Genomic DNA, 57,671 nt, shown 5'->3' with positions numbered 1-57,671 from the left:
CGTGACAGGCTTAGGTAATTCAATCCCACATTGACCAAGAAGCCGAGCCTATCGTTAATCTCTTTCAATATTTTTTCAGCGATTTTTCCACGCTGACCGTCAAGATCAAGGCTTTGGAAAAAGTCTAATGCATCGCCAATCGAACGCTCTGAGACCTGAGGTAAGTTTGTATTTTCGATAAACACATGACGCGCCTCAGTACGCAAACGGCTACCGTGACAGCTTTTACAGGGTTGTACGGCAATGTATTTTGCCAACTCGTCGCGTACCGCTTGTGATTCGGTCTCACGATACCGGCGTTGCATATTAGGGATAATCCCCTCAAACGGATGCGCACGAACGACCTTATCGCCTCGATCATTCATATAAGTGAACTTGATTTCTTCTTTGCCGCTGCCGTAGAGCAACACTGCACGAGTATCTTCGCTTAATTCATTGAATGGCACCGACAACTTAAAGTCATAGTGCTTAGCCAATGACTGTAGCATCTGGTAGTAATAAAAATTGCGTTTATCCCAACCGCGGATAGCGCCACCGGTGAGCGATAAGTCGCCATTGACGACCACCTTACTCGGATCAAAAAATTGCTCTACACCCAAGCCATCGCAGGTTTGGCAAGCGCCGGCTGGGTTATTGAACGAGAACAAGCGCGGTTCCAGCTCTTGCATACTGTAACCACAGTGTGGACAGGCAAAGTTAGCCGAGAAAATCAGCGTCTCGCCTTCTTCACCCGGCATTGGTGCAACAAACGCCGTACCACCGGTCATATCAATAGCAGTTTCAAACGACTCAGCTAAGCGTTGCTCGATACCTTCACGCACTTTAAATCGGTCAACAACCACTTCAATGGTGTGCTTCTTTTGCAACTCGAGTGTCGGTGGATCGCTCAGGTCACAGATCTCACCGTCAATTCGCGCGCGAATAAAGCCCTGTAAGGCGAGGTTTTCTAACACCTTAACGTGCTCGCCTTTGCGGTTCTGTACGATGGGAGCTAACAACATGCGTTTTGATTCAGCGGGCTCGGTGAGCACCTGATCAACCATCTGTGAAATAGTTTGCGCCGCCAACGGCACATCGTGTGTCGGACAGCGAGGCTCGCCCACGCGGGCAAACAGTAGACGTAAATAATCGTATATCTCGGTAATCGTACCCACCGTTGAGCGCGGGTTGTGAGACGTGGACTTCTGTTCAATGGAGATCGCAGGTGATAAACCTTCAATGCCATCTACATCAGGTTTTTCCATCAAAGACAAAAACTGACGGGCGTAAGCGGAGAGTGACTCGACATAACGTCGTTGACCTTCGGCGTACAACGTATCAAACGCCAACGATGACTTGCCTGAGCCGGATAACCCCGTAATGACTACGAGCTTATCGCGCGGTATGGTCAGGTTAAAATTCTTTAGGTTGTGTGTTCGCGCACCACGTACTTCGATTTTGTCCATAGTAAACTTTTTTCTCCGCGCATAGGCGTAAATGATTCAACCGAGTGAGCCGAGTATTATCGCACAGACTGGGGTATCTGGTACAATGCCGGCTCAGTCGTTCATAATAGCGAGCATTATGAGTCAGCAACAGTTAAATAGAACAGAAAAGCGCGCAGCGTTCGCACTTGCCTCAGTCTTTGGCATACGCATGTTAGGCCTGTTTTTGATCATGCCTGTCATGGCAATTTATGCCCATCAGTACCCCGATTACACGCCAGCGTTAATGGGTGTTGCCTTAGGGGCCTACGGTTTAACTCAAGCTTTTTTCCAAATTCCTCTGGGCATGTTATCGGATCGAATAGGACGTCGTCCTATCATCGTGGGTGGCCTGTTGGTCTTTGCTTTAGGTAGTGTGATTGCTGCACAAGCGGATAGCTTGATGGGCGTCGTTGTTGGGCGCGCCGTGCAAGGAATTGGTGCCATTGCAGCGGCTATTTTAGCAATGGCAGCCGATGTTTCACGCGATAATCAACGCTCGAAAGTCATGGCGATTATCGGTATGTGCATTGGCTTGGCATTTGCTCTTGCGCTGATTATCGGCCCGTTACTCGCAGACCATATTGGCTTACAAGGCCTGTTTTGGTTTACCGCCGCGAGCGCCCTCGTGGGTATTGGCTTGTTACTCGTCGCAGTGCCAAAAACATTGACTAAATCAGCTCGCCGCGAGGCGTTGCCCGTGGCCACGGAACTTAAACACTTGCTAAGACATCGCCAACTTTGGTTACTCAATGGCGGCGTGTTTGTACTCCACGCGGTACTGACCTCTTGGTTTATTAGCTTACCAACGTTGTTAGCAGCGCATGATGTGCGAACGGAATACCATGCCTTATTTTATTTACCCACCTTGGTGCTGTCGATCGCGTTAATGGTGCCCATGATTATTCACGGCGCAAAAACCAATCAACATGTCACTTGGTTTAGGTTGTCGATTTTATTGCTGATGGTGGGCGCGACACTCATAACGTGGTGGGGTGCTTCGCTGATTGTGATAGCGATCGCGTTGGTGGTGTTTTTCACTGGCTTTAACTTCTTAGAAGCAACGCTACCTTCATTGCTCACACGTATTGCCCCGGCGGGTAGTAAAGGGAGTGCCAGTGGCATATATTCCACCTGTCAGTTTAGCGGGGCGTTCGTCGGTGGCGCGCTAGGCGGTTGGCTCTTACAAACTTATCAGCTTAAAGGGATTGGCGTCGCGAGTTTAGCTATACTAGCGTTATGGTTTGTTTTGAGCCGTTTGATGCAAAACCCTAAAGCCGTAACAAACGTGGTGATTAGTTTGAAAGGGCTTGAGCAACAGACCCTTGATCAATTTAATGATGCGCTACTCGGGATATCCGGTGTCGAAGAAGTTCGTTACGCATCTGACGATAGAGTCACCTATTTAAAAGTTGATAAAAAGCAGTATGATGAGCATGCAGTCGAAGCATTGATCGAACGTCACAAATCGGCCCAATAGCGTGTTAAACTATTAAAAGAGAAAATTTTAGAACAGGAGAGAAATATGGCCAGTCGCGGTGTGAATAAGGTAATTTTGGTCGGTAACTTGGGCGCCGATCCTGAAGTTCGGTATACCCAGAACAGTACCGCTATTGCTAATCTCTCAATCGCAACGAGCGAAACGTGGAAAGACAAGCAAACAGGTGAGCCGCGTGAACAAACCGAGTGGCACCGTTGTGTTGCTTATCGTCGCTTAGCAGAAATTGCCGGTGAGTACCTCAAAAAGGGCTCAAAAGTGTACGTCGAAGGCCGCTTACAAACACGTAAATGGCAAGGCCAAGACGGCCAAGATCGTTACACGACAGAAATCGTAATTAACGAAATGCAAATGCTCGATTCTCGTGGCGGCTCTGGCATGGGTCAAGGCCAAGGTATGAATCAGGGCATGAACCAAGGCATGCATCAAGGTATGAACCAGGGCATGAATCAAAACCAAGGCGGCAATCAGCCTGCGCCTAATCAGCAGGGCAATCCGAACCAAGGTTTTGGACAGCAACAAGGTTTTCAAGGTGGTCAGTCAAACCAAGGCAATGCGATGCGTTCTAACCAAAATCAGCAGCCTTCACAACCAGAACCGTTTTCACCCGATAACGATTTTGATGACGATATTCCGTTCTAGGTCACGACTTCACTCGCTATTTATCGAAAGCCCTCAGTCGAGGGCTTTTTTGTATCTGTCTCTCCGATTAGACCCATCGAAATCACCTTAATTTACTTAGCTTGCTAACTTTGTTAATATACTTAGCAAGCTAACTAAATGAGATCAGGTTATGACACTCTCACAAGAGCAACTCAAACAACTGTCCGTGCCCGAACGTTTAGGACGGGTGGCACGGCAATGGCAATCTGTCGCAGATCGTGAACTGGCACCCTTAGGTTTAACTTACCCACGCTGGAGCGCGATGTGGAAGCTGGTGCGAATCGGTGATGGCGCAAGTCAAAAGCAATTGGCAGAGGCGTTGGAGATAGAACTCGCATCATTAATGCGAACGTTGACACAGCTAGAGCAACAGTCACTTGTTGTACGGCGCGTATGCCCAGACGATGGCCGCGCTAAGCGAGTTTATCTAACCGACGCCGGTCATGCGTTGGTGAAAAAGATGGAAGCCAAAATCCTAAAGGTACGTCGTACGCTGATGGCTGATATTGCCGACGAAGACATTGAAACGGTTAAGCATGTATTGGCGATAATTTCGCGTAACGCCCACCAAATGTGCAGTGAGCAAAAGAAGCACGACGATAAGCAAAGAGGTGACACACAATGACGGCTGATGAAAAATTCGCGAAGTGGGTTAAGCGAGCGCTTATTGGCTTTATCGCATTGTTTGCTTATTTCCTCTGGGCTGATTTAGCGTTACCGCTCACACCGCAAGCAATGGTGACTCGCGTCGTCACTCAGGTCGCGCCGCAGGTTAACGGTACGGTAGAACAAGTGTTGGTTGACAATAATCAGTATGTGGAGCCGGGCGACCCTTTATTTACGCTAGATCCTCGACCTTTTCGTTTGCAGCTACAGCAAGCTGAATTAGCTTTGCAGCAAGCACAACAGTCGAACCGTCAACTGGATGCACAAATTCGTGCTGCTCAAGCAAAGCTAAAGTCAGCACAAGCGACTGCTGATGAGCAAAGTCGTGAGGCGCAGCGAATCAAAAACTTAGTGAAGGAAGGCAGTACATCTGAGCAAGCGTTTGATCAGGCGCAGAGCGCGGCGTTGCAAGCGCAAGCGAATGTCGATGCGGTTAAATCGCAGTTGGAAAGCCTCAAAGTGCAGCGCGGCGATTCAGACGACGCTAACAATCTGCTCATTCAGCAGGCTAAGAACGCGGTGGACAATGCCGAGTTGAACTTGAGTTATACCACGATACGTGCGCAACACGCGGGTCGAGTGAGTAATCTTAAACTCAGCGAAGGTGTATATGCCCGACAAGGTAACCCATTACTGGCGTTGGTATCGCCTCACGCGGATATCGTTGCTGACTTCAGGGAAAAGAATTTGCGCCACGTTAAAACAGGTCAGCGCGCATTGGTTGTCTTTGATGCCGAGCCAGGTACCGTTTATGAGGCGACGATAGATAGCGTTGATGCCGGTGTTAACGCAGGTCAGTTGAGCGCGGATGGCACACTCGCACAGCCGGTTAACTCGAACCGCTGGGTACGCGATGCTCAACGTATGCGAGTGCACTTGAGCCTTGCCAAAGGTATTGATAACAACCGTCCTGCTGGCGCTAAGGCAACAGTACAAATCGTGCCCGATGGCGGTTTTAAAAGCACCGTTGCACAAGCTCAAGTGCGTCTACTGGGTTGGTTACATTACATTTACTAACGTGGGGCAGGTATGAAACAGCTCGGATTAACTGAAAACGGTCTGCGGCAATGCTTGCGCATTGGCTTTGGGGCGTCCATCGGCTTCTTAGTCACCACGTTGTTTGACTTATCTTATGGTGTCTTTTTCACCGTGCTACCGATGCTCTTGCTGGGCTTAGTGCCGGTCATTAACGGACATGTGGCGCGCCAATTATTGGCCGCATCAGTTATGTGTGGGATTGAAGTCGGTATCGTGGCGCAGTTATTAGGTGGGCACCCGATACTCATGACGATGGTCGCATTTTTGTTGTTTCTGTATCGCTTTGCTTTCATGGCACGTGGCACTGCGTTTTTATTTGGTGCCAATGGCGTGTTGATGCTAAGCATCATGTTGCATTATGCGAGCTATCCAACTACCGACGTCAATAACCTCATTGCGAGTAATTTTTTCGCGTCATTGTTGGCTATCGTTATTGCCTTTATGATGCATACATTGATTCCCAACAAAGCAGAGCCCAGTGCGCCTCCCGTAGCGCCCGAAAAATCATCCAACCGCGTCCGTCATGAGGCAATTTTAGGTGCCACGGTGACAACCTTGTCATTTTTAGTCTTTCAACTGTTTGATTTGCAAGACTCAATATCAGCACAGGCAACCACTATTTTGGTGTTATTTCCCATGCATTGGAATGGTGCGCTGACTTACGCGCGTAAACGCGCGATGGGTACGCTGATCGGCGTCATGTTTGGGCTTGCTGTACAACTTCTGCTGTATGATTGGTATGACGCACTGTGGCTTATTGTGCCCTTATTCTGGGTCGGAGTGATGCTGTTTGCTAGGCTCCACGTGCTTGAAGCTTCGGGCGCCGGCGTGGGTTTTGGTGCTTTGACTACGGTCGGTATTTTATTTGGCCAGTACCTTTCGCCTACGCAGGACCTAGTCTATTCAGGGCTGTACCGACTCAGTAGCACCTTAGTCGCAATTATCGCAGCAATGATGGTGTGTTATCTCGTACATAAAGCGTTGAACCAGTGTGCGGCAACGCGTTTTGGCAGTTAATAAAGAAAAACGGGCATTGAGTGTTGATAAAATTCCTCTAAGCCGCATAATTCGCCTAAATGATATCTAATATCTGTTTTTAGCGATGGAGCGCCCTCATGACATCGATGTCAATTAAGTTTTTTCAACGACTAAGCACCCAAATCTCGTTATTGGTGGGCTTCGTTGGCATTGCGATGTTTGTCAGTTTGGCCACTTTTACCATTACCGAACAAACAGCGGAGAATCGTCACGTAGTTGAACAAGAAGTTTTAACTACAGCGCAGATGATGCAGGCCACGTTTGATCGTGTGGTGCGTTATGAGCGCACGGATTTGTTGCATGAAATTCTTTCCCAGTTACAAGATCAACCGAATGTCCTAGCCGCGTTTATCTACAACCGAGAGGGGCGTATAGAATATGCCGCTGATCATCACTGGCTCGATAAACCCTTATATCAAGCGTTGAGTATCGCGTCGCAAACTTGGCATGAACTCAATGCAAACAGCGACATCACGCTGCATCACGTTGAGGACCAAGGTCGCTTGATTGTGTACGTACCGCTGACGGTATCTTCAGACTTTCCTGAATTTCGACCATTCTCACTTATGATCGCGTTCGAGCAAAGGCATACCTTTTGGAGTGTGGCTCAGTCGCGTCTTACCACTTTGACGATTCAATTGATTATCGTGCTGTTGTTGGTCGCCCTTCTGCACAGATATTTGAATTATCGTATTAGCAAACGGCTTGGCCACATGCAAACCGGTGTACAGGCGATGCGAGATGAGCAACAGCGGGTTGCTATTGACGTACGCGGCAAGGATGATATTGCGGCGCTGGCGCGTCAGGTCGAGGCGATCGCTGCCGAGCGTCATGCGCATTGGTCCAAACTTAAAAATCTAGAAACCGCCGTAGACCAAAGCAATGAGTGCATTATTATTACCGATGCCAAAGGCCAAATAGAGTATGTGAATAAAGCGTTTGAGTGGATTACCGGGTATCAACGAGACGAGCTGGTTGGCAATAACCCCCGTATTCTCAAATCAGGTCTGACGCAACAATCGGTGTATCATGAACTTTGGGACACCCTTAACCAAGGTCAAACGTGGCGCGGTGAATTGCTCAACCAACGTAAAGATGGGCAAGTTTATACGGTGTATTCGATTATTACGCCGGTCTACAACGAACAGGGGGAATGCACTCACTATATTGCGGTTGAAGACGATATTACCGAGCGCAAGGCCGACGAGCAGCGGCTTCACTATATGGCTTATTACGAGACATTGACCGGCCTGCCCAACCGACTGCATATGACCCAAATCATCGACCAAGCACTCGCGTCGTTAGAAGAGGATGAACTGGGCTACTTGTTACTCGTCGACATTGATCGATTACAACAGATTAATGATGCGCGTGGCCATGAGTTCGGCAATCGCTTGGTCCAAGCTTTTGCTGAGCGAATGAAGCAGTGGACGGAACAGCAGGGCGTGCAGCTCGCGCATTTGGGGGCTGACCTGTTTGCTGTTCTATTCCCACCGCAAGTTTCTAAACGCGAAGTGGCCAAAGAGAAGCTCTATGAGACCTGCGAGGCGCTGCTCAAGATCACCCGCAAGCCAATTCAGTTAGACGATGATGTTCTGACCATGTCAGCAACCATAGGCGCGGTCGTCTATCCACAAAAAGGTGGTAATGCAGAACAATTGTTACGTCGTGCCGAAACAGCCTTGCATAAGGCAAAACGATACGGGGGCAATCACTTCGCCGTCTATCGTCAGCAATATGGAGAGGAGATTAAGCGGCAATTCGATGTCGAGAGAATGCTACGGCATGCGATAAAAAACGATGAGCTTGATTTATATTTGCAGTCTCAAGTGGATGCGACGGGTAAGGTGGTCAGTGCCGAAGGTTTGGTACGGTGGCATCATTCGGAGCAGGGGCTCATTAGCCCGGGTGTATTTATACCGATTGCTGAACGCTCAGATTTGATTCTATCGATTGACCGTTGGGTACTGCAGCGTGCCGCACAGATTCTTGCTTCTAAGGAAATTGCTGAGAACCCCATTGATGCATTGTCAGTGAACATCTCTGCTCGACATTTTGTTCGGGGTGATTTAGTTCATGTCGTGAGTGAGTTGCTAGAAAACTATCATTTTAAGCCCCAGCAGTTGATGATCGAGGTCACCGAGGGCGTATTGATAGAAGATACAGATAAAGTCATTGAAGTCATGCGCGAGTTAAGCAAACTCGGCATCCGTTTCTCGATTGATGACTTCGGAACCGGCTACTCGTCGTTAGCGTATATCCAAAAGCTACCAGTGAGTGAGCTCAAGATAGACCAAAGTTTTGTTCGCAGTATCGGTGAGAAAGCGACCCACGATGCGCTCGTTGAGACGATTCTCTCGATAGGTGAACACTTAGACTTACGCATGATCGCCGAGGGCGTTGAAACAGAGCGTGAGGCGCGCTTCTTGACCGAGCGCTGCCCCACGATTGTTATGCAAGGGTATTTATTCGCTTATCCTGTTCCCGCTCAAGAGTGGCTGGCGTCTTTTAGTCCAAATTGTTCAACTACACGATCAAAGTAAGCTAAGTTTTTCTTTGCATATTCGCGCTTAGCCACATAGTCGCCTGGGAAGAAGTTCTTTTTAAAACCGTAGGCGACCATGTCTTTTAGACGTTTCAACGAGATATCAAAATTATCGACAGCTAATTGATATTCGTTGCTGACGGTGGTGCGCGATACCAATCGGTTATCGGTACAAATAACCGTGGCTAGACGGTTATCGAGCATATACTTAAAGTTGTGGTTCTCGATACCGCCGATGCTTGGATTGGTTTGCAGATTACTGGTAAGACAAACCTCAACAGCAATCCGGCGGTCGGCAATATATGAAGCCAAGTTTTCGCCATACGCTTTAGGATCTTCAATCGTTGGGTCTTCGGTCATCTCTGGTGAGAACAACGAGTACCCATGGCCTAGACGGTCCGCGTGGCACTGGGTAAGGGCCTCGAAAATACTCTCTGCGCCATAGGCCTCGCCTGCGTGTACGGTTTTTAACAAGAAGTTTTCGTGGGCGTATTCGTACACATCTTTGAACTGACTTGCCGGATAGCCGATTTCTTGTCCTGCGATATCTAAACCGACGATAGGTAAGCCTTCATCGTCGCGCATTCTGACGCTGGCGCGTACCAATTCCATCGCCGCCGTACGGATGACTTGCATCGGTTCAAAGTCACGCAAATGTTGGAACAATTGGGTATAGTATGGCGAGAAACCTTTCTTACCGAACATGCGCATGGCGCAGTTGATGATGCCATAGTCAAAGGGTGGCTTTTCGCCTTGTTGCACACTCGGTTGTTGATTGTATTCGTTTTTCGCCTTTTTCAGACCATCGTTGACCACATGCATAATAGTGTCAAAGGTCACACCGGCAGCTGGATTCATTAACAACTGAGGGGCAAAGCGAACTTCGATATAGTTCACCCCTTCTTCTTGGTTATCAATGGCGAGCTCGTAAGCGGCCTGCTCGAGGTTTTCTAAGTTGCGCAGCGCAGCGCAGGTATACTGAAAGCCGTTTAAGTACTCGCCTAAGTTGTTGTAGTGAGACTTAAAAACCTGATCAAATAAACCTTCCTCTGTATAACTGGGGAGCTCGATACTGGCGCGTTTTGCCATGTCGATCAGGCTTGAAGCGCGCAAGCTGCCATCTAAGTGCAAGTGAAGGTCAGCTTTAGGAATGGCCTTGATAAAATCGGCAGGGTATTGCATATCGAAAACTCCTCGGTAACATTTGCTTGGCGTTATTTTGGCACAGAATTGACTTGGATAATAAAAAGAATCCCACTATGGCATCACTTTATTTTACCTATTCGGCAATGAATGCCGGCAAAAGCACCTCATTATTACAGGTGGCACATAACTATGAAGAGCGTGAGCAGCAAGTGTTACTCATGACCCCTGCGATCGATAACCGTGCGGGACAGGGAAAAATTGCTTCACGCTTAGGTATAGCGCGTGATGCCCTCCAATTTACCCAAGACTGCGATCTCGTTGAACTCATCTTAAAGCAGTATCATCAGCGTCGGATTGATTGTGTTTTGCTTGATGAGGCGCAGTTTTTAACCGCACAACAAGTTTGGCAGCTCACGACTGTCGTCGATACACACAATATCCCCGTTATGTGTTACGGCATCCGCACTGACGCTTTTGGTGATGCGTTTCCTGGCAGTGCCGTATTACTTGCGGTGGCAGATAAGCTGGTTGAAATGAAGACGATTTGTCATTGTGGACGCAAAGCAACGATGTCGCTTCGGGTGGACGAGCACGGCAATGCTGTGAAAATGGGTCAACAAATTGCGATTGGTGGCAACGACCGCTATATCTCATGTTGTAGAACCCATTGGAAAGAAGCGATGGGTATTCGTTAACGAGGTTCTGTTGCTGACTTGACGAACACAGTATACTAATGGGTGTGTATTCGCTCCCATGAGGTAACTTGATGAACTCAATTACGATCCGCCGCCCCGATGATTGGCACTTGCACTTACGCGATGAAGAAATGCTGGCCACTACCGTGCCGCATTCTGCTGAAGTGTTTCACCGTGCTGTGGTCATGCCGAATTTAGTCCCCCCGGTGACAACCGTGTCTGCCGCGTTAAGTTATCGTGAACGCATCATGGCCCAGCTCGGCGCGGATCAGCGCTTTGATCCTCGTATGGCACTTTATTTAACAGGCGAGACGACGGTCGAAGAAGTAAAAAAAGCAGCCGCTGAGGAAAAAGTCATTGGCTTTAAACTCTACCCTTCGGGTGCAACTACCAATTCAGCGTCCGGCGTAAAATCAGTCGAAGCTTTAGCACCTGTACTCGAAGCGATGCAGGCGCACGGTGTGCCGCTACTGGTTCATGGTGAAGTGACCGACGCTGATATCGATATTTTTGACCGCGAGAAAGTGTTCATTGAGCGTCATTTGATCCCGATTACTCAGCAATTTCCTGAGCTGAAGTTGATTTTGGAGCACATTACGACCGGTGACGCAGTCGACTTTGTGACCTCAGCTCATGACAATGTAGCGGCCACGATAACCCCTCAGCATTTGTTGATGAATCGCAATCATCTGTTAGTGGGCGGTGTGCGTCCACACAACTACTGCTTACCGATCTTAAAACGTCGTGAGCATCAAGAGCGTTTACAAAAAGCGGCATTATCAGGGAGTGCTAAGTTCTTTCTAGGAACAGATTCCGCGCCGCACGTAAAGGCCAACAAAGAGACCGCATGCGGTTGTGCAGGCTGCTATTCAGCCCCCGCTGCCATTGAACTCTACGCGGAGTTTTTTAGTCAGCATAATGCGCTCGATAAGTTGGAGAACTTTAGTTCAGTGTTTGGTGCGCAGTTCTACCAATTACCATTGAATGAAGATCGTCTGACTTTAACGCAAGAAACCTGGCAAGTACCGGAGCAAGTGTCAACTACAACAGGACCTATCGTGCCTTACTACGCAGGTCAAACGTTGCACTGGAAGCGCTCATAAAAAGCGTCTGTTAAGTTCACACCTGAGTGCTCTATGACAATGCTCAGGGCTGAAGTTATCTTTTGATTGACCGATACTAGAATAAGTATTCTTATTTTTTGCTATCGGTCAAGCCCATGAAACTAACCCACAAGCTCTATACAGCCTTTGCTGCCATTCTGCTGGTGCTCGTTGTACTCATTACAACCACACTCTTTAGTATTCGGTCGCTCGTTAACACCACTTCTCAAGCTGAACAAACCTTTACGGTTATTACTGTCGCGGAAGATTTGGTTAAGCAATTACTGTTGATTCAAAGCGGCCAGCGCGGTTATGTAATCAGTGGTAACGATGAGGACAAGGTGCCGTATGATGACGGTAAGGCACAACTGAGCCAGTCTTGGGAGCAGCTTAAACAGCTTAGCCAAGGTTCATCGGCGCAATTAAAACGTTTAGAAGAGTTTAATGAGCTGTACCAGCGCTGGCTAGAAGAAGCGATGGAACCGGTTATCTCAATACGGCTGCAATACGGTCCTGGAGCGATGGGCTTGGACCAGGCGGCATACCTTGTGAAACAAGGCCGTGGCCGCGAAGACATGCAAGCGATGCGCGAGTTAATGGATAGCTTTATTACTTTTGAGCGTACACAGTTAACCGAGCGCCATGCGGAGGCCGATCAGGCGAGTTTATTGGCGGAATGGACAACGTTACTGGGTGGTTTAGTGGTAGCCCTTGTAGCGATTGGTTCGGCTTGGACATTTAAAAAGCAGTTACAAAATCGCTTGGCCGACGCGCAGCAAGCTATTGATGCGATTGCCGAAGGGCAACTAAATTACCGTATTCAAGCGGACGGCAACGATGAAATTGCGCAAGTGCTATCAACGTTAGTGGCAATGCAAGACAAGCTCAAAGCCATGCTGAATAATATCCGCAATGCCGTTAATGAGTTAAATGAGTCCAGTGGTGTCGTTGCGAGTACCGCTGAGCAGTTGTCCGCATCGTCCGATGAACAAACGCACGCGTCGGACTCTGTGGCAACAGCAATTCAAGAGCTCAGCGCAAGTATCGAACAAGTCTCGCAAAACGCTGAGCAAGCGCGCACCATCGCCCATCGTTCGAGTGATGAAGCACGTGAGAGTAGCACGGTTATTGAGCAAATGACGCAGGCGATGGACCGCATTAATCAGGCGGTGACGCAAGCTTCGCAACGGCTAACGGAACTCGACTCACAGTCAGAGAAAATTAACGCCATTGTATCTGTTATTAAAGGCATCGCCGATCAAACTAACTTGCTTGCCTTGAATGCCGCGATCGAAGCGGCTCGCGCGGGTGATCAAGGACGGGGATTCTCAGTCGTAGCGGATGAGGTCAGAAGCTTGGCACAACGCACGGCAGAATCAACTGATGAAATTGAACATATGGTCGGTGAGATCCAGCGGGGCACACAAACCAGTGTTCAGCAGATGCAGCGTGGCGTGAGCGAAGTAGAGGAGGGCGTCGAGCTCGCTGACATGACTGGGCAGGCAATGACGCGTATTCGTGGTAGTTTCGATGAGGTCATGCAGGTCGTTCAGGAAATTAGCGATGCGCTGAAGGAGCAAAATCGTGCCAGCGATGAAGTGGCAGAAACCGTCGAGCGCTTTGCCGGTATGGCACAACAAAACCAAGAAGCCACACGGCATTCGAGCGGTACTGCGCATACCTTGCAAACGTTGGCTGCACAGCTCGAGCAAACGGTTAAACGTTTTTCTCTGGATTAATCAAAACAGAGTCAAAAATTGTGGAAATATCGCCCATTTGTGTTCCAATAAGCGTAAGAGGTTTGATACCATATACAAAAAATAAACAAAGGAATGCTCAGTGCGCTTTTTGTTCGGAAAAAAAACAGGCTCTAACTACCAGTTAGTGATAAGCATCAGCGCTGCTGAACTTCGTCTGTTGATCCTTAAAGAAAAGCCAAATAAGGCGCCTGAGTTAATCGTCAATGATGTCGAGCGACTACAGAATAATAATATTACACAAGCGCTCAGCAACCTTAACGAACGTTATAAGAAATTGTCGTTAGATGACGCCAAAGTGACGTTCGTATTGCAGCCCGCTCATTATCAATCGACGGCGGTCGATCGGCCTGATGTGCCGGACGAAGATCTCGCCGCTAGCTTACGCTTTCAACTCGATGAACTGACAGAAATGAGCCCTGATCAGATGATTACTGATTATTATGAGCTTCCATTGCAAGCCAGTGGCCAGGATAAAGTCACCGCGGTGGTGGCGGCAAAGGAGCTGTTAGCGAATATCGTCAATGCGGTTGCAGCACAATCTTGGCAACTCACCGATATCACCGTGAGTGAGGTGGTATTAAAGAATTTGTTTCAGCATCGAGAAAAGCCCTGCATGGTGTTATATGGGCTTAGTCAGAATCGCTATGTAGCGCAAATATATCGTGCCGGTGAGCTCGTATTCACCCGTGAGCTCCGCGGAGTGCGAGACCTCTCCAAATATAGCGTAGAAGAAATAAAACTCGGCGCGCTCGAGCCGCTTGCGACCGAAATTCAACGTTCAATGGATTACTACGAAGGGCAACTGCGACAAGCAGGCTTGCGCGAGGTTGTCTTAGCGGTGGCGGGTCCTCAGCGAGAGGCGATGGCCGAGTCACTGCATGAGTTGTTAGCGGTTGACGTTGAACTGTTTGAATATCCGCAATGGATGAATGAGTTGTGTGAGGGGGATTTTTCTGACCTTGAGGCCTTGGCGGCTAGTATAACGCCAAGTGCACAGGGAGATGCCCAATGAAGCAGTCGATTAACTTATATACCGATGAACTTAAACCGGTTGTTTTAAAACTTTCGTTAGCGCGTAGCTTAGTTGCGGCGCTGGTTCTGACGTTAGTTATCCTGGTGGCTTGGATTGTGCTACAGCAAATCGCCGAGCAACGTAGTGCCGAGGCTGATCGTGTTAACCAACAATTGCAGCAGTTGCAACAGCAACAAACTCAGTTGCAGTCGCAGGTACAACAAAAGAACCCTGATCAGCAGTTAGTTCAACAATCCGAGAGCTTGAGTCGACGGATTCAGCAACAAATGCAGTTGAACGAACGCTTGACTCATCTTGAGTCGCGGCAGCTAATTGCGCCTCAGCAATTGATGGCAGAGCTCCAAGCGATTGATATGGAAGGTCTTTGGTTGACTGAGTTCGGTATTTCAGAGGGACGCATTAATCTGCATGGTAAGGCCATTAAGGGCAACCTGATTCCAAGCTGGATGGCGCGTTTTGATGGCGAACCGGTATTGAGTGACAGTCGCTTCTCGGTTGTCGACTTATCGCAAGACGAGCAGGACAACCAAACCTTCAGTTTGGCGAGTGAGCGAGGGTCGGATGAATAAGCGCTGGCAACAAATGAATGACTGGTTTCAGCAGCAACCCCGCGATCGCCGCATTCTGATTGCAACGTTGTTATGGGTAGTTATCGCGGTTTACTTAGTCAGTGTGCTGATCATGCCTGAAATTAAAACCATGAATACCGCGAGTCAACGTACTGCTCAACTGCAACAGCAAGTGACCCAAGCCGAAGCCTTGAACGAACAACTGCAGCGTCAATTGCAACACGACGTCAACCAACCGTTGCGCGAAGATATTACAAGTAAGCAAAAACGTTTGCAGCAACTCGTCGAACAAGCAAGTGGGCACAGCGTTTTAGGTGTCGCGCAACGAAAGCAGTTTTTGCGAGAGGCGCTTAACTATCCGGATAGTATGCAACTGATTTCGCTCAATACGCCGCAGCCAGAACGCATTACCGATGAAGATAGCGGAGCGCTTTATCAGCATCGGGTTGATGCCGTGCTTAGGGGCGACTTTGCTACCATCAAACGCTATGCCGAGCAATTGCAAACCGCGTTTCCGGAAGTTGAATGGCTAAGATTCAATTATCAGGTTGATACCTATCCACAAGCGCAACTCACGATTGCGTGGCGCATTATTAGTATGGATAAGGAGTTTATCGGTGCTAACTAGTCCTTATCGTGTTGGATATTTGCTGGCAAGCGTCCTGCTGCTTACTTCTGTGCAAACGTTGGCGCAAGACCCTACCCGCCCCTATGGTTGGCAGGCCGGTCGCAGTGCCGGTGTTGATCAAGATATGAATTTAGTATTAACGCAAGTCGTGGTGTCGAGTGACTCCCAACGCGCGTTAATTAACAATCAATGGCTCAAGCCTGGGGATACGATCGCAGGCTATCAGGTTGATGGTATCGGTTCTAACCAGGTTGTGCTGCGCAGTAATCAAGAGCAACGCGTGCTTAAGTTATTTCAGCCATTGAATATAAAGAATAATGAATCTCAGGGAGATCAAGAATGAGAGTGCTTTGGATAGCAGCGATAGCAGCGTTGCTGACGAGTTGCGCCTATCAGCCCGATAAAAAACCACAAGAGGCTTATCAGGCGATGCAGCAAGATACCCCTGTGCAAGGTAGTAACAAGAAATCCACCACACTACCGACGGATGTCGCTGCGTTTTTAAACCAGTCTGCAGAGAGTAACGTTTCTGGCGCGAGTGAGCTTGTTGGTGAAGAGCCACGCTTTGTGTTGCAGGCGGATGGTGTTGCGGCAAAGCAGTTTTTTTACAGCCTCACCGTGGATACGCCCTATAACATCGTTGTGCACCCTGATGTAACGGGCGATATTTCGCTTGATTTAAAGGACGTGACTATTGATGAAACACTCGATGTCGTGAGTGATATCTATGGTTATGAAGTTCGTCGCGAAGGCCGAATGATCCAAGTGTATCCAGCAGGCGTGCGCACGCAAACATTTACACTCGACTATCTTTCGTTAAAACGTTTTGGCTTGTCGCAAACGCAAATTACCAGCGGCGGTGTGAGCCAAGAACGGAACAACAACAGTGGCTATGGTAACAACAACCGTAGTAATAGTAGCCTTTCTAATAACAGTGGCTTAGGTGGCCTGAATGGGAGCGGCCAAAACCAGAATTTTGGTGGTATGAATGCCGGCGGTGCTAATGGTGCTTCGGTAAACACACAGTCTGAAACAGACTTGTGGGGCAGCCTAGAAGATATGATAGAAGGCATCGTAGGCGGCAATGGTAGTGTGGTACTTTCACCGCAAGCGGGGTTAGTCAGTGTGACCGCGCAACCGTCTAAGCTGCGTGCGGTCGATCAGTTTCTAGAAAACTTGCAGTCACGTTTGCAACGTCAGGTTATTCTTGAAGCGCGCATTGTTGAGGTCACGTTGGGTGATCAGTATCAACAAGGTATCCGTTGGAACGAACTCAACATGAGTGGGCGTTTTGACTTTGGCTTTAATGGCTCCGTTCCGAATGACATTGCTGCCGCCACGGCCGACGGCGTGTTTGGTCTAACATTTAATTCTGACCGTTTTACAGGTTTCTTAGAGTTACTGCAGACTCAAGGCAGTGTGCAAGTACTATCAAACCCACGCGTCACGGCCTCGAACAATCAAAAAGCGGTGATTAAAATTGGTGAGGATGAGTACTACGTCACTGATGTTACCTCGCAAACCAATACTACAGTCACACAGGATGCGTTAACGAGTTCAAATGTTGATTTGACGCCATTTTTCTCGGGTATCTCACTCGATGTAACGCCTCAAATTAGTGACGACGGTGAAGTGACTCTGCACGTTCACCCATCGGTGGTCGAAACCAGCGAGCAGGAAAAAGTTATCACGATTGGTGACGAGACGTTAAGGTTGCCGCTGGCGCGTAGCAATATTCGTGAATCGGATACCATCGTCCGTGCGCGTAGCGGAGAAATTGTGGTGCTGGGAGGCTTGATGCAAAACTCGACGTCCGAGAATGTCGAGAAAGTGCCCTTATTGGGCGACTTGCCGCTGGTGGGTAATCTTTTCAAAAATAAAAGCAATGACTCATCTAAGAAAGAGTTGGTGATTTTAATTAAGCCAACGGTTATCGGTGCAGACACCTGGCAAAAGGAGCTAGAGCGTTCGCGTGAGCTGCTGGAAACCTGGTTTCCAGATATCGCTCAAGACCAGTAAACGTTGAATCGCTATGTACTTGTATCATTACGGGCTGAATCAACTGCCGTTTACCATAACACCCAATACACAGTTCTACTGTGAGCTGAAAAGTCACGATCAAGCGGCTAAAGTGGTGTTAACGGCGCTGAATACGGGTGAGGGCTTCATTAAAGTCACTGGCGAAGTCGGTACCGGTAAAACATTGTTATGCCGGCGCCTGCTAGAAGAAATACCTGATTATTTCTACACCGCGTATGTGCCCGATTCTTATCTTAGCCCTGACCAACTTAGACGTGCAGTAGCACAAGAGTTGGGCGTTGATACCGCTGCGGTAGAGAGTGAACACCAACTCGCTCGTGCACTGCAGGAAAGATTGTTAGAGATTAGTCAGTCTGAACGTGCGGTCGTGTTGATTGTGGATGAAGCGCAGGCGCTGCCGGAGGATAGTCTAGAGGCGTTGCGGCTGCTCTCTAATTTAGAGACTGAGTCGCGTAAATTACTGCATATTATTCTAGTAGGGCAGCCAGAGCTTGATGAACGTTTGGCGCAACATAACTTTCGTCAGTTAAGACAGCGTATTAGCTTTTCACATCGACTGACCGCAATGAATGCACGCGAAACCGCGCAGTACATCGGTCATCGCATGCGTATCGCGGGCTATAAAGGGGAGCCGATTTTTTCAGCCGGATTGGTGTCCGCATTGTATGAGAGTAGCCGAGGTATTCCGCGGTTAGTGAATGTGTTGGCGCATAAAATGCTGCTACTGGCTTACGGTGAGGGGCGGAAAAAGTTGTCACATAAAGACTTAAAATTGGCAACTAAGGATACCGCAGATACGCGCTATCGCTCGCCGGCCGTGCGCCTGATGATATGGACATTGTTATTGGTGTTAGTGGGTGCTTCAGCGTTACTTGGCTTAACTTTTGAGCATCCCGCTTGGCCGTGGAATTCTGTCGCATGAGTATATTGAATAAAGTATTAAAAGATTTGGATAAGCGTGGACAAAAGCCGGGTGAGGCAGAGCGTAGCGGTGGCTCAGCGGTTGCGGGCCCATCTTCACGTTTGCCTTGGATGATTGCCATTGCAGCAGTCGTACTGTTAGTGGTTGCTCTCATTGCCGGTTACGTTAGTTGGACGTATTGGGCCGGCGATAGCCGCTCGCTTGATGCTAAAAGCGATGAGAAATCACAGCCTCGGTTAGTACAGCAGGCGCCGAGCTCACAAAAAAGTGATTTCGTCCGTCCAGCAACTATGACGGAGCCGCAACCAAAACCTTCAGATGGCAGTACGCAACAGAAGGCCAATGTAAAACCTGAACCTCAGCCAGCGTCCGTTGAGGCTAAACCGGTAAAGGAAGCGGATACAGCAACACAGACCGTGTCAGAGCCTACCCCCCAAATGGATGCTCAAACTGAAGTTGACCCAGAGCCCGAACCAGCGTCAGAACCGACATTGGTGAAAAAATCGGTTCAATTGTCACCTCAACAACTCATCGAACGCGAAATCACCGCAGCACATGAGACGGCCGAGAAAGGACTGCTGAGCGAATCTGCAAAGCATTGGCAGCGCGTATTGAGCATTGACCCTAATCACATCGAAGCACGTCGCCAACTGGCAGCGCTCCAATTTGGGCGGAATCGCTGGCAGGACGCTTTACAGGTGTTAACCGCCGGGCTCGAACTGAACCCCAAAGCGCATGAACTGCGCTTGCTTGCGGCTAAAATGCTGCAGAAACGAGAACAACCTCAGTTAGCGCTGACATTGCTACAACAAGCGCAACCGCAAGTGAGTGACCACTTAGAATATTATCGGTTAAAAGCACAACTCGCCCAGCAATTGAACCAGTGGGGCGTAATGGCTCAGAGCTATAAAGCACTCACTGAAACACAACCGACGCAGGGTCGTTGGTGGCTCGGGCAAGCCATTGCGCAACAGCAGTTAGGCGAAACCGAAAATGCCGTAGATGCGTTTAAGCGCGCACGAAAATTAATTCAACATGCGCCCACACTCGACTTTATCGAGCAACAACTCAACTTATTGGTAGAGCAGGATGAAGCGACCTCGTCTTAAAATGCGACTGGGTGACTTGCTGGTACATGAGCAGGTCATCAGTGAAGAGCAACTTGAAAGTGCGCTGCAAGAACAGCAGGTGAGCGGGCGTAAGCTCGGTGCTACGCTGATTGATCTTGATTATATAACCGAAGAACAGTTACTCGATTTTTTAGCCCAGCAATTGAAGCTTGAACGGGTCAGCGTTGCCGACAAAAAAATTAGCCCGAAAGACGTGCAATTGTTGCCAGAGGTACAAGCGCGCCGTTACCGTGCTTTAGTGATTGAGGCCGATAGCGATACTGCGCTCATAGGGATGAGCGACCCAGCAGACTTGGCCGCAGTTGATGCGGTAACTCAGCATCTCGCGCCACGCGAAATTACACTGGCGGTCGTCTCTGAAGGAGAGTTGCTGTCGGCGTTTGATAGTTTGTACCGACGCACTAAAGAAATTGAGACCTTTGCGAGTCAGTTGCAGACGGAATATGAAAAAACCGAAGACTTCACGCTCGGTGCGGATAGCCTAGATGACGACGATGATGATGCGACGGTCGCTAAGCTGTTAAAGTCGATTTTTGAAGACGCCGTACAAGTACGCGCCTCGGATATTCATATCGAACCCGATCAAAATATGCTGCGCATCCGCCAACGGGTAGATGGTGTGTTGCAAGAAAATATTCTTGATGAGACCAATATCGCCAATGCGCTGGTTTTACGCCTGAAACTGATGGCAGGACTGGATATTTCCGAGCGCCGCTTACCTCAGGACGGGCGCTTTAACATCAAGGTGAAAAAACACAGTATTGATGTGCGTGTATCCACCATGCCGGTGCAGTACGGCGAAGCTTGTGTCATGCGTTTACTCGATCAGTCCAGCGGTATTTTATCGTTGGATCAAGTCGGTATGCCGCCGGATATCCTCAAGCGCGTGCGTCACTTAATTCACCGTCCGCACGGTATGTTACTAGTAACGGGCCCAACCGGTTCGGGTAAAACAACTACGCTCTATGGCGCCTTGAGTGAACTCAATACCGAAGAAAAGAAAGTTATTACCGTAGAAGATCCTGTGGAATACCGTCTACCGCGGATCTCGCAGGTGCAAGTGAGTAACAAAATTGGACTCGATTTTGCCCGCGTATTGCGTACCACGTTGCGGCAGGACCCGGATATTATCATGGTGGGTGAGATGCGTGACCATGAGACCGTCGAAATCGGCCTACGCGGCGCGATAACGGGTCACATGGTGTTATCAACGCTACATACTAACGACGCAATTACCAGTGCCATGCGTTTGATTGATATGGGCGCGCCTTCGTACCTCGTTGCGGCGGCACTGCGCGGTGTGATTGCGCAGCGATTGGTGCGGCGTGTCTGTGAGCGCTGCGCACAAGATGACACACCCGACGAGGCTCAACGCGCGATACTTGAACACTTGGAGAAAGGTAGCTGCGACCAGCCTTTTAAAAAGGGCGTAGGGTGCCAAAACTGTAACCACACTGGATACCGAGGCCGTATCGGTGTGTTTGAACTGCTTGAAATGAACAGCGCCATGATGGAAGCATTACGGCAAGAGGATACTCAACGCTTTGCTGAGGCTGCTAAGAACGCTAAGGGCTATCGCTCAATGGCCAACGTTGCACTCGATTTTGCTAAACAAGGTGTGACCAGCATTGATGAGGTGTTGTTCCTCGCCGAGAGCGTAGAAGAAAACGTCGCTGCGGCCAATATCAGTGAGCTGGCGCAACGTGATGAGGGTGATGACTAACCATGCAGTTTAGCTACAAAGCGCGTGATAAATCAGGCAGTATGCAGCAAGGGACGGTTGAGGCAAACGATGCCAAAGCAGCCGCTCAGACGCTGATGCAGCGCGGTTTGATCCCCGTCGATGTAGCGGCAAACAAGGGCAAAATTAGTAGCACGAGAACCAATAAACCAAGCGGCACGCTTTGGCAACGACTGAAGGCGATGACAGAACCGAGTGTCGAACTCGACCAACTGATTATCTTTTGTCGCCAAATGTACTCCTTAACGAATGCGGGTATTCCCATTTTGCGCGCCATTGAGGGACTCGCCGACACCACCCAGAACAAACGTTTAGAACGTGCGTTACGCGATGTCCACGGACAGCTCGAACGCGGTCGCACCTTGTCGGCGGGAATGTCACAGCACCCTAAAGTATTCTCGCGCTTGATCGTCGCGATTGTCCACGTAGGTGAGAATACCGGTCAGTTGGAAGAGTCGTTCGAGCAATTGGCACTGTATTTGGAAAAAGAGCAAGATACCCGAAAACGTATTAAAGCCGCGACGCGTTATCCGACCTTTGTGATGATTGCTTTGGTGGTGGCGCTCTTTGTTCTAAACATTTTTGTGATACCGACTTTTGCAAATATGTTCAGTCGCTTTAAGGTCGAGCTTCCGTGGGCAACGCGTGCACTGTTAGGTACCTCGGAATTTTTCGTTGCCTACTGGCCACTCATGTTGATTGCCATGGTCGGTGCTTTCTTTGGTATCCGGGCTTATGTGAACAGTGCTCCTGGTCGTCTGTTATGGGACCGCTGGAAACTGCGCATGCCGATCATCGGGTCGATTTTAGAGCGCTCAATTTTATCGCGTTTCGCGCGCAGTTTTTCCGTTATGTTATCGGCAGGGGTGCCCTTGACGCAGGCGTTATCCTTGGTAGCCGAAGCCGTCGATAACGCTCACATGGAGCGCAAGATATTAGATATTCGACGCACTATTGAGCGGGGTGAAAATCTCTCGCGTGCCGCTCGTCAATCAAAGCTGTTTACACCGCTGGTGTTGCAAATGATTGTGGTCGGCGAAGAAACGGGACGCAGTGATACGTTGTTAAAGGAAGTCGCCGATTACTATGAGCGCGAGACTGACTACGATCTGAAAACACTGACCGCGCGTATTGAGCCTGTCATGATCGGCTTTGTCGCTGTGTTAGTGCTGATCTTGGCGTTGGGTATCTTCACACCAATGTGGGATATGATGAATGCGTATCAGGGACGATAATGAAAAGCCAGGCGCAGAGTGAACAAAACTTTCGGAGTTTATTGCAAAATCTGGTTGTTATCATCAGTGTGTTCGTGCTTTCGGGGGTAGCGTTATGGATCTGGTTTGCCCCTGGTGAGCACAGTGGCTGGCAAGAAACCAAGCGCGATATGGAGTTACGACGCTTTAATGATTCGTTGTTACTGGCACGCGCAGAGTGGATGCGCGAAGGTAAACCTAAACAGGTCTCACTTAACATAAGTGGTAGTGAGCAAAGCATCCAAATGAACAGCAAAGGTTGGCCAGCGGTTGAACAAGGATGCGTTGAACTTTGGCAACGCCTTGCCGATGCGCCAAGCCAATTAACAGGCTCGGTTGAGGGTCAAACGTGTTTATTTAGAATTGAACAAAAGCTATGGCAGGAATACAACGCTGAAACAGGTCAAATCCGGGCAAAAAACGCTAAATTCGACCTATGAATTGTAAAAATGTCGTTATACAATATCACGAGAAATGATAAAGGACGCTGACTATGGATAAACGGCAACAAGGTTTCACAATCATTGAGTTGATCATCGTGGTGGTGATTCTAGGCTTGTTAGCAGCCTCTGCTTTACCTCGCTTTACCGATGTCACCGCCGATGCAGAGGACTCAGCTATTGAAGGCGTTGCTGGTGGCTTTGCCAGTGCAGTGGGCATTGTGCGCGGTGAGTGGGAACTGCGCGGGCGACCTAAAGGTGGCACGGACGGCGCAGGCGCCGAGTTACAGATGGATGGCGTGCCGGTCTATGTGGATGGCGATACAGGCTATCCCGTTAGTGGCAACAACGACACGGCGACTGATGTCACGCTCAGTAATGAAGATTGCCGCACCGTAATGACGGCTATTTTGCAAGGTTCACCCACGGTGATGGCGGAAGGTGATGGCGGTGCGATTGATGAGTACCGTTATTATACTTACGCAACGGACGATCCAAACGCCTCGACGGCGCAAGGGCAAGGTACCAATCAAGTGTGTGTTTACTATCTAGTGAACACTATTAAAGGAATTAGTCCTTTACCCTCGGGTAATGACTATCAGACAACCGGTAACTCGTTTGTCTACAACCCAAGGAACGGTGGTGTAAACGTGTTTAGTAACAATAACTAACGCAGCACCAGAACTTATTTTATTTCAATGGAGAATGTAATCATGCGCAACCAAAAAGGTTTCACGCTCATCGAGCTTATTATTGTTATTGTTGTTCTCGGTATTCTTGCCGTGACAGCAGCCCCTCAGTTCTTTAACTTCTCGGGGGACGCGCGCACTTCGACCGTTAAAGGTTTGAAGGGTAATATTCAAGGTGCTTACCAAACTGTATATGCGAAAGCGGCAGTTCAGGGTAAGTTAGCTGGCACAGCGGCTGCTCCAGCTGATGTTGAGGGTATTGATACAGTTTATGGTTATCCTGCTGCTACTGCGGACGGTATCGCTAAAGCTGCGTCACTAGGCTCCAATAATGAAGATTGGGTATTTGCGATAGGAGACGCCTCTACCAATACAACAACTGATGTTTTCTATATTGGTCCAGCAGGTTTTTCTGATCTGAACGACAGCTCTACGGCAGAAGATATTTATGCCACTTCTTGCTATGTATCTTATGCGAATGCTACAGATGCAAACACGCCACCAACAGTAACTGCGGTTACAACTGGCTGCACCAACTAATCCAACCATTTTTTAATGGTCGAATCTCGGCTCGCCGTCTCGGCGGGCCGAATATTTAAGGTCTCTCCTATGAAAGGCTTCACCCTAGTAGAACTGATCATTGTTTTAGTAGTGGTGGGTATCCTCGCGGTTGGCGCGGCGCCTTTATTTATTGGCTCCGGCGGTACCGAAAGTCTAGTTTTGCGCGAACGCGCGCTCTCTATTTTACGCAATGTACAACTCAATGCGATGCAAAATACGCAAGCAGACTGCTACGTTGCGGTACTTCAAAACGACGCACTCGGTTTAGCGACCACGCCAGTATGTGGTGCGAGCAGCTCAACCTTAGCAGCGTCAGAAGACAGTGCCAACCGAATGGTCGGTTTTGCGGGTAAAACCCTGACGGTTACCGACAGCAACGGCGCCCCAGTGAGTTTACCTGCAGAAATTGAGTTTGGTCCGCTTGGACGACCCGATGACACCTCAGGGCTGATTTGTAGCGGCAACCAAGCCTGCCGTCTCACCTTTACAGAAACTAACGGCGCAAACCAGTCGGTGTGTATCAACCGCGAAGGTTACATTTATGGCTGTTAGCAAGCATCAACGCGGCTTCACGCTCATCGAAATTATTGCCGGCATCATTGTTGTGGGTATTATTACGTTGGTGGTTACCGCGGGCATGGGGCCGTTGTTTAAACAAAGTGTAGACCCGTGGCAACAAGTGCGCGCCGCCGAGCTGGGCCAGAGTCTGATTAACGAAATCCTTTCCCGCCGGTTTGATGAAAATGGCTCTAGCGCTATTGGCGAAGCCCGCTGCGGAGAGTCGGGAATAAGTTGTACGACACTACCTGCCAACTGTCCAACCGACCCTAGTGCAATGACCTTTAGGGAAGAGGCCGATCGTACCGAGTTTGATGACGTAGACGACTACCATTGCCTAGAGCTCAGTGGTCCTGATGTCGCGGACACCTTAGCGCAGAGCTTAACAGACGATTACCGCGGATTTACCTTGCAGGTCAGAGTCAGTTACCAGCAACCCGATACACTTAAACGTATCGTCGTCAGTGTAAACACGCCGCAGCAACAAATCATTGAATTTGCCGCGCTAAGGGGGAACTGGTGATACGTAATCGCGGCTTTACCTTAGTGGAACTGGTTATCGTCATTGTATTGTTAGCGATTGTGGCGATATTCTCCTTTCAGTTTGTCGGCTTTGGTTCGCGTATGTACGCCAGTGGTGCTGAACGAGTGCGGATCCTTGACCAAAGTCGCTTTGTAATTGAACGCTTAACGCGCGAGGTCCGTAACTCCGTGCCCAATAGTGCACGTGTCGCCGCGGGGGGCCAGTGTTTAGAGTTTGTGCCGATCCGTGCGGCAGGCACCTATTACAATGCGCCACTTCGTAACAGTGACCCAGAGCAACTGACCTTTGTCTCACTGTCAGAAGTATGGGAGACGATAACTGACACGGATCGCTTGTTTATCTTTGCTACGCTCAGCTCACATATTTATGACGCTGATGCCGGTCGCTCGGCGACCCTGGCAGCATCGACAGACAATGACGACAGCACATACGAGCAAGTACTCGATCTAGCTTCTGGCTCAGTGTTTAGCCAGAGCTCACCTCGGCAACGTTTGTTTATCGGACAACCACCAGTGAGCTACTGTGTAGAGAGCAACCAAATCGTGCGCTACAGCAACTATGGTTGGCAGGTGAGTCAACCTATACCGGGTAGCTTTCCGAGCGCCGAGCGCAGCGTGATGGCAGAACAAGTCGCCAATATTGCATTGGCGGAGCCCGCTTTTCAGGTCGACCGGGCCACGCTACTGCAAAATAATATTGTGCATCTGTTCATTCAATTTACTAGTATAGATGATGAACGTTTATTCTTCAGTCAAGAGGTTCATATTCCCAATGCCCCCTAGCTATCATTCACAACGAGGCAGTGCGCTGGTTGTCGCGATTTTTGTGATTGTGGTGACAGGGTTGCTGGTCGCGACCTTATCACGGCTAGTGACCACCAGTAGTGACAGTGTCGTCGTTGAAGTCTATGGTACGCGCGCCTACACCGCTGCACAAAGTGGCTTGCAGCAGGGAATGTACGAACTATTTCCACTTAACCAACCGATGGCCAACTGTGCTGCGGTTACAGGTACGCCCGTCGACTTAAGCGGCATTCCATCCTTAGCAAACTGCTCAGTCACCCTGAGCTGCCAAGCGTTTGATTACACTGCAGACGATACCCACTACCGCATTGAAGCACTGGGTCAATGTGAGGCAGGGGGGCAAACCACCGAGCGTCTGCTCGCAATGGAAGCGAGGACGATTGAATGAGAGGTTGGCTAGTATGGTTAACCTTACTGCTTGCCGCTGCGCTGATGTCAGTATCCGCGCTCGCAAAGCAATATCAGTTGCCTGATGATGCGGGCAAAAATAATAACGCCTTTAACCCATGCCGTGTCCAGAATGAGAGCGGCGTGACGGTCATACGTTGCCCAAGCAGTGTATTTGGCCAAGTATACAGTCGCGATCGAGTTGCATTTAATGCCTCCCCCGTACGTTTAGAACTAACAGGTGATGTCACCGTCAATGCCGAGGTCAATGTTCGCTCATCAGCTGAGCTACTCGTGGTTGTTTCGGGGCGACTGACCTTAAACAGCAACGCTGGATTAGTGGGCAATGTTGAGACCACCGGTGGTGTCACGCTAAACAGTGATTTACAGGGCAGCATTCAAACCAATGGCGATGTGTCCGTTAATAGCAATGGCAGCGTGAGTGGGCGTGTAGCAAGTGGTGGTAGCGTGACCAACAATAGCCGCGTTGGCGGTGAAGTGGTCGCTGCTGGCGCTGTGACCAACAACAGCAATGCGCGTATCAATGGACCTGTAACTGCGGGCGGTTCATTGACTAATAACGGATTGATTAACGGTAACACCGATGTCGAAGGGTCCTTGGTTAATAACTCTAATGCCGAAATCAACGGTAATGTGAATGTTGATGGTGCGCTGAATAATAATGGTCGTATCAATGGGCAATATATCAATGCGCCTTGCACCGACTCGCCCAATCCGCGAGCCTGTGGCAACGGGCAGTTTAATGTCGATCGGCAATGTAATATCAATGATAACGAAGGCCCATGCGTCCCGAATTCTAACAATAACTATACGCCTGTGGGTGACTGGCATTTTGATGAAGACCGTTGGAGTGGCAACGCCGGCGAGGTGGTGAACAGTGTTGGCAATAATTACGCAGGCTTTGCTCAACAAGATGCCTATACCAGTGCATTTAACCCAGCGCGCCCGGGCAGTGAAGGTACCTGTCGTTACGGTCGATTTAATGGTAATAACTACGTCGAGATCCCCAATGTTACGCCATTGGCCAATCAAAACAGTGTGAGTTTATCGATGTGGTTGAATGGCTCAGCCAACGCACAAAACGCCCAAGATAACTATCAAACGCTCATTGTGTATGGTGAGGGACCGACGGAAGGCGGTGCTGGACGGTTTGAGGTCTATCGTCGCACGCGTGACGGACGGCTCTACTTTGAGGTACGGTCGATATTTGGTCAAATCTACAATGTCAGTGTTGATGGTAATCAGGTATTTGACGGCAACTGGCATCATCTAGCGGCGACGTTTGACAATAGCAACCGACGTTTATCGTTATATATTGATAACAGCCTAGTAGCCACGCAAAGCTTACCTGCATCTATTACGTTGAATTATATCGGGTCTAGCCCAGAGCTTTATATTGGCGGTCAGCAATTTCAAGGCTTTGGTTTTAACGGCTCGCTCGATGAAGTCACTGTCGCAAGCGGCGTTTATTCCAGTCAGCGTGTCAGCGAACTGTATACCCGTACGCGCCCCTGTACCAGTAACGGTGCATTACCCCAATGCAGTGCCGTGTGGGCCGACGGTTTTGATTATCGCGGTAACAACGAAGTTGATACCATTACCTTACCCGACCAAGACTATGGCACCAACCTACCTCAGCAGCTCGACCCGATTGATTACTTGCGCGTTGGCAACTTTAGCGATATAGGACAAAACTACCAGACCAATGGACCGACTTCGCGGGTGTACATTGATGGCGACTTAACTATTCAAGCTGGACGTCGCATTAATGTCGGTGGCGACCCAAACGCCTTTATGCTTATCGTGACCGGTGATTTGACCATTGCTCAGGACGTTCAGATTAATGGTTACATCTATGTGGCTGGAGATTTTACCTACTATGAATCGAGTCGCGAGAGCGAGCGAGTTCGAGTCAATGGTGCCATTAGCGTGGCAGGTAGTTCGTATTATTATAACGACCGCTACGATATCGAGGTGAATTATCAAGCGCCTGCGGTACCACTTGCGGGCGGGCAATTCTGTGCAGCGCAACCGGCCGAATTGCCAGACGCCGTACTGCGCTGGCAGATGAATAGTAATGACTGGCAAGGTAACGCTGGCGAGGTTATTGATAGCTCTATCAACAACTTGAATGGTGTGGCACGCAACGGAGCGCAACGTTATAGCGCAGACTCAGGCTCAGCATTGGTGACTAACGATAATGGCTTCGGCACCTGTGGTTATGGCTATTTTGACAATATTCAACAGCAATACCTTGAAGTCGCCGACGCGCCCATGCTCGATTTGAGTAATGCCTTTACGATCGGTTTATGGGTAAAGCCGCAGCGCTACCCGGCGTCTGGACTGATGACATTAGTGTCAAAAGATGAGAACTATGAATTTCACCTGCGCAGTGATGGCACCATTAATTGGTGGTGGAATACGCCGACAGGAGAAATACAAGAGTTTAATAGTCAATCGGCAGTACCGTTAAACCAATGGAGCTATGTTGCGATACGGTATCAAAATGGCGCGCAAACGATTTTTATCAATGGTGAAGTCGCCGGCACAGCGAGTTTTACCGGTGGTGTCGCAAATAATAACGATCCCTTGCAAGTAGGTGCCGACCAAGGTGCCCTAGGCCGTTATTTCAGTGGTTTTCTCGATGAGCTGAGTGTGTTTGACCAAGCACTCTCTGAACGACAGATCCGCGACCTGCAACAACAGCGCACACTGTGTGGCGGACAAGAGCAAGTTTGTGTGGTGCCTGAGCTTAATAGTAGTTCGTTTGCTCAAGATTGGACCGCAACGACGTTTAATAACAGCACGTCGCCGAGTATTGTCAACGGTCGCATCAGACTGACCAGTAACCAGAATAATCAATCCACAGCGCTATCATTAAATCAATCAGTACCTGCACGTGGACATTTAACCGAAGTGGTGTTCCGCATGTATGCCTACGCAGGTAGCGGTGCTGATGGGATTGCCTTGGTGTTTTCAGATAGCAATCAAGTGGCACAGCCGGGCAACTATGGCGGTTCACTGGGCTACGCAAACGGCAATAACAATGATGGCTTCAACGGTGGTTGGCTCGGTGTCGGTTTTGACGAATACGGTAACTTTTCGCGTGCCACCGAAGGCCGAGTGGGGGGCTTAGGTGATGGCTCGCTTGCGCTTTCGCAAACTCGTGATCGCGTGGTGTTGAGAGGCGCGGAGACCGGTAACGTCAATACCCAGTATCAATTCATCGGGGCGTCGGAGCAGCTGGTTCCTGGCATTGATGAAAGTAATAGCATTATACCCGCTCCGGGTCATTTGTATCGCGTTCGCATTGATAACCGCGATCAACAAAATGTGGCCGTCTCCGTCGAGCGCGATCTTACCGGTACTGGCAATGCTTATACTACGATTTACGATAATAGCGATATTTCGGCTATCCAACCCCAGCTGCCACAGCGCTTTACGATCAGTTTTACCGGCAGTACGGGCGGCTCGACGAACATCCACGAGTTTAACTATTTTAGTGTGTGCTCGTTGCCAGGCAGCGGTGTCGATGAACAAGTCGATCACTATCGACTCGCTTTTTCGAGTCCGACTGTGCTTTGTAATGGCGCACAGGTTCAGGTAAGCGCGTGTCAGGACAGCGAATGCAGTTCACTTTACAACGAACCGGCTACTGTCACACTCAGCGACATTAATGGTACTTGGAGTAACGCGATACCCACCTTTACAGGAAGCACTGTGTTGGGTTTACAGCCCGATAGCGCAGGTAGCTATCGTTTGGGTATCACAGATAACTCAGCGTCACCCGTCGCCGCTAACCCGGTGCAGTGTTTTGTCAACGGTGAAGCGAGCGATGACTGTACACTGCAAGTCAATGACGCGGGCTTTGTGTTTGTCGATGATAACGCAAGCGGTATTAACAGTATTGCGCGTCAAACCTCCGGTACAACGACCTCGGGCATAAAATTGCGTGCGGTGCAGACTAATGACCAGACCCTTGCGTGTGAGGCAGTGCTTGAGCCGGTCAGCACGATCGAGATGCGTGCACAGTGCATTGATCCACAAGTATGCCAAGATGTATCAACTTATCCGCAAGCACAGTTCAACATTAACAATACGGCAATACCGACTCGAGACGACTGGGGCTTGGTACCTGTTGATTTTGTTGATGGCGAAGCCGCCGTTGAATTGAATTATGGTGATGCAGGTGCAACCAGTGTGTCGGCACGTGCACAGTTAGACAATGGTGTGGTATTGCAGGGCACCTCGAATCCTTTTGTTTGGACGCCGGCAAGTATTGACGCCAGTCATGCACAGTTGGATAGCAATAGCTATACAGGCGGTATTATCGCCAAAGCGGGTGAGCCTTTTAAAATGGAACTGCAAGCACGCAACAGTAACGGTGATATTACCCCTAATTTTGGTAATGAGATCCAAGCTGCTGGTTTGGTGCTCGATAGCAACGCGACAGCATCAGGACTTGTCACCAATAAGAATGGTGAGCTTTCCGACTACACTGCCTTTACCATGAGCGCACCCGCGACCTTCAGCAATGATACATTGACCTATTCAGAAGTAGGCTTTGCCACCGTGACCGCGGAGATCGCGGGACAGTCCTACTTGGCGCAGTATCATCAGCCTAATTCGGGCAATGTGGTGAAACTTCACGATATAGGCCGATTTATTCCCGCGGCTTTCGAACTGATTAAAGGCAATGGATTTACCAATGTGTGCAGTAGTGCTGAACCGTTTCTTTATATCGGGGAGGCGCAACAGCTCGACCCGAACCTGAGGCTTGAAGCGGTTAATACATTGGGTGAGGTGACGGAAAACTATCAAGACGCGTATGCAAAAGCGGTATTCGAAACAGGCGCGTTTGATAAAGATACGGATCCTGACCATACGATTCAGTTTGACCGATTGAATAAGAACGAACTGGTCATTAATTGGGATAAAGGTATCGGCACGTTAGTCGATCCGTCAATTGTTTATCAGCGGCAAATCGAAGAGGGACCTTATGAAGAGTACACGCTCGGTTTGCGAGTGAATGACAAAGAAGACGGCAACTACTACTCGTTACTCGCTGAAACAACGGACCTGATATCGCCGGATGACGATGACGGCCCGAACTATGCCAGTTACGATACGGCGCGCCTGCTGTTTGCACGGTTCAACCTTATGAATAGCATTGCCCCCCAGAACGAAGACTTATTGATTGATGGTGGCATCGAGTATTGGGATGGATTCGGCTATCAGTTGCACACCAGTAATAGTTGCTATGATGTGGTGGGTACTGATATCAATGCGACCGAGATTATTGAAGGCGGTGATAGCTTAGCCGACCTTGAACTAGCGGCGTCGCCTTCACAGCAACGATTGTTTGAAGGACGGCTCGCGCGTGACGAAACGGGTATCAATGACCGTTTGCGTTGGTTAGCGCGACCAAACCCGTTACAATTCACTTTCGAACTGAACGTTCCCTCATTTTTAAAATATGATTGGGACGGTGATAATGATTATGACGATAACCCCACAGCCCTTGGTGTATTTGGTATTTACCGAGGCAGTGACCGGCAAATCTACTGGCAAGAGGTTGGCTGGTAAGTAATTACTCACATATTTGTGGCGGTTTCTCAGTGATTCTTCCTTGCGCTTTTGTTGACAAGCAAATAGCATAAGGCAGAGTTGTTATACATGCGCGACGTTAACGACGTTTACCAATAAATATTCGAATAAAGAGCGCTGGTAAGGCTGCAAGGCCTCTACCGCTTTATTATTTTCAAGCTTGGAATGGGAACATGATGCGACTGGCTCAATTGGCCTTAGTGATGGCCTCGACTTTGACAATCGCTTCGCCGGCATACGCTCTACAAGAGCAACAACAATCAATGACGGTGGAGCAGATCTCTGATCAAATCACGAGTTTGCAAAATGAGTACGATAACTACACGCAAACTGTGCAACGTCTTAAAGACGAAGCTGACCAGCTGGAGCAAAAGCTGGCTTCTTTGCGAGAACGCAATCAGACGTTAGAAAAGCAACGTCAGGCAGCGCTGCAGGAAATGAACAACCGCTATCAGCAGTTGGTGGATGATCCAACGATTGACATCGCGGGTGCGCAGCAGGCGTACAAAGAAGCGGTGATGGCGCATCAACAAAACAAAAAAGATATTGGCACGCAGATTCAACTGGTTGAAGAGAAGCAGCAGGAAGTTGAAGAGGCACGTGTAAGCCGTCATGCTCTGTTAAACGAAATCGAATCGCTTAAAGACCAGCGCAATGTTGCGCGCGTCGAGCGTCTTGAGCGTGAGTTTAATCAAACCGGCGAACTGGAAGTCAGTCAGTCAATTGTGTGTGACCGTGAAGAAACACTGAGTCAGTGCGAAACGCGCGGTAAGTTGTTGGCGAAACAGAAAGCATCAAAGCAGTACCTTGATCAAATCGTAAGTAATTTGAGTGAAGCTGAGCAAGCACGCAGCAACTTGGAACAAGTGAGCCCTAACGTACAGATCCTTGGTTCAAAAACCGTGAGCAATGGATTTAGTGGTCAAGGTAACTATGGCGTAAAAATCGCAGTCGAGCTGCGTGGCCAATTACCGCGCACGCAAGCATGTCGGTTACTTGAAGTGGATGCACGCTATTGTGTGGTCGAAAACGCTGATCAGCGTAATACTTCACAAACCAGTGCGAGCGCGGGTAATGACGCGGTGATGCACCCACTGACGTTACGCTCGAATGTATACGACGATGAAGTGTTGATTGACGGTGTGAGCTACGGATCGACACCGATTGAAATTATGTTGCCGCGTGGCGAGCATCGTGTCGAGGTACGCAAATATGGGTACAGTTCATACAGTGATGTGATTCGTCTAAATGACGCTCAATCGATTCGCGCTGAGTTGGAAAAATCGGATTACTCGTTTACCCGTGGCGAGAAAGTGCAAGATATCCTATTTCGTGATGTGCGCGGACCTGAGCTCGTTGTTGTCCCCGCCGGCAATTACAAAATGGGTGACTTAACCGGTAATGGTTTGCCGAACGAGCGTCCAGTGCAGACGGTCAGTATTGAAGCACCGTTTGGTATTAGTGATACCGAGGTGACGGTGGGAAAGTTTCGTGACTTCGTCAATGACACTGCGTATGTGACTCAGGCCGAGAAAAATGGTAACTGCGCGCATTTAGTGAACGGTATGCCAAAAATGGATGGCACGTTAAACTGGCGCAATCCGGGGTTCCAACAAACTGAGAACTCGCCTGTGGTCTGTATTAGTTATGAAGATGTAAAGGCGTACACTGACTGGTTGTCAGACAAAAGCGGTTTCGATTACGATATCCCTTCTGAGCAGCAGTGGGAATATGCTTCACGCGCTGGAACAGAATCAGATTTTTGGTGGGGCAATGACGTCGGCGTGAAAAACGCAAATTGCCGTCACTGTGGCTCTGAGTGGTCAAACGAACGCTCAGCGCCCGTCGCTCAATTTGAGCGTAACCCGTGGGGTCTGTTTGATACCGTGGGCAACGTATGGGAATGGGCGCGTGCCGAAGACGGCCAAGTAGTGCGTGGCGGTGCTTGGAACTTTGCACCGAGTCTAGCGCGCGTTTCAACACGTATGGAACTTCCGGCTGATTTTAGCTCTAACTATATTGGGTTTCGGGTAGTACGAGCGCAGTAGCTTGCGCTTGATTGCAGTTTTTAGCACTTTTTTTAGGGATTTACCGCTTCATGTTTAAGAAAATTCGCGGCTTGTTTTCAAATGACTTATCCATTGACTTGGGTACCGCCAATACGTTGATTTATGTAAAGGACGAGGGCATCGTGCTCAATGAGCCATCTGTCGTGGCTATTCGACAGGAACGCTCAGGTGGACCTAAAGCAATTGCAGCCGTGGGTGCAGCAGCGAAGCAGATGTTGGGTCGTACCCCTGGCAACATCAAGGCGATTCGCCCAATGAAAGACGGTGTTATTGCCGACTTTTACGTGTGCGAAAAAATGCTTCAGTTCTTTATCAAGCAAGTGCACGACAGTCACTACTTTAAGCCAAGCCCGCGCGTATTGGTCTGTGTTCCATGTGGTTCGACCCAAGTTGAGCGCCGTGCAATTCGTGAATCAGCTTTAGGTGCTGGCGCACGCGAAGTTCACCTCATTGATGAACCGATGGCCGCGGCGATTGGTGCAGGTTTGCCCGTATCAGAAGCGACTGGCTCAATGGTTGTTGATATTGGTGGCGGTACGACAGAAGTCGCAATTATTTCATTAAATGGTGTGGTGTACTCATCGTCGGTTCGTATCGGCGGTGACAAATTTGATGAAGCGATTATTAATTATGTGCGTCGCAACTTTGGTGCGCTGATTGGTGATGCGACAGCAGAGCGCATTAAGCACGAGATTGGTTCAGCGTTCCCAGGTGAAGAATTAAAAGAAATCGAAGTGCGTGGACGGAACCTTGCAGAAGGTGTGCCGCGTTCTTTTACGCTCAATAGCAATGAAATATTGGAAGCGCTGCAAGAACCGTTAATGGGTATTGTGAGTGCAGTCATGGTTGCGCTTGAGCAATCGCCGCCGGAACTAGCGTCAGATATCTCTGAGCGTGGCATGGTTTTAACCGGTGGTGGCGCTTTACTTAAAGACCTCGACCGCTTGTTGATGGAAGAGACCGGCATCCCTGTTGTGATTGCAGATGATCCACTCACATGCGTGGCACGCGGAGGCGGTAAAGCGCTCGAAATGATCGCCATGCATGGTGGTGACTTATTTAGTTACGAGTAAGTCGACTTGAGTGAGGTGTAGTTAGCGCACAGATGAAAACCTTATTTACTCGCGGACCCTCATTACTATCCAGGCTAGTGCTCGCACTAGCCTGTTCGTTTCTATTGATTTTTGTCGATCATCGCCTGCAGGCGATGCAGCCGGTACGCATGTTTCTTAACTCGCTCGTAACGCCGGTGCAATACTTGGCAATCTTACCTGAACAAATCCTGAACAACTTCTCCGAAAGCGTAAAAAACCAAGAACAGCTTGCTGAAGAAAACCAAGCCTTGAAGAAACAGATGTTGGAACTGCGTGGTCAGTTACAGCAGTTACAGTTTATTAGTAATGAGAACAAACGTTTACGTGCCTTATTGGGTTCAGAGCAACGACAGCCAAGCCGTCGCATGGTCGCTGAAGTCGTAGCGGTCGCATCGGAGCCGTTCAGTCAGCAGCTGGTGGTTAACAAAGGCACCCTCAATGGTGTCTATGAGGGACAGCCGGTAATCGATAGCAAAGGTGTAGTGGGGCAGATCCAAGACGTTGGGAGTAATACGGCACGCGTATTACTCATTTCTGACCAAAGCCATGGTATCGCCTTGCGCGCCGAACGAAATGATATTCGTGTGCTGGCGCAAGGCACCGGTGAAATAGGTAAGCTACAGTTAATGTTTGTACCTCACAGCTCAGAGCTTGCCGAAGGTGATTTACTGATGACCTCAGGACTAGGCGGTGTCTATCCAGAGGGGTATCCCGTGGCGCGTATCCAGCGTATAAACCGCGATGAATCGTTACCGTTTGCCGAGGTGACTGCAGACTCGATTAGTGCGCTTGATCGCGTAAGAACGGTATTATTGCTGTGGCCGCAAAGTGCGGAACAAGCACCTATTTTCGAGGATGAGAAGTAACCATGTTTAAGCACGGATTACTGCCATTGGTACTCACCTATTTAGTCGCCATGATACTAATGGTGATGCCGATGCCCGCGAGCATCGATGTGTACCGCCCAGATTGGGTGACGCTGGTATTACTGTATTGGATTATTGCACTCCCACATCGTGTCAGTATTGGTACCGCGTTAGTGTTAGGCGTGTTAACCGACATTTTGTTAGGCTCGGTATTAGGCGTGCATGCGTTGGGCATGGTTGTGGTCAGTTATTTTGCAGCTCGACATTTTCAGCGGATTCGTAACTTCTCGTTGCCACAACAGGTGATTTTAATCGCGTTTTTAGTGCTGATTAAGCGCTTGATCGTATTTCAAGCCAATGTGTTCATTCATGATGCACAGTTCACCTCGACCTATTTCTGGCCTGCGCTCACCTCAGCCTTGTTCTGGTTTTGGTTATTCCCGCTATTACGTAAAATCCGCCGTCGTTTTGGAGTGGTGTAATGCAGTTAGTACTCGCTTCAGGTTCACCGCGTCGACGTGAGCTGTTACAGCAAATTCGCGCCGATTTTATCTGTCTCGCGAGTGATATCCCAGAACAACAAGGCGCTGAAGAAACTGCATCGGCTTATGTGCGTCGCTTAGCCTATGAGAAAGCCCTCGCTTCGGCACATTTGCATGACAAGCCCTGTATGGTGGTAGGCTCAGATACGCTGATTGACCGAGACGGCGAAGTGATGGAAAAGCCGCGCGACCAAACCCATGGCGTTGCGATGTTGCTTTCGTTAGCGCAGCGTGAACATAAGGTACGCACCGCCGTTTGTGTGATGTACTATGATGGTAAAAGCGTTGCTACCGTGCAGATAAAAGAGGTCGTTACTGACGTGTGGATGGGTGACATCAGTGAGACCGCTGCGGAAGCTTATTGGCAAACGGGTGAGCCGCGCGACAAAGCCGCCGGCTATGCGATACAGGGTGGAGCAGCCCGCTGGATAAAGCGCATTAACGGTAGCTATACCGCGGTGGTCGGCTTACCTCTTTACGAAACGGATCAGCTTTTACAAGCCGTCGAAGCCAAACTAGGATAAGACCATGAGCGTAGAAGTATTAATGAATGTGACCCCCACCGAAAGTCGCGTGGTTTTGGTCGAAAACGGCATTTTGCAAGAAGTTCACATTGAGCGTCAGGTCAAGCGTGGTCTTGTCGGTAACATCTATATGGGCAAGGTCTCTCGCGTGCTGCCTGGCATGCAGGCGGCGTTTGTTGATATCGGTCTAGATAAAGCGGCGTTTCTTCACGCATCGGATATTGTCACCACGCTTGACGGTGGCGAGACTATTGAGCGCGAGGAGAAATCTCAGCTCAATATTACTCAACTTGTGCGTCAAGGCCAGCCCATCATGGTGCAGGTCGTAAAGGATCCACTCGGTACCAAAGGCGCAAGACTGACCACCGATATTACGCTGCCTTCACGTTATTTGGTGTTTATGCCGCAGAGTAACCATGTCGGTGTATCACAACGAATCGACGATACCGATGAACGTGAACGGCTGCGTTCGATTGCTGAGTCACTCAGTCATGACGAAGGCAAGTTTATTGTCCGAACCGCTGGTGAAGGCGTGGATGAAGGTTCACTGACAAGTGATGCGGAGTTTTTAACGCGGCTTTGGTCGCAAATTAAAAAACGTAAAAAGTCACAGCGCCGTGTGGGCATCTTGTACGAAGACCTCAATCTGTGTTGTCGCGTGTTGCGCGATTTTGTCGGAGAAGCGATTGAACGAATTCGTGTTGATTCTCGCACGACCCTGGACCAGCTAAAATTATTTACCAAAGACTTCATTCCAGAACTGACACAGGTTTTGGAATACTATCGTGGTGACCGACCCATTTTTGATTTGTTCGATATCGAGAATGAAATCCAACGTGCGCTCGATCGGCGCGTCGATCTCAAATCCGGTGGCTCGTTAATTATCGACCAAACCGAAGCAATGACCACCATCGATATCAATACGGGGGCCTTTGTTGGTCATCGAAACCTCGAAGAGACCATATTTAACACAAATATTGAGGCCACTCAGGCGATAGCTCGGCAATTACGCTTGCGAAACTTAGGTGGTATCATCATTATTGATTTTATCGATATGCAAGATGAAGAGCACAAACGACGTGTTTTACATAGCCTTGAGCAAGCGCTAAACAAAGACCGCGCTAAGACCTCGATTAATGGCTTTACCACACTGGGATTGGTCGAGATGACCCGCAAACGGACTCGTGAAAGCCTTGAGCACGTGTTATGTGGCGAGTGTCCAGTGTGTCGCGGACGAGGCTCAATGAAAACCGTTGAGACCGTGTGCTATGAAATTATGCGTGAAATTGTTCGTGTGCATAAGGCGTATGAAGCGGATAAATTCGTGGTGTATGCCTCGGCACCCGTCAGTGAGGCTTTACTGAATGAAGAGTCTCATGCACTAGCTGAACTTGAACTCTTTGTTTCGCGTCAAATCACAATACAGACCGAGCCGCTCTATAATCAAGAGCAATTTGATGTGGTGATGATGTAGTGACTTTAAAACGTGCGGTAAGCTGGACTTTCCACAAACTGATCTGGTTCTCGGCCATACTACTGGTAATGGCTGCCGTGCTGTTGAGTTTATTACGCTATGGTTTGCCTTACTTTCCTGACCTAACTAAACCGTTAGAGCGACAAGTCAGTGCAAGTTTGGGTCAACAGGTACATATTAACCAGTTGGCGTTATCTTGGCGTCAGCAAGGCCCCGCCATCGAGCTGTCCAATTTTAAACTGGGTGATGCAGCCGCTGATGCACTCAGTGTCGATGTCGACCGGCTCTGGGTCGTTATTGATTTTTGGGAGTCGTTGACTGAGCGCCAGTGGGTGCTACAGCAATTTATTCTCGAGCAAGCGGATATTCAGTTAGATGTGCGTCGTCTTACTCAAGGTGATGGCAGTAGTGTACAGCTCGACCAAGTCGAACAACTTTTTCTTAGTCAGTTAGAGAGTTTCTCGTTCCAGCAAAGCACACTTCAAGTCACCCCCTTAAGCGGCAATCCGCGTACCATTGATATTGAACGTTTGACATGGAGTAACCGCGGCCGTACTCACCAAGGCGTCGGCCAGTTTAGGGTAAAGAACTTTACGCCCAACAGGCTTAATTTTGTGCTGCAACTTGAGGGGCGTCGTTGGCGCGATATGGTCGGTCAATTTTACGTCGACTCGCGTGGTATTGATGTCAGCCCATGGCTTGAAAAGCAAGTCCCAGGTATTGATATCACGGACTCCAACGTGAATTTTACGGCGTGGCTCGATATCTACCAAGGCCAAGTTTCACAAGCGTTGCTGCGTATCCTTGATAATCGGCTCACCATGCAACGAGATAATCGTGTTGTGGATCTGCACATCCCCTCTGGAGAAGTGCAGATGCAGCGGCAAGGCCAAGGCTGGTTGATCAATAGTGCGCCGATGACGGTTGAGGTAGAAAATAATACGCTCGAATGGCCCGCCATGCGAGTACAAAACGTGGCTGATACGCTGCGAGCGAGCGTAGAGGGTGTGCCTGCGAGTAAGCTGATTCCGGTACTGCAATTAATAGATGACGAGGGCCGACTGTATAATTATCTGCAGTCTGCAGGGTTAGATGCGCGCGCCAATTTATTTATCCAGGATAGCGCGCAGTTTCCTTGGCACTGGCGTGCTGAACTGATTGATATCAACGCTTCAGGTTCAGCCGATATACCCGCGTTTTCGCCATTGTCGATGACACTTGAAGGCAATCTAAAGCACCTGCAGTGGACGCTCAATGCACCGCAACTGACTGTCACCAGCGATCGTTTATCTGAGCAACGCGCTTGGCAATTAAAAGACGTCGAACTCAATGGTACAGTGGAACAAATCGCCGACGGCTGGCAAGTGACGTGGCGCGAAAGCCAGCTTGCGATAAACGATATGCAGCTCTCTGGGCGAGGCGCATGGCGCTCGGTATCGGCTTTGCAGCCGGCTTTCGAACTAGTCGTCGCAAGTCGTCAGCCATTTGCGGTTGATACGTTGAAGTCGGCATTACCGGATGTGATGGGTGAAGATCTTAAGCGTTATTTATCCAATGCGCTTAAGGCAGGCACGGTAGAGCAATTAACCCTCGCTTGGCGAGCACAACAGATGATGTTACCGAGTCAGGTACAGGAAGGCGTGTTTAGCGCAGGTATTCACTTTGATACGCTGACCTATCAATTCCAACCCAACTGGCCAGCCATCCAAGAATTGCCGCTGACCCTAGACTTTTATCAGCATGGCCTTGCTATGCATGCCACGCAGGGCCGAATCAATGGTGTCACCATCGAGGAAGTGAATGCACAGATACCGGATTTGCTCGATGCGGGTAGGGGATTACAGGTCGAGTCTAAAGTGGCTGGACCGGCGCAATCTGTGCGGTCTGTTTTTCAACAGTCACCGTTAACCAGCGTTGCTGAAGTATTCAATCAAGTGATGCCCGAGAATCGTATCAGTGGTCAGTTTAACTTAGATATTCCTTTTGACGGCTCGCGTGAGGTAGGCGTCAATGTGAAAGCCGATCTCGCCAATAATCGAGTTTATATTGATGCCATTGATCAATGGTTTGACGTGCGCTCGGGTCAGCTCATAATTGATGACCAACAGGTCACTACTAAGGACTTGGTGTTGGCTTGGTTTGGTCGACCCTTTTCAAGCAAAATTGTTGGCGCACCTAAGCAAGATAGTTATCAGCTGAGCATCGAAAACGAGCTAGACTGGCAATTGGAACCCTTGTTCAAGGCACTGCCTAAGCAAGGTTGGTCGCGCTATTTTTACGGTGCGGTTAACGGCATCGCCAATATCGACTTGGACATCGCTGACCAAGTAAAAGTCACGGCTAATTCTCAGTTGGATTTAACCGGTTTAGAGTCGCGCTTGCCACAACCATTGAATAAAGAGTTTGGTGAGAACTGGCAATTAGATGTTAGTTTAAAGGGCAATGGTAATGACTTAGCCCTCGACGTCCGCTCGGGCGAACGTCTGCGTTGGCGCAGCGCTTGGCAGCCAGGAGTACAGCAGTGGCAATATGCCAGCTTATCGATTGGGCAGCCCAGTGCACTGCCAGAGATGAACACGCAAGCGACTTTTGACATTCGCGCCTACTTACCTGAACTGGCGATTGGGCACTGGTATGATTTGCTCTACTTTATCAGTGACTCTTTTGCTAACAGCGGTGCTTCCGATGCTGACAGAGAGCAGTCGTTAAGCGCTTGGTACTTGCCCGACTCGATTCGCATAAAGACCGATGAGTTATCTTGGGGACAGCAAAGTTTCAGCAATGCGGATATCGATATCTTCCCACAAGATAGGGTATGGCAAGCACGAATCCTAGCCGATCAGTTGTCAGTGCGAGCACAATTGCCAGAGGATTTTCTATCTGAGCCGATCAAGGTCAGCGCCGACTTTGCTCAGCTGAATACCGATAATCTAAAACAAGACACGTCGAGTGACTCAGAAACCACCGACTACGAGTGGGTAAGCCGAGTGCCGCCGCTCGATATTACCTGCAATGTGTGTCGACTCGATGATCATCACTTAGGTCGAGTCAGTGCCAAGTTGGTTCCCATCGAAGGCGGTATCGCGTTGAATCAACTGAAAATGGCGAATGAGACGGAGCAACTTGATGCATCAGGTTTCTGGATGGTCAGTGAGGGCCAGCCGTTTACTCAGTTGAGCGGTGAGCTCACCACCAGTGATATCGGCGAACTCCTGCGAGAGTACGGTTTAGAGACAGCGATCCGCGATAGCTCCGCCACCATTGCTTTTGGTGTGCGTTGGAATGATCACCCCCATCAAGTTGATTTTGATACGTTATCAGGGGCACTGCAGTGGGACTTTGGGCAAGGTTATTTGGCCGAGGTCAGTGATGGTGGCGCGCGCTTGTTCTCGCTACTCAGCTTAGACGGTATCTTACGCAAGTTGACGCTGGATTTTCGTGATGTATTTTCGCAAGGTATGTTCTACACCGATCTCAATGGTAGCGTGCAAATTGCCCAAGGCGTATTAACCACTAATGATACCCAGCTTTTTGGTTCGGCGGGTGACATGGTCATTCGCGGCAGCACCGACTTAGAGAAGCAATCGCTCGATTATGAATTGACCTATGCGCCTAAGGTGACTTCAAGTTTGCCCGTCATATTGGCGTGGATGGTTAATCCACCTAGCGGCCTTGCGGCGTTGTTAATTGACAAGGTCTTGCAAGACGCGAAAGTCATTTCATTGTTGCGTTATCGTGTCACTGGTACGATAGACAACCCTGTTGTGGAAGAAGTTGAGCGCGACAGTCGTCCCGTTGATATTCCAGAACTGGAAAAAGAAAAGGAGGCAAACAATGACGCAACCTCTACTCAGCGCAATCCAACTCAGTAGCTTCAAGACGCCCACTGAAAATCTAGCTCTACTTGAACGCTTATTGACTCAGTTGCCAGAGCAACGTCCGCAACTGGTGGTTGTCCCTGAAGCGTTTAGCTGCTTTGGTGCCGGCGACCGTGCTCAGCTAGAAATGGCGGAACCTGTTGGTGATGGACCCGTACAACAGCGCTTGTCTGAGTTGGCTAAACAGCACGAAATATACCTTGTTGGTGGCACGATTCCACTTCAAGCTGGTGACCGCTTTGCTGCAGCTAGCTTATGTTATGGACCCAACGGTGAATGCTTAGCGCGTTATGATAAAATTCACTTGTTCGATGTCGACGTCGCCGATAACACACGACAATACCGAGAGTCTCGCTGGACACGTGCTGGAAGCTCGATTGTCACTATCGACTTGGGCTTCGCTGTGGTCGGAATGGCGGTATGTTATGATCTGCGTTTTCCAGAATTGTTCAAAGCACTGCGTGCCAAGGGTGCCGATATTATTTTATTACCGTCAGCATTTACTGAGGTAACCGGTGCAGCACACTGGCATTCGCTGGTGAGAGCACGGGCGATTGAGCAGCAAGTGTATATGCTCGCACCCAACCAATTCGGCGAGGCCGCCAATGGACGCCGTACCTATGGACACTCGATGATCGTTGACCCATGGGGTGAAGTCATGGCCGAGCAAGCCGATGGAGAGGGCGTTGTCAGTGCCTATTTTGACAGAGAGAAATTGGAGAATATTCGCGCGCAAATGCCTGTCGCGGAGCAAACTCGCCTGACGGTGAGTGCTAATGTAAATGAGGATGTATGAGCGATAAATTAAGTTGGATTAATGAATTACCCGTGACTGAGTCAGATCTCGCTAGAGCGCTCGGTACCTTATACAACGGCGATATCGACTTTGCTGACATTTATTTTCAAGGTAGCGTCAACGAGTCATGGGTATTAGAAGACGGCATTATTAAAGACGGTGCGTATCACAATGAAACGGGTATGGGTGTCCGTGCCATACAAGGTGAAAAAACAGGCTTTGCTTATGCTGACGAGATTACTCAGCAAGCGCTCACACAAACCTGTAACGCGGCACGCGGCATTGTACGGCAAGGTCAAAGTAAGCAGGTTAAAGCGTGGACTCAGCAGTCGGTAGCGGCACAGTATGCGGCTAAGAACCCACTGCAGTCGCTCGAAGAGGCGGAAAAGATTGCGCTATTGAAGCAGGTCGATGCCCATGCGCGTGCCCAGGATAAGCGTGTATCTCAGGTCGTTGTTAGTCTCTCGGGCAGCTACGACGACGTGCTTGTTGCAGCGACTGACGGTACATTCGCTGAAGACCATAGGCCATTGGTTCGGTTAAACTGCTCTGTCATCGTTGAACAAGAGGGCCGACGAGAGCGGGGTTCAGCAGGTGGTGGTGCGCGTGTCAGTTACGAGTATTTCTTTAAAGATGAAGAGGGCACACCGCGCTGGAAAGCGTTTGCTGAAGAAGCGGTTCGTCAGGCATTAGTTAACCTAGAAGCCATTGCGGCTCCGGCAGGAACCATGCCGGTTGTACTTGGCGCCGGCTGGCCGGGTGTATTGTTGCATGAAGCGGTTGGACACGGACTTGAAGGTGATTTTAATCGTAAAGGTTCTTCGGCGTATGCGGGTAAAATAGGTGAGAAAGTGGCTTCGGAACTTTGTACTATCGTCGACGATGGTACCCTAGCCGACCGCCGCGGCTCGCTGAGTATTGATGATGAAGGCACGCCCGCAGGTCGCAATGTACTAATCGAAAATGGCATCCTGAAAGGCTACATGCAGGATAAAATGAATGCGCGTTTGATGGGCCATGCGGTGACAGGCAACGGTCGTCGTGAGAGTTATGCGCACTTGCCCATGCCGCGTATGACAAATACCTACATGCTGCCCGGTGAGCACCAGCCCGAGGACATTATCGCGTCTGTGAAGCGCGGTATTTACGCGCCACACTTTGCCGGTGGTCAGGTCGATATCACGTCGGGTCAGTTCGTGTTTTCGGCATCAGAAGCATACCTGATTGAGGACGGCAAAATTACACAACCGATTAAAGGCGCGACGTTAATTGGTAATGGACCGGAAGCGATGAGTAAGGTCTCAATGGTGGGTAATGATTTAGCGCTCGACCAAGGTGTCGGTGTGTGTGGTAAGGATGGTCAGAGTTTACCGGTTGGCGTCGGTCAGCCAACGCTGAAACTAGACGCTATGACAGTCGGTGGTACTGACTGAGGCTTAGGCCTCAGTCATGAGTTCACGTAAATAGACAAATAGCTGGCGCGCTGCCGTAGGCGGTTTATTGTCCTCGGCTTGCTTTTTGGCTTGTCGAAGCCATTGGCGAATACGCTGAATATCGGCATCGGGGTAACGGTTAAAAAAGTCTGTGAGCGCTTCTTCGTCACCTGATAACAGCAGGTCGCGTTGTTGCTCAACAGCATGAAATTGATTCACAGTTTGTTGGTGAAAGGCGTTAAGGCGTTCCATTGCTTGTTCGATAGGCGTAACGTCTCTTTGGCGCATTAACTTACCAATAAACTGAAGTTGGCGGCGATAGCCTTCGTGTTTATTTTTAATTTTACGAGCGAGCAAGACCGCATCGCGCAGCTCATCATCAAGTGGAATGCTTTTGAGTTGCGCATCAGTTAAGTCTACGAGCTCAGTGCCCATTTTTTGTAGGGCTTCAACTTGGCGCTTGCGTTCACTTTTGCTGGGGACATCTGCAAATTCATTTTCGTCTGGCGATGTCGAGTGGGTTGGTTTACGAGCCATAATCCATTCAGTTTTAATTGCTAATAATAACGAGCAGTTTACCAGTTTTACGCAAGACGCGTTAATCATTTAGAGGAGTGTACATTGAAACCTCAACTTAGCGAGTTACAGCAACAACTTGATGATGTTGAATTAGCGGTCCAATATGCGTTGGAGTTAGCGGCTAAAGAGGGGACTTCAGCGGCCGAGTGCTCGATCAGCAAAAGCGCCGGCATTTCAGTCGGTACGCGTATGGGCGATGTAGAGACCGTTGAATTTAATCAAGACGGTGCGCTGGGCATTAGTGTGTATCGTGATCATCAAAAAGGCTCGGCATCGACTACCGACTTATCGCGTGAAGCCATTGCTGCGGCAGTAAAAAAGGCGGCGGAAATTGCCCGTTATACCTCAGCTGACCCGTTTAATGGGTTAGCACCGAAAGAACTAATGACCAAAGATTATCCTGAGCTAGACTTATGCCACCCCGGCGATCAAAGTGCAGAATACGCGATAGAGCAAGCACTCGCCTGTGAGCGTCATGGCTTAGCTTTAGATGATCGCATTATTAATTCTGACGGTGCACACTACGGTTCGCATACGGGCTTTCGCGTATATGGCAATAGTCACGGTTTTTTGGGCGGTTATTTGCAGTCGCGTCATAATTTAAGTTGCGTACTGATCGCAAAAGAAGGTGAGCGCATGCAACGCGATATGAGCTACTCGGTTGCGCGTCGAACGCAAGACTTAGCTGCGCCCGAAAAAGTAGCTGAGGAAGCCGCTCAGGAGACGCTATCCCGCTTGGGTGGCCGCAAGATCGATACCGCAAAAGTCCCGGTAATTTTCCGCGCCGATGTGGCGGGCAGCTTGTTTGGCCATTTCGTAAGTGCGATCAGTGGCGGCAATCTTTACCGGAAATCAAGTTTCTTGCTAGACGCATTGGGCCAGCCGGTGTTGCCGTCGTGGTTAAACATTAAAGAATGTCCTCATATCGTGGGTGGTTTAGCAAGCAGTCCGTTTGACCATGAAGGTTTAGCTACGATTGAACGTGATATCGTTACGGCCGGTGAGTTGCAGACTTATCTACTTACTAGCTATGCGGCCCGCAAGATGGATATGCAGCCCACCGGTCATGCTGGGGGCATCCATAACTGGCGCTTGACCCATGGTGATAAGAGTTTGGCTGAACTGTGCAAACAGATGGGCACAGGCTTACTGGTCACCGAATTGATGGGGCAAGGCGTTAACTTAGTCAACGGTGATTATTCGCGCGGCGCTGCTGGATTCTGGGTTGAGAATGGCGAAATTCAGTATCCTGTTGAGGAAGTGACGATTGCGGGTAATTTAAAAGACATGCTGGCAAATATCGTCGCTATTGGTAACGATGTTGACGAGCGCCATGCTTTGCATACGGGATCGGTGTTGTTAGAAGAAATGCGGATTGCAGGTCAGTAAAGCAACCGGCGACATTGCTGTTTAAGACAGCAGCAATGTCGCAGTACCCAAGAATGCAAAGATACCGACCACATCGGTGACGGTGGTTAAAATAACCCCGCCCGCCAGTGCTGGGTCAATATCAAAACGCTTCAATATCATGGGTACGGTCACGCCGGCAAGCGCCGCCGCCAGGAGATTCATCATCATCGCGAAGGCGATAATGCCACCAACCAACCAGCTTTGCATCCAAAGTGCTACCACAGCGGCAATGAGGATTGACCAGATAATACCGTTCAGTGCGCCAATGGCGAGCTCTTTGCCGATCAACCACCGTGAGTTACTACTACCGATATGGCCGAGCGCCATACCTCGAATTACCAAGGTCAGGGTTTGACTACCGGCAATACCCCCCATACTTGGCACGATGGTATTCAGGATAGCGAGTACCGCCATCTGCGCTAACACGTCTTCGAATAGTGAGCTGACCATAGCGGCAAGTAATGCCGTGACCAAGTTAATGGCCAACCACACGGTGCGGCGGCGAGTACTTTTGAGTACCGGCGCAAAAGTATCCTCGTCATCTTCTAAACCGGCCATACTCAACATCGAGTGTTGAGCATCCTCGCGAATGATATCAACCACGTCATCGATGGTGATTCGACCCACAAGTTGCTGCTCCCCGTCGACAACGGGCGCTGATACCCAATCATGACGTTCAAACAATTTTGCGACTTCGGTTTCATCCATGTCGACAGGAATACTGACGATATCCGGCGACATAATATCGCTGACCACTTTTGATGGGTCGACGGTGACTAAGCGCGATAGGGCGATTTCACCGATGAGTTTATCGTTCCGATCGGCGACATAGAGTTTATCAGTGGCTTCTGGTAGCTCGCCTTTTAGGCGAAGGTAACGTAATACAACATCGACGGTGACATCGGCGCGCACGGTAATGGTATCGGTGTTCATGATACCGCCGGCAGAGTCCTCATCGTATGACAATGCCGTTTCAGCACGCTCTCGGTCGCGCTCGTCCATTGATTTGAGCACTTCTTGATAAACTTGGTCTGGCAAGCCACGCAGTACGTAGGCCAAGTCATCGGTATCCATTCCTTCGGTGGCAGCCGCGAGTTTTTCAGGCGCCATCTGGCGAATAATGGATTTTTGAACTTCTTCTGAAAGTTCTTCTAGAATATCACCGTGTTCGTCGGCATCGACGAGTTTCCAAACAATGGCACGACTTTTAGGGGGGGACGACTCCAGGAGAAGCGCAATATCACATGCCGGCATATTATGTAGCATGCGGCGTGCAGCCACATACATACCGTCCGATAGGGCAGTATTTACCTCTTGAATACGCTGCATTGCATATTCTTTATCGGACAACTCAGCCATCATGGTTATTCAGCTTCCTCAAACTTATCTTCAAATAGGATGGTAATTGCTTCGAGCGCTGCCTCGGCATCTTCACCTTGGGCGCAGACATCGACCTCGCGGCCCTGTCGGCTGGCGAGAAGCATTAAACACATCACACTGCCTGCATCGACCTCTTGACCATCTTGGCTGATGGTAATTTTGGCGGCAAACTCCTGCGTCAAGCGTGCCAATTTGGTTGCTGCGCGCGCGTGCAGACCTAGTTTATTGCGAATGATCAAAGATTTACAGACTTTTTGCGTCATTTTGACAATTCCCGATGGCGAACCTGAACATGTGTTTCATCTGTTCTGAACTGGTCGGCTAAGGCTTCGGCCAAATAAACAGAGCGATGTTGACCCCCCGTACAACCCACCGCAATAGTTAGATAGCTACGGTTACTGCGTTGAAAGTAAGGTAACCATGTGGCAAGAAAGTTTTCGACTTGCAGTAAATATTTGGTCACTAAACCTTCTTTGCGGAAAAATTGCTTAACGTCCTCGTCTTGCCCAGTGAGAAGCTTGAGCTCTGGATTCCAATGGGGATTCGGTAAAATTCGCGCATCAAATACGAAATCTGCATCCTTAGGTACGCCGTGTTTAAATCCGAACGACTGGAACACAATCACGACATGCTTCGAAGCTTTACCCAAGACGCGCGCACTCACCTCTTCACTGAGTTGATGTAAAGATAGGTTACTGCTATCAATTCGCCAAGTGGCGCGTTCAGCAATAGGGTCGAGTAGTCGGTTTTCTAACTGCAGCGCCTCAACTAAAGGTAGCTGCTTTTGTGAAAGTGGATGCAAGCGCCGAGTTTCGCCAAAGCGTTGTAGCAGCGTTTGGTCATCGGCGTCGATAAAGAGAACTTCAATATCGACGTCATCGGGCAAAAACTCAATTGATTCTACGAGTTCGTGAGGATCTTCAGGTAAATTGCGTACATCAATACTGATGGCAACGCGATCATATTGCTCAATGACTGAATGAACCAGTGTTGCGAGCAAAGCGATAGGCAGGTTATCGACACAATAGAAACCGAGATCTTCGAGTACTCTTAAGGCAATGGTTTTGCCGGAGCCTGAACGTCCACTGACTATGATAAGTTGCATTCAGGTGCCTGATCTTCGCTGACAAAAATAGAATAGAGCGCTTGGTCACTATCAGCTTCTCGCAGCGAACGCGTGCATTCTTTGTTATTCATGCGTTTGGCGACGGTTGCAAGCGTGTTTAAGTGATTTTCATGCTCCGATTCAGGGACAAGCAAGGCGAATACGATATCCACCGGCTGATTGTCAATCGCATCAAATTCAATGGGTTGTTCAAGCGTCATTAGTACCGCCACAGGTTGCGTCGCATTGGCTAATCGACCATGTGGAATAGCGATGCCAAGACCAATACCCGTACTACCTAAGCGCTCACGATTAATTAAGCTCTCAAAGATGTCGTGTTTAGTGATTCCGACAAGTTTTGGGGCCGCGATAGCGCTGATAGTTTCTAACAGGCGTTTCTTGCTTGCACCCTCGACTGCACACTTGGTGCAGTCGGGGCTCAAAAGATCAGACAATTGCATGATTTAGTGTTTTTTCAACTTTTCTTTGTGTTTAATCACTTGGCGATCGAGTTTATTGATCAATCCATCAATCGCCGCGTACATATCGTCGTGCTCTGCATCGGCGAAAATTTCTCCGCCGTTAACATGAAGCGTAGCTTCCGCTTTTTGAACCGTTTTTTCAACATTTAGGATGACGTGAACGTTGTTTATGTGGTCAAAGTGGCGCTCTAACTTGGCAAATTTTGTATCCACGTATTCACGCAACGCGTCAGTAATATCAATGTGGTGACCTGTTAGGTTGATTTGCATAACGTCTTCCTTCTACGGTTGAACAATATTAAAGCAGACTCTTCCTCTGGCTTGAAGAGGGAATGTTGAGCGATTCACGATATTTCGCGATCGTTCTTCTAGCTACTTGGATTCCCTGATCCGCAATGAGTTCAGCAATTTTGTTATCACTTAATGGTTTGGCGCGGTTCTCCGCGGCAACCAATTTTTTGATTAGCGCTCTTATAGCGGTACTTGAACACTCACCTCCTGTTTCGGTACTGACATGACTGGAGAAGAAGTATTTAAGCTCGAAGATGCCGCGCGGGCAGTGGAGATATTTTTGAGTCGTTACACGCGAGATTGTACTTTCGTGCATATCAACGGCTTCCGCGACATCATTGAGAACCATCGGCTTCATCGCCTCCTCACCATGTTCAAAAAAGCCTTGCTGACGTTGAACGATGCAGTGCGCGACTTTCAGTAAGGTCTCGTTTCGGCTTTCGAGACTCTTAATGAACCAACGCGCTTCTTGAGTATGCAGCTTAATATACTGAGAGTCAGCACTTGATTTTGCCTGCTGACTCAGCGCTGCATATTGTTCGTTCACTCTTAATTTAGGTACGCTATCAGGATTTAATTCGACCACCCAACGACCATTTTTTTTCACTACCGAAATATCCGGTATGACGTATTCAACGGGCTTTTGGTCGATAGCATCGCCAGGATAAGGGTTTAAGGTTTGAATCAGTCGCAGTGTCTCTTTCAGCTCTGCTTCATCAATCTTCAGTTTACGCTGCAACCCTTTATAATCCCGCGCACCCATTAACTCCATGTAATCATTTATAAGCGCTAATGCAAGCTTTTTGCAGGGGGTTTCATCGCATAGTTGCTGTAGTTGAATACTCAAACATTCTTGGATGGAGCGCGCACCGACACCCAGAGGATCAAAATGTTGAATACGCTTAAGCACCATGGCGACTTCTTCAACATCGACTTCGGGTAAATTGATAGCTTCAACGAGTTCATTCAAGTCTGAAGTCAGGTAACCGCGCTCATCGATGGACTCGATGATGGTGGTGGCTATAGCCGCATCTTCGTCTGAGAAATGCGACATCTGCATTTGCCAAATCAAATGATCGTAAAGCGAGTCGCTTGTTTCGCCTTGATAGACATCGTGTTCGCCGTCAAACGACTGGCTTGAGCTAGTGCCACTTGACGGAGTAGTTGATGTATATGTGTCATCCCAAGTGCTATCTAATGGGAGGTCATCGGGGAGTGATTGATCTTGTAATGCATCGACGGTTTCTTTTTGACTATCGTCTTTTTGCGTTTGCTCGGCATCGGTCTGGGCATCTTGCTCAGCTTCACCCTCAACCTCAAGTAACGGGTTATTATCTAAGGCTTCTTGAATTTCAGCTTGTAGATCGAGTGATGAGAGTTGCAACAACCGAATGGCCTGTTGTAATTGAGGGGTCATCGTAAGTTGTTGACCCATTTTCAGTTGCAAACTTTGTTTCATCTGATTATCCCGGCCTCACTTGTGCTGTGTTACAAGGTGAACTGCTCACCGAGGTAGACATCTTTCACTTGTTGGTTTGACAATACGCTATTCGCGTCCCCGCTAGCAATCAGCTCGCCATGACTAACGATATACGCATGCTCGCATACGGACAACGTTTCACGCACGTTGTGGTCAGTTATCAACACACCGATGCCTCGGTGCTTAAGATGTTCAATTATTTTTTTGATGTCGAGTACAGAAATCGGATCAACACCTGCGAAAGGCTCGTCTAATAAAATAAACGTAGGGTCAGCAGCGAGCGCTCGAGCGATCTCAACACGGCGACGCTCACCACCCGACAGACTCATACCCAAGCTATTCACGATATGACCGATATTAAATTCTTCGAGCAATGCATCGAGTTTTTCTTCGCGCTCAATCGCGGTAAGTGAACGTCGAGTTTCAAGAATCGCCATCAAGTTATCACGGACCGTCATTTTTCGAAAAATAGATGACTCCTGTGGCAAATATCCAATACCTCGACGTGCACGTTCATGCATCGGCAAAAGCGTTAAGTCCTGATCATCCAGCTTAATACTGCCTTTATCAGAGTTCACTAAGCCAACTATCATATAAAAGGTCGTTGTCTTACCTGCACCATTAGGACCGAGCAGGCCAATAATTTGCCCTTGGCTCACCTCTAAACTGACGTCTTTGACGACTTGGCGTCGATTATAAGATTTAGCGAGATGCTGAACAGATAATTTAGCCATGCACTATTGCTCTTGTTGCTGTTGGTCGTCTTCAGGTTGCTCTTTCTCGGGTTGCTTATTGGGGTTAAAAATCGTGGTAACCCGTTCGCCTGATTCCTTTGAGCCTCTTGCCGAGACATGCTGGTTAGCCAAGTCATACACAATGGTATCACCACGCGACAAGCTGCTGCCCTGAATGATTTGCGCATTACCTTGTAGTTCAATACGTCCCTGACTCTGGAAGTAAGTGATTTGATCGGCTTGTGCGCTGATCTCCGAGCCATCCTCGAGCAACTGGGTGTAGACTGCGGGACGACCGTGCGCGATAAATGTATCGGCTTGGTCTTTGGACTCACCGCCGGTTGCCTCAAGTCGATCCGCCTCAATACGCATAGAGCCCTGAGTTACAATGACATTATCGGTCAACAACAATTTATTGTTCTTGATATCAAAGTGTTCATGTCCAGCATTGACCTCGATCGGCTTTTTAAAATCCGCCTCACCTTGGGCGGCGGCCATTTGGCTCACAACCGCTAAACTAGCGAGGATTAAAAACCGTTTTAACATGACGTTTTAGCTCCATAGTTTCCGCGTACAGGTCGGCGCTCAGACCATGACCTTGCACAGCAATTTGGGGTCCCGAAATAGTGACAGGATAATCGGTATTCATAGTCTCTGCCGGTATATCGATGACCAAGTATTCGGTATTAACACGCTTAATTGAAGTATCAGGCTGTAAGGCCAATATTTCAACGTTGCGCTCTAAAATAAGTGTTTGATCGTCATATAGCGTGCCTTGCTCTGCGCTAACTTGCCATGTAGCTTCGCGCTCATCGGTATAAACTGAGTAAACAGGGTTGGTTAGTTCAGTGAGACCGATTTGAATATAATGCGACATGTGTTCGGCAGTAACCTGATGTGCCAAGCGGCCACCCGACTCATATAAACGCGTTTTCAGTCCTGAAGCGGTAAAGTCAGGCGTCATTTTCCGCGATTGCACGTTGTTATCGCCCGCGTCGGAGCGATCAAAAGGACGCCAAAGCAATAGTATAACTGCGCCAAATAAGATAAGCAGCAATAGCGCTACGCGACGACTCACAAACTCACTCCTTCAACACTCGCGAGTTCGCCGCGGCTTAACAGCAGTAAATCGCAGACTTCACGCACAGCGCCAAATCCACCATGACAGCGGGTGATATACTGCGCAGCAAGTTGCACAGATGGATGAGCATCGTGAACCGCGACGCCTAATTTAGCACGGTTGATGAGTTTTAGATCGGGCACGTCATCGCCGACGTACGCGACGTGCGAATCACTTAATGCTAACGTTTCAAGCAGGCGCTCGTAGACCTCGACCTTATCTTTCACACCCTGAAAAATGTGGGTCACGCCTAGGTGTTTCATGCGACGTTCAACAATTGCCGATTCGCGACCAGTGATGACCGCCGCAGGGTAACCAGCATCGGTCCACGCTTTTAAGCCAAAGCCGTCGCGGGTGTGGAACGCTTTAAGCTCTTCACCTTGATTACCTAAATAAATGCGACCGTCTGAAAATACGCCGTCGACATCTAATACCAGTAATTGAGTCTGCGCGAACTGTTGAAATAAATCTTCGCTAATGTCGCCATACCAGGTATTTACGGTTTTTGCAGTACGGTTATGAATCATTAAACCACTCCTGCCTGCAGTAAGTCGTGCATATTCATGGCGCCGTGTGGCTTGCCATCATGGTCGACAATAATTAAGCCGTTAATTTTACGGTCCTGCATTAACTTAAGCGCTTGTGCAGCTAACATGTCTTCATGCGCGGTGACGCAGGTGCGTGTCATAAAGTCGGCAATTTTACTCTCGTGCACATCAACGCGGCTATCGAGAATACGGCGCAAGTCACCGTCCGTAAAAATTCCCGCTAAGCGACCTTGGTCATCAACAATAGAGGTCATGCCGAGACCTTTACGTGAGATTTCCAATAAAGCATCGCGAATTAATGCTGTTTGCTCAACTTTGGGGACACGATCACCCGTATGCATGACGTCGCTGAGTCTGAGCAACAACCGCTTACCCAGCGAACCACCCGGGTGCGACAAGGCAAAATCGTCGGCGGTGAATCCACGCGCATTGAGGAGCGCGACTGCGAGGGCATCGCCCATGACCAGACTGGCTGTGGTCGAGGCCGTCGGAGCTAAGCCGAGCGGACAGGCTTCTTGTTCAACCCGAATACAGACGTGAATATCGGCCAAGTTTGCGAGCGTTGAATCCGGATTGCCAGTCATCCCGATAATAGTGACACCTAATCGTTTCATGACTGGAACGATATTTAAAATTTCACCTGTTTCACCACTATTTGATATGGCGATGACGATATCACTGTCAGTGACCATGCCGAGATCGCCGTGACTGGCTTCCCCGGGGTGTACAAAAAATGCCGGTGAACCGGTTGAAGCAAGTGTTGCTGCAATTTTTCCACCAATATGACCCGATTTTCCCATACCGGTCACTATAATGCGTCCTTTGCAATCGAACATCGCCTGACAGGCGCGATTAAAGTTCTCGTCGAGAAAGGCTTTTAAACCTTCAATAGCATCGCGCTCGATATCGATTACGTCGCGAGCAAGCGTACAAAAGTCATGGGTGATTTGCTTCATTACTCACCTAAAAAACTGAAAACCTGCGCCTAATGATACGTCAATATGACGGTGGCTGCCTACCGTATTTGTCGCTATATGATTGCTAATGTCACAAATTTGAATTACTATACCAACTAGACGGTTTAGTAATAAGCCTAGTTTATGTCATTAAGTGAGTCGTTATGTGCGCAAAAAAATGTGCGGGTCGCCCGAGCAATAGAGACGTTATTTTAGATGCTGCTGAGCAATTAGTTGCATCTGAGGGTGCTGCTCGTCTTACGTTTGATGCACTGGGTCAAGCAACCAGCATTAGTAAAGGCGGACTGCTGTATCACTTTGCTAGTAAAGACAAACTTCTCGAAGCGATGCTTGAGCGCATGGTGGCGCGAAATAGTGATTTGAAAGACGCCTTTATGAAGGATTTCGAGGATGATCCTAACCAAGAACTAAAAAGTATTTTGCTAGCGTCGTTAAACAGTGATGCAGAATGCGCGCAGTTAAGTTCAGGTTTGCTGGCAGCCGCAGCGAATAATCCAGAGTTGCTGGCGCCAATGACTGCTCACGTGCAACAGACCTTTCAATCGCTCGAACAATTCAGCCGTGATCCCATGCTAGCCAAGGTACTGTTTTTCGCGGTGCATGGAGCTCGATTATTTGAGCAATTACAATTGTGTGAGCATTGCCAAGGTGACCGCAAAGCCTTTGCAGATAAGTTGTTGGCGATGATCGATCAACAAAACTGATATGTTTTGCAACATTTTTACAGTTACGTTTTAGACCAACGCCCTCTAGAATGGGTATTCTGAAACAAATAGCGCGTTAGGGACAGATAAGTGGATAACTTTGTTGCTTTAAAAGATGTGCATTTTTCGCACGGCCAACGCACCATTTATGACGGCCTTTCACTGACCGTACCGAAGGGCAAGATCGTCGCGGTTATGGGGCCCAGTGGCATTGGTAAAACAACATTATTGCGCTTAATAGGCGGGCAACTTCGGCCGTCATCGGGCTCAATCAAGGTGGCTGATGAAGAGGTCACTCAGTTGTCGCGTAAGGCTCTTTATGAGCTGCGTAAGCGAATGAGTATGTTGTTTCAAAGCGGTGCGCTGTTTACCGACATGAGTGTTTTCGACAACGTGGCGTTTCCATTACGAGAGCATACCGAGCTCACCGAGGACGTGATTCGCAGTATTGTATTGATGAAACTTGAAGCCGTGGGCTTGCGTGGCGCGCGTGATTTAATGCCAGCAGAATTATCCGGCGGTATGGCGCGACGTGCGGCACTCGCACGGGCGATCGCGCTCGATCCTGATTTGATTATGTACGACGAACCGTTCGCTGGCCAAGATCCAATTTCGATGGGCGTTATCGTTAAATTAATTCGCTCGCTCAATGAATCGCTTGGATTAACCTCTATCGTTGTATCGCACGACGTGGATGAAGTGCTCTCTATTGCCGACTACGCTTATATTATTGCTGATAAGAAGGTCGTTGCAGAGGGGACACCGGCTGAACTTGAGAATAATGATAAAGCCATCGTGCGTCAGTTCTTACAAGGCGAAGCCGATGGCCCAGTTAAATTCCATTACACCGAGGACGACTTCGCTATGGATTTGATGGGGGAAGCGCATGGATAGTTTAGCGCGCTTAGGTGCGACAGTAACGGACGCGATTGCCGGTATCGGACGTGCGCTTGCCATGCTACTGGGCGCGATTATAGGCAAGCCGACACCGCGCAAGTCATGGCCGCTGTTCGTGCAGCAGATGTATGTGGTCGGTGTCTTATCACTCATCATTATCGTCGTTAGTGGCTTATTTATCGGTATGGTGCTGGGCTTGCAGGGTTACACCATATTGGTTGACTACGGTGCAGAACAGAGTTTGGGACCGATGGTGGCACTGTCGTTATTACGCGAGTTAGGGCCCGTGGTGACCGCATTACTATTCGCAGGTCGCGCGGGTTCGGCATTGACTGCGGAAATTGGTTTAATGAAAGCAACTGAGCAGTTATCGAGTCTCGAAATGATGGCGGTTGATCCGTTACGTCGCGTCGTGGCCCCGCGTTTTTGGGCAGGTTTTGTCAGTATGCCATTGTTGGCACTGATTTTTTCTGCTGTGGGTATTTACGGTGGTTACTTAGTTGGCTCGGGTTGGTTAGGTGTTGATGAAGGCGCATTTTGGTCGGTGATGCAATCAGCGGTTGATTGGCGCGACGATTTAATGAACGGGATCATTAAATCACTCGTATTTGCTTTTGTGGTGACGTGGATCGCGCTCTACAAAGGCTATCGTTGTGAACCGACTTCAGCGGGTATTAGCAAAGCAACCACGTCGACCGTGGTTACCGCTTCGCTCGCAATTTTAGGACTCGATTTTATTCTTACAGC

53 protein-coding genes (1 of these 53 running past the window's edge) are annotated in these 57,671 nt (G+C 49.1%); 39 read left to right on the top strand and 14 right to left on the bottom strand.

The window, feature by feature from the left end; genetic code table 11:
- Positions 1-1,445, bottom strand: the 5' portion of a protein-coding gene (gene uvrA, locus B2X00_RS07710) for an excinuclease ABC subunit UvrA (protein ID WP_290486938.1). The gene continues 1,384 nt to the left of window position 1, outside the view; only the first 1,445 of its 2,829 coding nucleotides appear in the window; the start codon lies at positions 1,443-1,445; the stop codon falls past the left edge of the window.
- A 118-nt stretch (positions 1,446-1,563) separates the two neighbouring features.
- Between uvrA and B2X00_RS07705 the strand changes: the two genes are divergently transcribed.
- The 6 genes from B2X00_RS07705 to B2X00_RS07680 all read left to right on the top strand — a co-directional run bounded on the left by B2X00_RS07705 (position 1,564) and on the right by B2X00_RS07680 (position 8,909).
- Positions 1,564-2,943, top strand: a complete 1,380-nt coding sequence (locus B2X00_RS07705) for an MFS transporter (protein WP_290486937.1) — start codon at positions 1,564-1,566, stop codon at positions 2,941-2,943.
- A 45-nt stretch (positions 2,944-2,988) separates the two neighbouring features.
- Positions 2,989-3,603: a single-stranded DNA-binding protein gene (ssb, locus tag B2X00_RS07700; protein WP_290486935.1), complete on the top strand. Its 615-nt coding sequence runs from the start codon at positions 2,989-2,991 to the stop codon at positions 3,601-3,603.
- Between the two features lie 151 nt (positions 3,604-3,754).
- Positions 3,755-4,249 (top strand): MarR family transcriptional regulator, encoded by a 495-nt coding sequence (locus tag B2X00_RS07695; protein WP_290486933.1) that lies wholly within the window; start codon positions 3,755-3,757, stop codon positions 4,247-4,249.
- Complete coding sequence (locus tag B2X00_RS07690) at positions 4,246-5,307, top strand: HlyD family secretion protein (RefSeq protein WP_290486931.1); 1,062 nt, start codon at positions 4,246-4,248, stop codon at positions 5,305-5,307. Before B2X00_RS07695 ends, B2X00_RS07690 begins: the two co-directional genes overlap by 4 nt.
- 12 nt (positions 5,308-5,319) lie before the next feature.
- Complete coding sequence (locus tag B2X00_RS07685; RefSeq protein WP_290486930.1) at positions 5,320-6,345, top strand: DUF2955 domain-containing protein; 1,026 nt, start codon at positions 5,320-5,322, stop codon at positions 6,343-6,345.
- A 98-nt stretch (positions 6,346-6,443) separates the two neighbouring features.
- A complete protein-coding gene (locus B2X00_RS07680; protein WP_290486928.1) occupies positions 6,444-8,909 on the top strand; it encodes a putative bifunctional diguanylate cyclase/phosphodiesterase in 2,466 nt (821 codons plus the stop codon).
- Here B2X00_RS07680 and B2X00_RS07675 read toward each other — a convergent pair.
- Positions 8,855-10,093, bottom strand: coding sequence for an adenosine deaminase family protein (locus B2X00_RS07675; RefSeq protein ID WP_290486926.1), 1,239 nt, complete (start codon positions 10,091-10,093; stop codon positions 8,855-8,857). The genes B2X00_RS07680 and B2X00_RS07675 overlap by 55 nt on opposite strands.
- Before the next feature lie 77 nt (positions 10,094-10,170).
- On the opposite strand from B2X00_RS07675, the gene B2X00_RS07670 reads away from it, so the two are divergent.
- From B2X00_RS07670 to tldD, 29 genes are all read left to right on the top strand, one after another.
- The gene (locus B2X00_RS07670; protein WP_290486924.1) at positions 10,171-10,752 is read left to right on the top strand and encodes a thymidine kinase; all 582 of its coding nucleotides are present in this window, start codon (positions 10,171-10,173) and stop codon (positions 10,750-10,752) included.
- Positions 10,753-10,823: 71 nt separating this feature from the next.
- Complete coding sequence (gene pyrC, locus B2X00_RS07665) at positions 10,824-11,855, top strand: dihydroorotase (RefSeq protein WP_290486922.1); 1,032 nt, start codon at positions 10,824-10,826, stop codon at positions 11,853-11,855.
- 116 nt (positions 11,856-11,971) lie between these two features.
- On the top strand, positions 11,972-13,594 hold the full coding sequence (locus B2X00_RS07660) for a methyl-accepting chemotaxis protein (protein WP_290486920.1): 1,623 nt from the start codon (positions 11,972-11,974) through the stop codon (positions 13,592-13,594).
- Between the two features lie 100 nt (positions 13,595-13,694).
- Complete coding sequence (locus B2X00_RS07655) at positions 13,695-14,627, top strand: Type II secretory pathway component (RefSeq protein ID WP_290486918.1); 933 nt, start codon at positions 13,695-13,697, stop codon at positions 14,625-14,627.
- Positions 14,624-15,217: a PilN domain-containing protein gene (locus tag B2X00_RS07650; protein WP_290486917.1), complete on the top strand. Its 594-nt coding sequence runs from the start codon at positions 14,624-14,626 to the stop codon at positions 15,215-15,217. The genes B2X00_RS07655 and B2X00_RS07650 overlap by 4 nt, the downstream gene beginning before the upstream one ends.
- On the top strand, positions 15,210-15,845 hold the full coding sequence (locus tag B2X00_RS07645) for a hypothetical protein (RefSeq protein ID WP_290486915.1): 636 nt from the start codon (positions 15,210-15,212) through the stop codon (positions 15,843-15,845). Before B2X00_RS07650 ends, B2X00_RS07645 begins: the two co-directional genes overlap by 8 nt.
- Positions 15,835-16,188 carry a hypothetical protein gene (locus tag B2X00_RS07640; protein ID WP_290486913.1) on the top strand — a complete coding sequence of 118 codons (354 nt, stop codon included), beginning with the start codon at positions 15,835-15,837 and terminating at the stop codon, positions 16,186-16,188. The genes B2X00_RS07645 and B2X00_RS07640 overlap by 11 nt, the downstream gene beginning before the upstream one ends.
- On the top strand, positions 16,185-17,864 hold the full coding sequence (gene mshL, locus B2X00_RS07635; protein WP_290486911.1) for a pilus (MSHA type) biogenesis protein MshL: 1,680 nt from the start codon (positions 16,185-16,187) through the stop codon (positions 17,862-17,864). Before B2X00_RS07640 ends, mshL begins: the two co-directional genes overlap by 4 nt.
- A 13-nt stretch (positions 17,865-17,877) precedes the next feature.
- Positions 17,878-18,807 carry an ExeA family protein gene (locus B2X00_RS07630; protein ID WP_290486909.1) on the top strand — a complete coding sequence of 310 codons (930 nt, stop codon included), beginning with the start codon at positions 17,878-17,880 and terminating at the stop codon, positions 18,805-18,807.
- Entirely contained in the window at positions 18,804-19,916 is a 1,113-nt protein-coding gene (locus tag B2X00_RS07625; protein ID WP_290486908.1) for a tetratricopeptide repeat protein, read from the top strand. The genes B2X00_RS07630 and B2X00_RS07625 overlap by 4 nt, the downstream gene beginning before the upstream one ends.
- Positions 19,897-21,660 carry a GspE/PulE family protein gene (locus tag B2X00_RS07620; protein ID WP_290486906.1) on the top strand — a complete coding sequence of 588 codons (1,764 nt, stop codon included), beginning with the start codon at positions 19,897-19,899 and terminating at the stop codon, positions 21,658-21,660. The genes B2X00_RS07625 and B2X00_RS07620 overlap by 20 nt, the downstream gene beginning before the upstream one ends.
- A 2-nt stretch (positions 21,661-21,662) precedes the next feature.
- On the top strand, positions 21,663-22,913 hold the full coding sequence (locus tag B2X00_RS07615; protein WP_290486905.1) for a type II secretion system F family protein: 1,251 nt from the start codon (positions 21,663-21,665) through the stop codon (positions 22,911-22,913).
- Positions 22,913-23,371 carry a Type II secretory pathway component gene (locus B2X00_RS07610; protein ID WP_290486903.1) on the top strand — a complete coding sequence of 153 codons (459 nt, stop codon included), beginning with the start codon at positions 22,913-22,915 and terminating at the stop codon, positions 23,369-23,371. Before B2X00_RS07615 ends, B2X00_RS07610 begins: the two co-directional genes overlap by 1 nt.
- A 53-nt stretch (positions 23,372-23,424) precedes the next feature.
- Complete coding sequence (locus tag B2X00_RS07605) at positions 23,425-24,042, top strand: prepilin-type N-terminal cleavage/methylation domain-containing protein (protein WP_290486901.1); 618 nt, start codon at positions 23,425-23,427, stop codon at positions 24,040-24,042.
- A gap of 42 nt (positions 24,043-24,084) precedes the next feature.
- Positions 24,085-24,600, top strand: a complete 516-nt coding sequence (locus B2X00_RS07600) for a type II secretion system protein (RefSeq protein ID WP_290486899.1) — start codon at positions 24,085-24,087, stop codon at positions 24,598-24,600.
- Between the two features lie 69 nt (positions 24,601-24,669).
- A complete protein-coding gene (locus tag B2X00_RS07595) occupies positions 24,670-25,173 on the top strand; it encodes a prepilin-type N-terminal cleavage/methylation domain-containing protein (protein ID WP_290486898.1) in 504 nt (167 codons plus the stop codon).
- Positions 25,163-25,702 carry a type IV pilus modification PilV family protein gene (locus tag B2X00_RS07590; protein ID WP_290486896.1) on the top strand — a complete coding sequence of 180 codons (540 nt, stop codon included), beginning with the start codon at positions 25,163-25,165 and terminating at the stop codon, positions 25,700-25,702. Before B2X00_RS07595 ends, B2X00_RS07590 begins: the two co-directional genes overlap by 11 nt.
- Positions 25,699-26,505, top strand: a complete 807-nt coding sequence (locus tag B2X00_RS07585) for a PilW family protein (RefSeq protein WP_290486894.1) — start codon at positions 25,699-25,701, stop codon at positions 26,503-26,505. The genes B2X00_RS07590 and B2X00_RS07585 overlap by 4 nt, the downstream gene beginning before the upstream one ends.
- On the top strand, positions 26,495-26,914 hold the full coding sequence (locus tag B2X00_RS07580; protein WP_290486892.1) for a Type II secretory pathway component: 420 nt from the start codon (positions 26,495-26,497) through the stop codon (positions 26,912-26,914). Before B2X00_RS07585 ends, B2X00_RS07580 begins: the two co-directional genes overlap by 11 nt.
- Positions 26,911-32,520 carry a DUF6701 domain-containing protein gene (locus tag B2X00_RS07575; RefSeq protein ID WP_290486890.1) on the top strand — a complete coding sequence of 1,870 codons (5,610 nt, stop codon included), beginning with the start codon at positions 26,911-26,913 and terminating at the stop codon, positions 32,518-32,520. The genes B2X00_RS07580 and B2X00_RS07575 overlap by 4 nt, the downstream gene beginning before the upstream one ends.
- A 194-nt stretch (positions 32,521-32,714) precedes the next feature.
- Positions 32,715-34,589, top strand: coding sequence for a formylglycine-generating enzyme family protein (locus B2X00_RS07570; protein ID WP_290486888.1), 1,875 nt, complete (start codon positions 32,715-32,717; stop codon positions 34,587-34,589).
- 50 nt (positions 34,590-34,639) lie between these two features.
- Positions 34,640-35,683 (top strand): rod shape-determining protein, encoded by a 1,044-nt coding sequence (locus B2X00_RS07565; RefSeq protein WP_006956882.1) that lies wholly within the window; start codon positions 34,640-34,642, stop codon positions 35,681-35,683.
- A 32-nt stretch (positions 35,684-35,715) separates the two neighbouring features.
- Positions 35,716-36,570: a rod shape-determining protein MreC gene (gene mreC, locus B2X00_RS07560; protein ID WP_290486884.1), complete on the top strand. Its 855-nt coding sequence runs from the start codon at positions 35,716-35,718 to the stop codon at positions 36,568-36,570.
- 2 nt (positions 36,571-36,572) lie between these two features.
- Entirely contained in the window at positions 36,573-37,052 is a 480-nt protein-coding gene (gene mreD, locus B2X00_RS07555) for a rod shape-determining protein MreD (RefSeq protein ID WP_071463034.1), read from the top strand.
- Positions 37,052-37,636, top strand: a complete 585-nt coding sequence (locus tag B2X00_RS07550; RefSeq protein ID WP_290486882.1) for a nucleoside triphosphate pyrophosphatase — start codon at positions 37,052-37,054, stop codon at positions 37,634-37,636. The genes mreD and B2X00_RS07550 overlap by 1 nt, the downstream gene beginning before the upstream one ends.
- Before the next feature lie 4 nt (positions 37,637-37,640).
- A complete protein-coding gene (gene rng, locus B2X00_RS07545; RefSeq protein ID WP_290486880.1) occupies positions 37,641-39,110 on the top strand; it encodes a ribonuclease G in 1,470 nt (489 codons plus the stop codon).
- Positions 39,110-42,982 (top strand): YhdP family protein, encoded by a 3,873-nt coding sequence (locus tag B2X00_RS07540; RefSeq protein ID WP_290486878.1) that lies wholly within the window; start codon positions 39,110-39,112, stop codon positions 42,980-42,982. Before rng ends, B2X00_RS07540 begins: the two co-directional genes overlap by 1 nt.
- Complete coding sequence (locus B2X00_RS07535) at positions 42,945-43,784, top strand: carbon-nitrogen hydrolase family protein (RefSeq protein WP_290486876.1); 840 nt, start codon at positions 42,945-42,947, stop codon at positions 43,782-43,784. The genes B2X00_RS07540 and B2X00_RS07535 overlap by 38 nt, the downstream gene beginning before the upstream one ends.
- Complete coding sequence (tldD, locus tag B2X00_RS07530; protein ID WP_290486874.1) at positions 43,781-45,217, top strand: metalloprotease TldD; 1,437 nt, start codon at positions 43,781-43,783, stop codon at positions 45,215-45,217. The genes B2X00_RS07535 and tldD overlap by 4 nt, the downstream gene beginning before the upstream one ends.
- Before the next feature lie 3 nt (positions 45,218-45,220).
- Here tldD and yjgA read toward each other — a convergent pair whose 3' ends face one another.
- A complete protein-coding gene (yjgA, locus tag B2X00_RS07525; protein ID WP_290486872.1) occupies positions 45,221-45,754 on the bottom strand; it encodes a ribosome biogenesis factor YjgA in 534 nt (177 codons plus the stop codon).
- 84 nt (positions 45,755-45,838) lie between these two features.
- Here yjgA and pmbA point away from each other — a divergent pair, with 84 nt between their 5' ends.
- Complete coding sequence (gene pmbA / locus B2X00_RS07520; RefSeq protein WP_006956873.1) at positions 45,839-47,185, top strand: metalloprotease PmbA; 1,347 nt, start codon at positions 45,839-45,841, stop codon at positions 47,183-47,185.
- Positions 47,186-47,206: 21 nt separating this feature from the next.
- On the opposite strand, the gene mgtE is transcribed toward pmbA, so the two are convergent.
- The 11 genes from mgtE to B2X00_RS07465 are packed head-to-tail and all read right to left on the bottom strand — an operon-like array spanning position 47,207 to position 55,302.
- Positions 47,207-48,568: a magnesium transporter gene (gene mgtE / locus B2X00_RS07515; protein WP_006956872.1), complete on the bottom strand. Its 1,362-nt coding sequence runs from the start codon at positions 48,566-48,568 to the stop codon at positions 47,207-47,209.
- A gap of 2 nt (positions 48,569-48,570) precedes the next feature.
- A complete protein-coding gene (locus B2X00_RS07510) occupies positions 48,571-48,849 on the bottom strand; it encodes an HPr family phosphocarrier protein (RefSeq protein WP_290486870.1) in 279 nt (92 codons plus the stop codon).
- Positions 48,846-49,691 carry an RNase adapter RapZ gene (gene rapZ / locus B2X00_RS07505; protein WP_290486868.1) on the bottom strand — a complete coding sequence of 282 codons (846 nt, stop codon included), beginning with the start codon at positions 49,689-49,691 and terminating at the stop codon, positions 48,846-48,848. Before rapZ ends, B2X00_RS07510 begins: the two co-directional genes overlap by 4 nt.
- The gene (ptsN, locus tag B2X00_RS07500) at positions 49,676-50,152 is read right to left on the bottom strand and encodes a PTS IIA-like nitrogen regulatory protein PtsN (protein WP_071463042.1); all 477 of its coding nucleotides are present in this window, start codon (positions 50,150-50,152) and stop codon (positions 49,676-49,678) included. The genes rapZ and ptsN overlap by 16 nt, the downstream gene beginning before the upstream one ends.
- 3 nt (positions 50,153-50,155) lie before the next feature.
- Positions 50,156-50,443: a ribosome hibernation promoting factor gene (gene hpf / locus B2X00_RS07495; RefSeq protein ID WP_290486866.1), complete on the bottom strand. Its 288-nt coding sequence runs from the start codon at positions 50,441-50,443 to the stop codon at positions 50,156-50,158.
- 28 nt (positions 50,444-50,471) lie between these two features.
- On the bottom strand, positions 50,472-51,923 hold the full coding sequence (locus B2X00_RS07490; RefSeq protein WP_290486864.1) for an RNA polymerase factor sigma-54: 1,452 nt from the start codon (positions 51,921-51,923) through the stop codon (positions 50,472-50,474).
- 29 nt (positions 51,924-51,952) lie between these two features.
- Entirely contained in the window at positions 51,953-52,678 is a 726-nt protein-coding gene (gene lptB, locus B2X00_RS07485) for an LPS export ABC transporter ATP-binding protein (protein ID WP_290486862.1), read from the bottom strand.
- Positions 52,679-52,681: 3 nt separating this feature from the next.
- On the bottom strand, positions 52,682-53,224 hold the full coding sequence (lptA, locus tag B2X00_RS07480) for a lipopolysaccharide transport periplasmic protein LptA (RefSeq protein WP_290486860.1): 543 nt from the start codon (positions 53,222-53,224) through the stop codon (positions 52,682-52,684).
- A complete protein-coding gene (lptC, locus tag B2X00_RS07475; RefSeq protein WP_290486858.1) occupies positions 53,196-53,756 on the bottom strand; it encodes an LPS export ABC transporter periplasmic protein LptC in 561 nt (186 codons plus the stop codon). The genes lptA and lptC overlap by 29 nt, the downstream gene beginning before the upstream one ends.
- Positions 53,753-54,325 (bottom strand): 3-deoxy-manno-octulosonate-8-phosphatase KdsC, encoded by a 573-nt coding sequence (gene kdsC, locus B2X00_RS07470; protein WP_290486856.1) that lies wholly within the window; start codon positions 54,323-54,325, stop codon positions 53,753-53,755. The genes lptC and kdsC overlap by 4 nt, the downstream gene beginning before the upstream one ends.
- A complete protein-coding gene (locus tag B2X00_RS07465) occupies positions 54,325-55,302 on the bottom strand; it encodes a KpsF/GutQ family sugar-phosphate isomerase (RefSeq protein WP_290486855.1) in 978 nt (325 codons plus the stop codon). The genes kdsC and B2X00_RS07465 overlap by 1 nt, the downstream gene beginning before the upstream one ends.
- 164 nt (positions 55,303-55,466) lie before the next feature.
- Between B2X00_RS07465 and B2X00_RS07460 the strand changes: the two genes are divergently transcribed.
- From B2X00_RS07460 to mlaE, 3 genes are all read left to right on the top strand, one after another.
- A complete protein-coding gene (locus tag B2X00_RS07460) occupies positions 55,467-56,027 on the top strand; it encodes a TetR/AcrR family transcriptional regulator (RefSeq protein ID WP_290486854.1) in 561 nt (186 codons plus the stop codon).
- 90 nt (positions 56,028-56,117) lie between these two features.
- Positions 56,118-56,921 (top strand): phospholipid ABC transporter ATP-binding protein MlaF, encoded by an 804-nt coding sequence (gene mlaF, locus B2X00_RS07455; RefSeq protein ID WP_290486852.1) that lies wholly within the window; start codon positions 56,118-56,120, stop codon positions 56,919-56,921.
- The coding region (gene mlaE / locus B2X00_RS07450) for a lipid asymmetry maintenance ABC transporter permease subunit MlaE (RefSeq protein WP_290486850.1) at positions 56,914-57,671 on the top strand (758 nt) is incomplete at its 3' end. The genes mlaF and mlaE, both read left to right, overlap by 8 nt.

The sequence above is a fragment of the Idiomarina sp. UBA3162 genome, assembly GCF_002364475.1.
Taxonomy (GTDB): domain Bacteria; phylum Pseudomonadota; class Gammaproteobacteria; order Enterobacterales; family Alteromonadaceae; genus Idiomarina.
Note: the sequence above shows the minus strand (reverse complement) of the source record. Positions and strands in the feature narration are given on the sequence as shown.

Excerpts from the sequence above, each read along its gene's own strand:
- B2X00_RS07590 (WP_290486896.1), top strand. The coding sequence starts at position 25,163 with ATGGCTGTTAGCAAGCATCAACGCGGCTTCACGCTCATCGAAATTATT.
- mreC (WP_290486884.1), top strand. The coding sequence starts at position 35,716 with ATGAAAACCTTATTTACTCGCGGACCCTCATTACTATCCAGGCTAGTG.
- B2X00_RS07460 (WP_290486854.1), top strand. The coding sequence starts at position 55,467 with ATGTGCGCAAAAAAATGTGCGGGTCGCCCGAGCAATAGAGACGTTATT.
- B2X00_RS07685 (WP_290486930.1), top strand. The coding sequence starts at position 5,320 with ATGAAACAGCTCGGATTAACTGAAAACGGTCTGCGGCAATGCTTGCGC.
- B2X00_RS07650 (WP_290486917.1), top strand. The coding sequence starts at position 14,624 with ATGAAGCAGTCGATTAACTTATATACCGATGAACTTAAACCGGTTGTT.
- B2X00_RS07595 (WP_290486898.1), top strand. The coding sequence starts at position 24,670 with ATGAAAGGCTTCACCCTAGTAGAACTGATCATTGTTTTAGTAGTGGTG.
- B2X00_RS07580 (WP_290486892.1), top strand. The coding sequence starts at position 26,495 with ATGCCCCCTAGCTATCATTCACAACGAGGCAGTGCGCTGGTTGTCGCG.
- tldD (WP_290486874.1), top strand. The coding sequence starts at position 43,781 with ATGAGCGATAAATTAAGTTGGATTAATGAATTACCCGTGACTGAGTCA.
- B2X00_RS07630 (WP_290486909.1), top strand. The coding sequence starts at position 17,878 with ATGTACTTGTATCATTACGGGCTGAATCAACTGCCGTTTACCATAACA.
- B2X00_RS07660 (WP_290486920.1), top strand. The coding sequence starts at position 11,972 with ATGAAACTAACCCACAAGCTCTATACAGCCTTTGCTGCCATTCTGCTG.
- B2X00_RS07565 (WP_006956882.1), top strand. The coding sequence starts at position 34,640 with ATGTTTAAGAAAATTCGCGGCTTGTTTTCAAATGACTTATCCATTGAC.
- B2X00_RS07575 (WP_290486890.1), top strand. The coding sequence starts at position 26,911 with ATGAGAGGTTGGCTAGTATGGTTAACCTTACTGCTTGCCGCTGCGCTG.
- B2X00_RS07680 (WP_290486928.1), top strand. The coding sequence starts at position 6,444 with ATGACATCGATGTCAATTAAGTTTTTTCAACGACTAAGCACCCAAATC.
- B2X00_RS07600 (WP_290486899.1), top strand. The coding sequence starts at position 24,085 with ATGCGCAACCAAAAAGGTTTCACGCTCATCGAGCTTATTATTGTTATT.
- B2X00_RS07695 (WP_290486933.1), top strand. The coding sequence starts at position 3,755 with ATGACACTCTCACAAGAGCAACTCAAACAACTGTCCGTGCCCGAACGT.
- B2X00_RS07610 (WP_290486903.1), top strand. The coding sequence starts at position 22,913 with ATGAAAAGCCAGGCGCAGAGTGAACAAAACTTTCGGAGTTTATTGCAA.
- B2X00_RS07675 (WP_290486926.1), bottom strand. The coding sequence starts at position 10,093 with ATGCAATACCCTGCCGATTTTATCAAGGCCATTCCTAAAGCTGACCTT.
- B2X00_RS07690 (WP_290486931.1), top strand. The coding sequence starts at position 4,246 with ATGACGGCTGATGAAAAATTCGCGAAGTGGGTTAAGCGAGCGCTTATT.
- B2X00_RS07605 (WP_290486901.1), top strand. The coding sequence starts at position 23,425 with ATGGATAAACGGCAACAAGGTTTCACAATCATTGAGTTGATCATCGTG.
- yjgA (WP_290486872.1), bottom strand. The coding sequence starts at position 45,754 with ATGGCTCGTAAACCAACCCACTCGACATCGCCAGACGAAAATGAATTT.
- B2X00_RS07645 (WP_290486915.1), top strand. The coding sequence starts at position 15,210 with ATGAATAAGCGCTGGCAACAAATGAATGACTGGTTTCAGCAGCAACCC.
- B2X00_RS07510 (WP_290486870.1), bottom strand. The coding sequence starts at position 48,849 with ATGACGCAAAAAGTCTGTAAATCTTTGATCATTCGCAATAAACTAGGT.
- ptsN (WP_071463042.1), bottom strand. The coding sequence starts at position 50,152 with ATGCAATTGTCTGATCTTTTGAGCCCCGACTGCACCAAGTGTGCAGTC.
- B2X00_RS07620 (WP_290486906.1), top strand. The coding sequence starts at position 19,897 with ATGAAGCGACCTCGTCTTAAAATGCGACTGGGTGACTTGCTGGTACAT.
- B2X00_RS07705 (WP_290486937.1), top strand. The coding sequence starts at position 1,564 with ATGAGTCAGCAACAGTTAAATAGAACAGAAAAGCGCGCAGCGTTCGCA.
- B2X00_RS07615 (WP_290486905.1), top strand. The coding sequence starts at position 21,663 with ATGCAGTTTAGCTACAAAGCGCGTGATAAATCAGGCAGTATGCAGCAA.
- pyrC (WP_290486922.1), top strand. The coding sequence starts at position 10,824 with ATGAACTCAATTACGATCCGCCGCCCCGATGATTGGCACTTGCACTTA.
- ssb (WP_290486935.1), top strand. The coding sequence starts at position 2,989 with ATGGCCAGTCGCGGTGTGAATAAGGTAATTTTGGTCGGTAACTTGGGC.
- lptB (WP_290486862.1), bottom strand. The coding sequence starts at position 52,678 with ATGGCTAAATTATCTGTTCAGCATCTCGCTAAATCTTATAATCGACGC.
- B2X00_RS07535 (WP_290486876.1), top strand. The coding sequence starts at position 42,945 with ATGACGCAACCTCTACTCAGCGCAATCCAACTCAGTAGCTTCAAGACG.
- mgtE (WP_006956872.1), bottom strand. The coding sequence starts at position 48,568 with ATGATGGCTGAGTTGTCCGATAAAGAATATGCAATGCAGCGTATTCAA.
- B2X00_RS07465 (WP_290486855.1), bottom strand. The coding sequence starts at position 55,302 with ATGAAGCAAATCACCCATGACTTTTGTACGCTTGCTCGCGACGTAATC.
- mshL (WP_290486911.1), top strand. The coding sequence starts at position 16,185 with ATGAGAGTGCTTTGGATAGCAGCGATAGCAGCGTTGCTGACGAGTTGC.
- lptA (WP_290486860.1), bottom strand. The coding sequence starts at position 53,224 with ATGTTAAAACGGTTTTTAATCCTCGCTAGTTTAGCGGTTGTGAGCCAA.
- hpf (WP_290486866.1), bottom strand. The coding sequence starts at position 50,443 with ATGCAAATCAACCTAACAGGTCACCACATTGATATTACTGACGCGTTG.
- rapZ (WP_290486868.1), bottom strand. The coding sequence starts at position 49,691 with ATGCAACTTATCATAGTCAGTGGACGTTCAGGCTCCGGCAAAACCATT.
- B2X00_RS07625 (WP_290486908.1), top strand. The coding sequence starts at position 18,804 with ATGAGTATATTGAATAAAGTATTAAAAGATTTGGATAAGCGTGGACAA.
- B2X00_RS07550 (WP_290486882.1), top strand. The coding sequence starts at position 37,052 with ATGCAGTTAGTACTCGCTTCAGGTTCACCGCGTCGACGTGAGCTGTTA.
- B2X00_RS07570 (WP_290486888.1), top strand. The coding sequence starts at position 32,715 with ATGATGCGACTGGCTCAATTGGCCTTAGTGATGGCCTCGACTTTGACA.
- rng (WP_290486880.1), top strand. The coding sequence starts at position 37,641 with ATGAGCGTAGAAGTATTAATGAATGTGACCCCCACCGAAAGTCGCGTG.
- mreD (WP_071463034.1), top strand. The coding sequence starts at position 36,573 with ATGTTTAAGCACGGATTACTGCCATTGGTACTCACCTATTTAGTCGCC.
- B2X00_RS07490 (WP_290486864.1), bottom strand. The coding sequence starts at position 51,923 with ATGAAACAAAGTTTGCAACTGAAAATGGGTCAACAACTTACGATGACC.
- kdsC (WP_290486856.1), bottom strand. The coding sequence starts at position 54,325 with ATGATTCATAACCGTACTGCAAAAACCGTAAATACCTGGTATGGCGAC.
- B2X00_RS07670 (WP_290486924.1), top strand. The coding sequence starts at position 10,171 with ATGGCATCACTTTATTTTACCTATTCGGCAATGAATGCCGGCAAAAGC.